The sequence below is a fragment of the Sinosporangium album genome (genome assembly GCF_900100605.1).
Taxonomy (GTDB): domain Bacteria; phylum Actinomycetota; class Actinomycetes; order Streptosporangiales; family Streptosporangiaceae; genus Sinosporangium; species Sinosporangium album.
Window position 1 is genome coordinate 55602 of sequence record NZ_FNCN01000018.1, and the last position, 55688, is coordinate 111289.

Genomic DNA, 55688 nt, shown 5'->3' on the forward strand with positions numbered 1-55688 from the left:
CGCGGTCCGCCGCGTCCGGGTGCGCGTCCAGATGCCGCAGGTGCCTGCGGACACTGGCGTAGACGCGGGCCCGGTTGCGGCGCAGCAGCGGCTGGCCGAACCAGGCGAACACCACGCCGCGCGCCAGGTCGGACACCACCGGGAAGCGGACCTGCGTCGCGGCCACCAGCCGCTCCAGCGCCAGACCGGTGGGCTCGCGCAGCGTCGCGTCCGGCGGCGGCTCCTGCAGCCACGCACGCAGCAGCGTGGTGACGACCGCCGCGTCGGCGGCGGCCCGCTGCTGGGCCAGGAAGATCCGGAACACCGCGGCCTCGAGCTCGGGGGAGTGCTCCAACCCTGCGACGCCGTAGTGCCCGAGCGCCTTGGCCAGCTTGGCCTGGAACGCCTCCGGCAGCCCGGCCCGCTCCACGTCCAGGCTCTGCAGGTAGGTGTGGAAGTACTCGCGGGCGCTGTGCACATGGCCCTCGCCGCCGCCGTCCTCACCCGCCGGCCGGTTGCGGCTCAACTCGGCCAGATCGGCGAACACCTCGACCAGCCCGAGCTCCTCGGCGAGCGGCAGCCGCCCCTCCTCGACGGCCGCCCTGCGCGCCGCCAGGTAGCCGCCCAGCACCCGCCCCTCGTCGTGCGGGTCCACGTCGAACCCCAGCAGCAGACTGCGCAGGTCCTGCAGGCCGCGCACGGTGCGCTCCCGCACCGGCGCCTGCCCGCGCGCGGCCGGCAGGTCCAGCTCCACCACCCCGGCGGCCGACGCCTCCTGCTCCTCGGCGCCGCCGTCGGCGAGCGGCTCCAGCCGCAGCAGCGGCGCGCCCGCCTCCACCTGGCTGCCCACCGACACGACGCATTCCTTCAGCCGCGCCTTGAACGGCGCCCGCAGCACCGTCTCCATCTTCATGCTCTCCAGCACCAGCACCGGAGCGCCCGCCTCGACCTCCGCCCCGACCGCCAGCGGCGTCGCCACCACCAGCGCCGGCGCGGGGGAGCGGACCACACCGCCCTCATCGCGGCTCACCCGGTGCGTCACACCGTCCACCTCCACCAGGTGGACCGGCCCGTGCGTGTGCGTGAGCAGGCGGTACCGGGCACCGTTCACCGTGATCTGCCCGGTGTGCCGGTCGAAACGCTCAAGATCCACGTCCGCCGTACGGGCGTCGCCACCCGCCTCGACCCCGACGCGGAACCGGTGCGCGCCGACCCGCGCGACACGCACCCGGTAGCCGTCGCCGCGCAGCTTCAGATCCAGCGGCCTGCCGCTCTCATGCCGCACCTGCGGACGCCCGCCGAACGCCGTCGACAGCAGCCGCCGCCGCTCGGCACGCTCCTCCTCCTCATAGCCCTCGATGGCCGCCGCCGCCAGCGCCACCCCCGAATGCCGGTGCGACACGAGCCTGCCCTCGCCCCGCACACGGTCGATCCAGCCGGTGTCCGCACTCGCGTCGATCACCTCGGGCTGGTCGAGCAGGTCCAGCACGAAACTCTTGTTCGTCGCACCGCCCTCGATGATCACCATCGTCTGCGCCATCGCCCGCCGCAGCCTGCCCAGCGCCTCATCCCGGTCACGCCCATAGGCGATGATCTTCGCGATCATCGAGTCGAAATCCGCCGGGATCACGTCGCCCTCGCTGACACCGGTGTCCACCCGGATGCCCGGCCCCGCCGGCAGATCCAGCCGCGCGATGCGCCCCGGCGAAGGAGCGAAGTCACGGTCGGGGTCCTCGGCGTTCAACCGCGCCTCGACCGCATGCCCCCGCTCCGCCGGAGGCTCCCCATCCAGCCTGCCGCCCGACGCCACCAGCAGCTGCGCCTTCACCAGATCGAACCCGGTGACAGCCTCGGTGATCGGATGCTCCACCTGCAGACGCGTGTTCACCTCAAGGAACGCGAACATCCCATCGCCCGGATGGTAGAGGAACTCGACCGTCGCCGCGCCGCGGTAGCCGACCGCCACCGCCAGCCGCTCGGCCGACGCCTTCAGCTCGGCCGCCTGCTCCGGGCTGAGCACCGGCGACGCCGACTCCTCGATCACCTTCTGGTTGCGCCGCTGCACCGAGCAGTCGCGGACGCCCAGCGCCCACGCGGTCCGGCCGTCGGCGATCACCTGCACCTCGACATGCCGGGCGCCGGTGACCATCCGCTCCAGGAACACGGTGCCGCTGCCGAACGCCCGCGCGGCCTCCTGGCTCGTACGCTCGTAGGCGTCGGCGAGCTCCTCCGCGTTCGCGATCACGCGGATGCCGCGACCGCCGCCGCCCGCCGTCGCCTTCAGCATCAGCGGATAGCCGATCCCGGCCGCCGCCGCCAACGCCGCCTCGACGCTCTCCACCGCGCCGCGGCTCCACGGCGCGACCGGCACCCCGACCTCCTCGGCGATCAGCTTGGCACCGATCTTGTCGCCGAGCTTGCGCATGGCCTCCGCGCTCGGGCCGACGAACGCCACCCCGATCTCCTCGCACAGCTCCGCGAACGCCGGATCCTCCGCGACGAACCCCCAGCCGACCCACGCCGCGTCGGCCTCGGTCTCCAGCAGCGCACGCCGCAGCGCCTTCAAATCGAGGTACGGCCGCGCCGACGCCGGACCGAGCTCATAAGCGATGTCGGCCTCACGCACGAACGTGGCCGCACGATCGACATCGGTGTGCAGGGCGACGGTCTCGATCCGTGTCCCGGTCTCGGCGGCGATGTCCCGTACAGCATGGATGAGCCGCATGGCGGCCTCACCACGGTTGACAATGGCGACACGACTGAACACCCGACCGAGCCCTCCTGTAGACCAACAATGAACGCTGCCGCGGCACAGCAGTCCGCGGCAGTGTTCACCTTTCCGTCTAGCGGCCGACGGCGCCATGTCGCAGACATCGCACACTGCGGGGCTCCAGTTGTGGGAAAACAACCAAAACCCGTCGGCAGGCCCCGCCCGCTGCTCACGAACCCCACACCGACCGACCACCGCGAACAGAAACCGGCCCGTTCACACGGAGGCCGCCGTGCGCCCATCCGCGGCACCGCACCGCACCGCACCGCACCGGGAAGAAACAGCTCAGGCAGGCCGTACCGCAAGCCACGACAGCGCCGCCGCCGTCATCGCCTCGACACCCGCCGCCAGCGTTGGGTCGAGAACAGGAGCGAAATACGGCGAATGATTGTTCGGGATGTCCTGGGCCACCCGGCCCGCCTTCTCCGCCAGCGCGTACGCCTCCGGATCACTGCCGCCGATCCACCAGAACACCGACGGGAACCCGCCCCGCCGCCCGAACACCCCGAAATCCTCGCTCCCGGTCACCGCCGGCACCTCCACCACCCGCTCCGGGCCGAACGCCTCCCGCAGCGCGGCAGCGACCCGCCCGGTCGCCTCCACGTCGTTCTCGACACGCTGGAAGCTGTACAGCGTGCTGATCTCGGGCCGTTCGGGAGCCCCGGCGGAGACCGCCTCACCCTCCAGCACCCGCTCCACCGCCGCCATGACCCGCTCCCGCACCGACGGCTCGAAGGTGCGGATGCTGAGCCGCAGCTCCGCCTCACCGGGGATGATGTTGGCCTTCGTCCCGGCCCGCATCGACCCGACCGTCACCACCGCCGTATCGGTGGGGGCGACCTCGCGCGACACGACCGTCTGCAGGCGCATGACGGCCGAGGCCGCCATCACCACCGGGTCGACGGTCGTCTCCGGCCGCGACCCGTGCCCGCCCCGGCCGATCAACCGCACCTTCAGCGAATCGCTGGCCGCCATCGCCACGCCCGGCCGGTACAGCACCGTGCCCGCAGGACCGGCGATCACGTGCTGGCCCAGTGCCACCACCGGCGTGCCGAACCGCTCGAACAGGCCGTCGTCGACCATCGCGTCGGCTCCCGCGCCGACCTCCTCCGCCGGCTGGAACACCAGCAGCACCGTGCCCGACCACGCATCCGGGTCGGCCGCCAGTACGGCGGTCGCCCCCAGCAGCCACACCACGTGCATGTCGTGGCCGCAGGCGTGCATCACCGGCACCGTCTGACCGTCGGCGTCGACCGCCGTCGCCACCGACCGGTACGGCAGGCCGGTGGCCTCGGCCACCGGCAGCGCGTCGAAGTCGGCCCGCAGCATCACCGTCGGCCCGTCCCCGTTGCGCAGCACACCGACCACCCCGGTGCGCCCCACACCCGTCGTCACCTCGCATCCGAGCGTGTCGAGCCACTCGGCGACCACCGCCGCGGTGCGGTGCTCGGCGAACGACAGCTCGGGATGCGCGTGCAGATCCTTGTAGAGCTCCACCAGCGCGGGCAGAAGCTCCGGCACATCGGGCAGCATGGCCCCCCCAATCGTGTACATGGAACGACCGAACAACTACCACGCGTATGGCCGCGCCGTACGCCGCTTTCAGAACCAGGGAAGACGCCGTAGAGCAAGCGGAAAGCGACGCTCCGCGACATGGTCAGGGGAATCCCCGCGGATACCCCTGACCACCGTCATGGGGGGAGTGGTGGGCGCCCGCCGATGCCCGCCGGCGGGCGCCTCCCGGGTCAGCGGCGGGCGAACAGCGGCTCCCACGCGCCCGGATTCTCGCTGTTCTCCCGGAAACCGGTCAGCGGCACCGCGGCCCGGCCGTCGGCGTCCACCAGCAGCAGGCGGTTGCGGAACTCGCTCACCCGGCAGTTGGCCGCGCCCTGCTGCTCGCACGCCCACGTGACCAGCTTGCCGTCGCCCGACCAGGCGACGGCCTGCTCGATCCAGTGGCCCGCCACCGGCTTGAGCGGCGTGACCGTACCCGAGGCGACGTCCTTCACCGCCACGACCGCGCCCCGGCCGGGGCTGTCGACCGCCAGCGACCGGCGCCCCGGCGACAGGCCCGCCTCCTGGTAGGTCTCGCCCTCGTGCGGCGGAGCCCCGTGCGGCCGGCCCTGCAGGTCGTAGAACAGCTTCGTCTGCTCGCTTGTAGGGCCCGGCTCCCAGATCAGGGTGCCGTCGCCGCTCCACCCCAGCATCGTGACGCCCATCTGGCCGGGGGCGGACTCCAGGGCGCGGAACCGCGCCTCACCGCTTCCCACGTCGACGACCGTGAAACCGGTCCGGACATGCTCCACGATCTCAGACGGCCCGCCCTCGTCCACCACACCCTGCTCGTAGGGGTTGGAGGCGAAACCCGTCAGCAGCAGCCTGCTCCCGTCGGGCGACCACTCGACCGTGGAGGCGGGGTGCTCCAGCTCGACCCACCTGACCCGCCCGGTCGGGCTCAGCACACCGACCCTGCTCGCCTGCTGCTCCTCCAGAACCGCCACGTGCCCGCCGGCTGCGACGTCGACCACCGCCCACGGCGTCTTCTCGTAGGCCGCCGCGGCCGGGTTGTACAGATACCAGGTGCGGCGGAACACCTGCCGGCTCTGCGAGACCTTCTCGTAGTCCCACACGGAGTACGCGTACATCGCCACCTCCGGCGTCGCCACCAGCCGGCTCGGCGGGGACGCGTCCGGATCGGCCGACACCTCCGCCGACGGCGGCAGCGCCACCGCCGGGCCGTCGGTGGTCAGGCCCTCACCCGCCAGCACGATCGCGGTCTGCTCACCGCCTCCCCGCAGCGCGCCGGGAACCGCCAGCGCGCCCACCACGACGGCCGCGGCGGCCCCTGCAATCACCGCGATCATCCTGGTACGGCGCCGCCGGCGCCCGCCGAGCGCCCGATCGGCCAGCCCCGACGGCGTGCGCGCCTCGTCGGCCCACCGATCGAGCTCCTCCCTCACCACGTCCTCAACGGTCATACCGATGCCTCCCCGATCACGTCGTACGGCTCGGCCAACTCCGGCGCCAGCGCCCGCAGCTTGGCCAGCGACCGGTGGGCCGTGCTGCGCACGGTCCCCACCGAGCAGCCCAGCACCGCCGCGGCCTCCGCCTCCGACAGGTCCTCGAAATAGCGCAGCACCAGCACGGCCCGCTGGCGCGGGGTCAACCTGGCCAGCGCCCGCCGTACAAGAAGCCGCACATCGACCGCATGCGTGCCGTCACCCACCGCCCCGTCCGGCAAGTGCGCCACCGCGGTCTCCCGGCTGCCCGCCACTCTGCGCCACAGCGACACCTGCTGCCGGTACATCACCTGACGTACATACGCCTCCGGCTCCTCCACCGCGCGCCACCTCGCCACCGTCCTGGCCAGCGCCGACTGCAGCAGATCCTCCGCCGCATGCTGGTCACCGCCGGTCAGCAGGAAGGCGAGGCGCATCAGCGCGGGGGAGCGCGCGGCCACGAAGTCGCGGAAACGTCGCTCTGCTGCGGCGTCCACGATCACCTCCACAGTTGGATTGTCCGCCCCTACAGACGCACCCGCCCCGCCCCCGCTATGCCGCCATTGCCACTGAACATGGGAACAGCCCGCCGCATATCATGTCTCCCGATATATAGTGGGCACATGAGCGAGCGAGCGATGACCGAACCCGCCTTCCTCGTCCTGACCGCCCTGGTCGACCGGCCCCGCCACGGCTACGGCATCGTCCAAGAGGTCGAACGCCTCTCCGAAGGCCGCGTCCACCTCAAAATCGGCACCCTGTACGGCGTGCTCGACCGCCTCGCCGGCGACCGCCTCGTCCAGCTCGACCGCGAGGAAGCCACCCAAGGCCGCCTCCGCCGCTACTACCGCATCACCGACGAAGGCGCCGAGGCGCTGCGCGCCGAAGCCGCACGCCTCGCCGACAACGCCCGACGCGCCACCGAAAGGCTCAGCGCCCGCCACGCCGGAGGCACCGCATGACCCTCCTCGAACAGCGCTACCGCCGCATCCTGCGCCTGCTCCCCGCCGCCTACCGCTCCGAACGCGAAGACGAGATGGTGGCCGCCTTCCTCGACGGCGCACACTCCACACACGACCGCGACAACCCCCGCCCCCGGCCCCGCGAAATCGCCTCCGTCGCAGCCCTCGCCGTACGGCTGCGCCTCGGCACCGACACCACCCGCCCCCGCGCCCACACCTGGGGCCGCGCCGTACGCACCGCAGCCCTCATCGGCCTCGGCTTCCACGCCGCGACAGAACTCCGCACCACCGCGGCCGTCCTCCTGGCCCCAGACCCGGCGGGGGAGACCCCGTGGCTGCCGCACCTCCTGCCCGGCCCGCTGTTCGCCGCCGCGTTCGCCCTGCTGTGCCTCGGCCGGATACGCGCCGCCAAGGCGGCGGCCCTCATCGGGCTCGTGCCGTACGGCGTGTGGGCCCTCCAGCACGCCTCCGCCCTCGTGCGGGCGCTCACCGCGCCCGGCGACCTCCCCGGCGTGAACCTGCCCCTCGACCTCGCGCCGCTGCTCACCCAGACCGCAGGGTTCGCGCTCGTCGCCGCCCTCGTGGCGGCCTATCACCGCGACGCCGACCCGCCCCGCACACCCCACTGGGTCGCCGCCGTGCCCCTCGCGGCGGCTGCCGCCCTCACCGCGGCCGACCGCGCCCTCACCCGCGCCCTCACCCAGGGGCTCCCCGACGGCGGCCCCGTGCCCGATGCCGTCCACTGGGCGGCGCTGTGGACCGACACCCCCGGCCTGGCCTGTACGGCGATCGCCGCCGCCGCAGCCGCCCACCTGCTCACCCGGCTCCGCACCCCGCACCCCGACGCCGCCCGGCCGCTCACCCTCGCCCTGCTGTCCCTGGCCGCCCTGCCCCTCGCCGCGGTCCGCATCGACCCCCACGCCGCCGACACCCTCGGCCAGGCCATGACCCTCACCGCCGCCGCCCAGACCGCGGCGCTCGCCCTCTGCGCCGCCGCCATGCTCACCGCCGGCCTGCGCTCCCTGCCCGCCGCCCCGCCCCACGCCCGGCCGCTCCCGGCGGCCTGACACCCGGCGAGCCCCGGCGGGCTACGGGACGTACTCGTAACCCGACCAGACACCGCCGCCGCGCCACGCCGACCCGTCCCAGACGTAGGGGTAGGCCATCGTGCCGTAGAAACCAGCCCCGCACGCCGCACCGCCGTAGTCGAAAACCTGGCTCGGGCCGTACGGCTCGCCCCCGCTCACACCGGTCGGGCCGTACGTCCACCCGGTGCTCCGGCACACCGCCCACGCCGACCCGTTCCACCGGTACACCTCCAGCCGCACCGCCGCCGAACCGTCCGGCTTCGTCACCCCGCCCCCGCACCCCCCGCTCAACGCATACGCGTTCGCATAAGCCAGATTGCCGGAGAAAGACCCCGGCCTGAAATGGTCGACACCCGCGTCACCGCGGACGCACAACCCCGCACCGCTGTAGACGGTGACCCCCCTGGCCCACGTCCACGCGTGCGCCGGATGCGACCACACCGCCGCCACCACCAGCGCGGCGCCCCCCGCCAGCACGAACCTCGCGGTGTTCTTCACCGTGGTGTTGGCGGGACCCGCCGCGGGATCCTCCACCATTCGACGTGACACGGCCACGTGCCCTCTCCGTTCAGCAGACGCCTGAAGTTCTCGAACCGGGGAGAGAACAGCCGCCGGCGCCCCTGTCACACCGGCGGTACGCGGCCGGCAGACCGGAAAGCCGCCCCACCGGCGGCCCCGGCCACGCCGAACCGCCAAGCTGGTACCCACACTGTGATCTTCGTCAAACCCCCTCCCCGGGCAACCTTCGGAAACCCGCCGCTGTTCAACGCCACCCGGTGCCGAGCAGCCGTTCCAGCTCGGCCTGCGTCTGGACCGGGTCGTAGCCGGGGACGGCCTCGCGCATGAGGTCGTGGGCGCGCCGCTGGGCGTCGGCGCCCGCCGCCCGCACCGCCGCGAGCGTCTCCTCGGCCAGGTCCTGGCTGCCCAGCCGCAGGGCGCGCCGGCCGTAGCGGACGTCGAGGACGCACCCGTCCGCGTCGACGGTCACCCGCACACGGCCCGACGGCCCCTCGCCGGCGCCGGTGACGGCCCGCAGCTCCTCCTGCGCCGACTCCAGCCAGGCCAGCATGCGCTCGCCCCGGCGGGCGGCCTCCTCCAGCTCCCGCTCGCTGATGTTGGCGGGGTCGATGTCCAACCCGAACACGCTTGGCCTCCTAGTAAAGGTCGTTGAGTGCCTGCTCGACCCGGGCGCGTACGAAGGTCTCGCCGAGCGGCAACGGCAGGGCCGCCGCGACGTCGCGCACCCCGTCGGCGATCTCCCGCGCCTGCCGCCCGGCGTCGTCCTGCGCGGCCCGCAGCACCTCGGCGACCTTCCTGCCGAGCGCGGCCTCGCCGAGCCGCCGCGCCCGCGGGTCGATGCGCAGGCGGGTCGGGGCGCCGCGGCCGTCGGCCAACGCCTCGATCAGCCCGTCGTCGCTGTTGGCGCGGCCCTGCACCTGGCCGATGGACGCCCGGGCGTCGTGCAGCGCGCGGATGGCGCGGCGGCTCCGGGTGACGTACTGGTGCAGGTACTCCGCGTCGTCCTCCGGCGCAGGTGAACGCATATCAACCTCTGTCAGTCAAGAGTGGATGATCGTTTCAGTGTAAATGTAACCGCGCGTCTCGCATGTCTGGATATGCTTCTTGATCATGACAGGATATGAGATCTACTCAGGAACGGTGGAACGCGGCGGCACGTACATCAGCGGCCACGGGGCGGACTACAACGCCTCGGTCATGCGGCTACGGCAACGGGGGAGCGGCACCCGCACCTTCGGCGGAGAGGGGCTGTTCGCCACCATCACAGGCGCCTACAACGAATGCCTGCAGGTCTCACTCGACGCGATGACGGGGATCGGCAGGGGGATCGCCGAGACCGGCGAGGGCCTGCGCACGGTGTCGAGGAACACCCGGGCCGCGGAGAGCGCCAACACCGACAACTTCACGAGCCCCGCATGGCGGTGACGCTCGACCCGCGGGTGTCGGACTTCCTCAACCTCATCGGCTTCCCCTGGCCGAACGACAACGAGGACGAGTGGCGCCTCGAGGCCAACGACTGGCGCGTCGTCCTCGCCGAATCGTCGGCCCAGGGCGCGGCGGCCGACGAGACGGTCCGCCGTACACAGCAGGCCTACCACGGCGACTCTGCCGCGCAGATGGCGACCCACTGGGACCGCGTCGGCGACGGCGGCGGCCACATCTCCCAGGCCACCTCCGCGGCCAAGCTCGCACCGGCCGTCCTCGACGGCACCGCGAACGTGGTCAGCGCGGTGAAACTCGCCGTGGGCACACAGGCCGCCTACGGACTGGCCACCACCACCCAGGCACTGCTGTTCGGCGGCGCAGCCGGCGGGATGCTCGCCCTCGCACGCATGCAGATGACCCGCCACGCCGTCGGCAAGGCGGCGCTCGAAGGCGCGGAAGGCACCGCCAGGGGACTGGCCCCGGTCCTGAGCGGCCGGGTGACCGACACCATGCGCCGCATCATGAAGGAGATGGAGAACCGGCCGCACGCCCGCGACGGCATGCTCCAGATCCGGCGCAGGCGCGGAGGCGGAGGCGGAGGCGGCAACAGCGGGAAAGGCGGCGGCTACGACCCGAACGCCCCGGCGAGCTATGACGCCGCCGCGCAGCGGATGCACGGCAAGTTGCCCAACAGCGGCGACGTGAGCAATATGACACCCGAGCAGGCGAGCCAGGCGGCGGCAAAAGTCAAGGACAGCATCCTCACCCGGAAGATGAACGAGGCCCGTCTCGGCCGGGACTCCGGACACGCGGCGCGGCTGAAGCAGGAGCAGGAGCTCCTGGCCGAGCTCGAACGCAAGGCCAAAGAGGGGAGATAACGCGAGATGCAGACACACACGGGCGACGACCTGATGGCGCGCATCCTCGCCCGCCCCGCCGACGACGAGGTCCTCGGGCAGGCGGCCAACGACCTGCTCAACGAGCTGTTCGGCGGCTACCCCGTCGAGAACCTCCGCACCCTGCTGCACAGCCGCGACGACGACGCCGTGCAGACCGGGGCCTGGCTGCTGGCGGAGCTGGGTGAGCAGGCCGCGCCGCTGCTGGACGAGGTCCCCGGCCTGCTGGCCCACCCGCGGCGCCAGGTGCGGTTCTTCGCCGTCGAGTTCGTGCTGCTCGCCGCGGACGAACGGCACGCCGGCATCATCGCCCAGGCCCTCACCCTGAGCCGGGCCTCCGATACCGCCATCCGGTGGAAGGTCCTGCACTTCCTGGCCATGGCCTCGACCGAGCAGCTCACGGCCGGGCTGTCACGGCTGGCCGACCCCGAGATCGGGCGGCTCACGGCCGCGCTCGCCGCCTCGGACACCGACGACCCCGACCCGGGCGAGGTCGTCGCCGGGATGGAAGGCGACGACCCGGTGGTCCGGCTGTTCGCCGCGGCGATCGCCGCGCGCATGGCCGAGGACGACCCGGCGCTGCTGCGCCACGCCGCCAGGGTCCGCGACGAGGAGATCAGTTCGTTCGCACAGTGGCAGCTCAGCAGGTTCGAGGAGTAGCGCCCCCGGTGGGGCAGGCCGTCAACGGCCGCCCCACCGCTCCGCGACCGGCTCCGACAGCCGGACGACGGCCGGCCCGAGGGCGAGTACGGCACAGCCGCACATGACCGCGAGCCCCGCCACGGCCGACCCGGCGGTCTCGACGGCGCCCCCCAGTGATGGACCGTCCCGTCAGGCTCCAGGGCGGCTGCGACGTCGTCGTACTTCCACGCGCCACCCGGCATGACACCACGGGGGAGAGGCCGCCCAGGAGAGCGGCCGCACACCACCCCGTCGTGTAGAACAAGGATTGCCACCGCCCACAGCGGACGCGGCCCGCGCCGTACGGAAGGAAGCACATGAACGCCGACACCGTCGTCTACCCGCTGCTGAAGTACGTCGTACTCGGGCCCGCCATGCGCGTCGCGTTCCGCCCCGCGGTCCACGGCCTCCACCACGTGCCCCGCACCGGCCCCGTCATCCTCGCCGCCAACCACCTCGCCGTCTGCGACTCCTTCGTCCTACCGCTCATGATGCCCCGCCAGGTCTTCTTCCTCGGCAAACAGGAATACTTCACCCGACCCGGCATCCACGGACGCGCCATGGCCGCCTTCTTCCGCTCCGCCGGCGCCATCGCCGTCGACCGGTCCGGCGGACGCGCCGCCCTCGCCGCCCTCAAGGAGTGCCGCCGCGTCCTGGAACGCGGCGACGTGCTCGCCCTCCACCCCGAAGGCACCCGCTCCCCGGACGGCCGCCTCTACCGGGGCCGCACCGGCACCGCCCGCCTCGCCCTCCAGACCGGCGCCCCCGTGGTCCCCGTCGCCCTGGAGGGCACCGACCGCGCCCAGCCGCCCGGCACCGCCGTTCCCCGCCCCGCCCGCGTCACCATCCGCATCGGCCCCGCGATGACGTTCGCCGACCACGGCACACGGACACACCGCGACGTCACCCGCACCGTCACCGACCAGATCATGCAGGCCATCCAGAAACTCTCCGGCCAGGAATACGTCGACGAATACGCCGTCCCCGCCGCCCGGCGCTGACCCTCACCGCGCCGCGTCCTGCCCCGCCGGCCGCACCACCAGCTCGTTGACGTCCACACCCTCCGGCTGCGTCAACGCGAACAGCACGGCCCGCGCCACATCACCCGGCGCGAGCGCCGGCTCCGCCTCCCGGCCGGGGGAGCGGCCCCCCGCCTCCACCAGCCCCGGATGCACCGCAGTCACCCGCACCCCCGACCCGACCGCCGCGGCCCGCAGCGACGCCGCCAGCGCGGCGACGGCCCACTTGGTCGCCGAGTACAGGCTGCCCGGCACCGTCACCCGCCCCGCCACCGAACCGGTCAGCACCAGGTGGCCGCGGGAGGCGGCCAGCAGCGGCCACAGGGCGTGGGCCGTCACAGCGGTGCCGTACACGTTGGTGAGGACCATCTCGCGCCACTCGCCGGGGATCGCGCCGCCGCCGAGCAGGGGAGCGGAGGCGAACACGCCCGCGTTGGCGAACACCGCGTCCACCCCGCCGAAGGCGCCCGCCGCGCGCTCCGCCAGCGCCGCCACCTGCGCGTCGTCGGTGACGTCGCACGGTACGGCGACGGTCCGCGAGGGCCCGCCCAGCTCCTCGGCCAGGGAGCGCAGGGGAGCGGGGCTGCGGGCGGAAAGGACGAGGCGGTAGCCGTACGCGGCGGCGAGCCTGGCGGTCGCGGCGCCGATGCCGGTGGAGGCGCCGGTGATGAGGAGGACTGGTCCGTGCACGGAAGATCATTATCGCGGACCCGGGGCGAACGACACAAGAATCCGGACAAAGTAGACATATATTCGCGGGGAGCGGCATGGAAAAGCGCGGCGAACCCGGGGGAGCGGCCCCGCACGGGTGCGGCGCGCCGCGTACCCCGCGGAAAAACCGGTGTCGCCGGCAGCGGCCCCAGCCGTACCGTCGAGCGGTGAACACAACAGACGACCACTTCGGAGAACGCGTCGCGGCGGCCTACGACGACGCGGAGGCGGAGATGTTCCACCCGGACGCCGTCGGCCCCGCGGTCGACCTGCTGGCCGGGCTCGCCGCCGGAGGCCGCGCCCTGGAACTCGGCATCGGCACGGGACGCCTCGCCCTGCCGCTGGCGCGCCGAGGCGTGCCCGTCCACGGCATCGACCTGTCGCGGGCGATGGTCACCAGGCTGCGCGCCAAACCCGGCGGCGAGGCGATCGGGGTGACGGTCGGCGACTTCGCCACGACCCGCGTGGACGGAGAGTTCACGGTGGCGTACCTCGTCTTCAACACCATCATGAACCTGACGACGCAGGCCGCGCAGGTGGCCTGCTTCCGCAACGCCGCCGCGCACCTCGCGCCCGGCGGACGGTTCGTCGTCGAGGTCATGGTCCCCGAGCTGCGGAAACTGCCGCCCGGGCAGAACGCCGTTCCGTTCCACGCGAGCGCGACGCGGTGGGCGTTCGACGTGTACGACGTCGCCACCCAGGCCATGAGCTCCAACTACGTCGACGTCGACGGCGGGCGCGGCGACTACAGGTCGATCCCGTTCAGGTACGTGTGGCCGTCCGAGCTGGACCTGATGGCCGAGCTCGCGGGGATGCGCCTGAGCGGGCGCTGGGACGGGTGGACGCGGGAGCCGTTCACGAGCGAGAGCAGCCGGCACGTGTCGGTCTGGGAGAAACCGGCCTGAACGACGTGATCAACAGCCGAAGATCACGATCCACCTGAAGATCGACGGCGTGGGTCGCGTACGGCGGAGCCGTACGCGACCGGCCAGGTCCGAGTCGACGACGCGACGACGCGCCTCGGACGCCGGGACGCGTCCGCCACACGGGAGGGCAGCGGCACGTACGAACGGCACACGAACAGCACACCAACGGCCCGGAGACCTGCCCCTTTTGTGAGGAAAAATCGCGCCTTGCTATACCAAACAGAATTCAGCTTCTGTCTGGTATGGCATATTTCAGCGGGCAGAGGAGGCTTCTGCCGTACCCGTGTGGCCATGTTCGAGAATGTGGCGCCGACCCCACTCGCCGAGCGGCACCAGAGCCTCGTTGAGCGAGACGCCACGCGGCGTCAGCGAGTACTCGACGCGCGGCGGCACCTCGTCGTAGACCTCGCGGTGCACGATGCCGTCCACCTCGAGCTCGCGAAGCTGGGCGGCGAGCACCTTCTCGGTCACCCCCGGCAGCATCCTGCGCAACTCCCCAAATCTGGACACATGCTCACCAAGTGCCCAGAGGATCAGCACCTTCCACTTGCCGCCGATCACGTCCATCGCCGCGTCCGTCCCGCAGTGATACGCCCCCGGCCTCCGCGTCGCCGCCATGCCCCCGCCTTCCACCTGGTCGCTCACCCCCGGGTAACCACCCACTTCGAAGTGCGTACTTGTCCACGCCGGGGCCTGCGACCAGCCTAATCGGCATGACCGACATGACCGACTACTCCGCTCAGTCCACCTCTCTCACCCTCCTTGGCCTCGGCGCCATGGGCACCGCACTGGCCCACGCATGGCTCGCCGCCGGGCACCCCCTCACCGTGTGGAACCGTACGGCTGCCCGCGCCGAACCGCTCGCCGCCCGAGGGGCCTCCGTCGCCGCCACCGCGGCCGAGGCGGTCGCCGCCAACCGCCTCGTGGTGCTGTGCCTGCTCGACGACGACTCCGTCGGCGAAACCCTGGACGGCGTGGACCTCACCGGCAAAGACGTCGTCAACCTGACCACCGGCACTCCCGGCCAGTCCCGCGCCCTTGCCCAGCGGGCCGCCGACCGCGGTGCCCGCCTCCTGGACGGCGGGATCATGGCGGTCCCGCCGATGATCGGGGTGGCGAACTCGGGCGGCTACGTCTTCTACAGCGGCTCCCGGTCACTGTTCGACACCCACAGCCGCGTCCTCGCCGTCCCCACCGCCACCAGATACGTCGGCGAAGACCCCGGCCATGCCGCCCTGTACGACGTGGCGCTGCTGAGCGCGATGACCGGGATGTTCGCCGGCGTCTCCCACGCATTCGCCCTCATCCGCGGCGAGGACATCCCGCCCAAGGACTTCGCTCACCTGCTCGCAGGCTGGCTCACCGCCATGGCCTCCTCCGTTTACGGCATGGCCGGCCAGCTCGAAAGCGGCGACTACACCACCGGTGTCGCCTCCAACCTCGCCATGCAGGTCGCCGGCAGTGCGACCCTGCTGCGCACCGCCGAGGAACAGGGCGTAAGCCCTGAGCTCCTCTCCCCCTACATGGCCTTGATGGAGCGCCGTGTGGCCGAAGGCCACGGCGACGAGGGCGGCGCCGGCATCGTGGACCTCCTCACCCGGCGGTGACCGGAGGCCTGGGCGCGCCTCTCCCCCGCACCGCCCTGGCGATCTGAGCGCTTCTTCGGGCGGGACACGGGACCGATGCCGCCTCTCCCCCTCTCTTCGCTGTAGCGGCGTGCGGGGACAGCCGCGGGTTTCCGCGGCGCGGGGTGTGGGGATGAATGGGCGTTAACCAGTTGATCTGGTAGGAAAGCCACTCAGGACGGTATCGGTCGCCTGGAGTGTGGTGGCCTCGTGGGAGGCGGTTGCGGGGTCTTCGTCGTCACGTATGGCGGAGCGCTTGCGCTTCCGCCTCGCCTGCCGCGCCGGTGGGCGTCCACGCGCGTGTCCGCGGCATTCCCGGCGTTCGTGCGGCACTCGGCCCGTACGGTCCGTCCTGGTATCTATCTGATACGGCGTGTCTGTCTGTTGCGTGTCTGTCTGTTGCGGCGCCGCGGCCTCGGTGCTGTGCCGTACGCCGCCGTGCCGTTGCGGCGAGGCAACGGCATTTTGGGCTATGGGCACGTAGGTGTCGGTGCAGTGAGGCAGGGTCCGAGTATTCGGCGAGGAGGGCGGACCCCGGTGACACCTCGTGTCAGGTCGGCCTTAGAAGCTGAGCGCCGTCTTGACGAGTTGGGTGAGGTCGCCGATCTGCGTCGCCACCGCATCCAGTCGGGTGTTCAGCATCTCCTGTTGGGCGGCCAGCGTCTTCTGATATGCGGCCATTGAGAGCTGGCCTGCCTGCAGGTTGTCCACCTGTAGGGCGAGACCCGCCTGGCCCGATTGCAGGTCGCTGACACTTGCCTGCAGGTTGTCGACCTTCGTATAGAGGTCGTCGACCTTCGCCGAGAGGTCGTCGACCCGTGTGGTCAGGTTCGCTTGTCCTGCCTGCAGGTCCCCTACCTGAGCCGCCAGCTTGGCCTGGCCGTCTTCCAGGTTGGCCACTTGGAAGATCAGTTTCGACTGTCCCTCTTCCAGGTTGGCCACTCGGGTGATGAGCTTGGCCTGGCCGTCCTCGAGGTTTGCCACCTGAGCCACAAGTTTGGCCTGGCCGTCTGCCAGATTGGCCACACGTCGGCCGAGGCCCTCGGTCGTGCTCCTGATCGCTTTGACGTCTCGCCGCAGCGCGGTGAGGTTTTCCGAATGCGCCTCCAACTGCCCGGGCCCCGCCCAGGTCTCGATCACGTGCACCCGCTCCTCCAGTTTGACGAACTCTTCGCGTGTGACTGTCACACGTTCTCCTTGCTTGATGCCATGGGTGGTTCCGCCACCCTCGGCCCGCACGCAGAGAGAACCTACCAACCCCTCCCGCGACACGCCCAAGCAACACGTATCCCCAGGTCACATGCACTGCATTGCCCGATGATGCGCGTTATGTCAAGCAGCTTTATCCTGTGCGTGGTCGCGGCGCTGGCGGCGGCCACCGCCACTCCCGCGCTGTTCAGCCTCGCCGCCCAGCTCGCACCACCGGAGCGGCTCGGCCTCTACGTCGCGGCCGTGGCGTTCGGGGTGACCGGAGCGATCGCGCTCGGCGTGCCGGCCGGAACCTGGATCGGCGGTGCCCTGGGCTGGCGCGCGGGGGACCCTGTTCGCGCTCTCGGGCGTCGCGGGCATGGCGGGCATGGCGGGCATCTGGGCTGGTGGGCTCGCCACCGATAAGTGGGGCCCGGACCGCACCCGGGCGGCGGGCATCGGCGTGTTCGCCCTGACCATGGTCGGCTGGCGGCGCTGTGGACGGCCCGCCCGGTGCCCATCGCGGCGCTGCTGCCAGTGGTGGCGCTGCAGGGCGCCGCCGCGTTCTGGACCGCGCCGGCGATCCAGGCGCGGCTGCACCGGCTCGCCGGCGCCGCACTCCCCCGCCGCGCACCGCCCCCGGGTGGGCGTCCCCCCACAGTTGGGTGCTCTGGGTAGCGTCATGTACTAGACATGTGGTGCTGTTGGCCGTGGTGGTACACCGTACGTCACCGAGGAAGGCCTCTAGGTGGACAACCCGGATCCGCTCGACACCTCCGGTCCCGCTACCCCCGGGGCCGGGCCCACCGGTTCCCTGACCCGCCTGCCCGCGCTCCCCGCTCGGGCGCAGGCGCCCGTGCCGGACCCCTCCACCGGCCACACGGGCGCGCCGGCCCCACCCCGCCGCCGGCAGGCCTCCGCGGGCCGCGTACGCACACCACTGGACGTCCACCGCGTCCCGGCCGCCGGCCGGGACGCGCAGTGAGAACGGGCCCCGGGCCGTGAGCCGCCGGGGGACCGGCCACGGCCCGGCCGCTCCCCCGGCACCTTCGAAACGCGTTCCAACGAGCTCAGGAGGTGACACGTGGACAACAAGGCCGACACGCCCGTCCCCCGCAGGAGGGAGCGCAGGCCGCGGTTCATGGATTGGCGGGAGGAGGTCGCCGCCGACAAGGAACGCCGCGCTGAAGCGGGCCGCAGGCGCGACCTCGCGATGCTGCGCCGCCGCAGACTCAACCTTCCGTAGGTCCACGAGATCTTCACGGTGAAGCCCCGTGCGCGCCGCGGGGCTGGTACGGCGGGAGCCTCGCCTGACCGGGCTCCCGCCGTACCGTCTCTGCCGGGGCGGGTCAGGGTTTGCGGCCGACGCCGCCGACCTGGCCGATGGGCTCGGGCGCGTGCGGCGCCGGGTCGGGGCGCCACAGCGGCACCGACACCACGCCGGGGGCGAGCAGTTCCAGGCCGTCGAAGAACCCGGCGATCTCGTCGTGGTCGCGCAGCACGTAGGGGATCGCGCCGGACTCGTTGTAGTTGTCCTGCGCCTCCTCGTAGGCGTCGCCGCCGCCGGTGTCCTCGGCGGCGGGGGCCGCAGGGGCGGCGAGGCCGTCGTTGAGGGACAGGTAGCTGCCGGACGGCAGGCCGGAAAGCAGCGCCGACACGATGGACCTGGCCTGCCGGTAGTCGCCGATGTGCCCGGTGACGCCGCTGAGGATCAGCGCGACCGGGCGGCGCAGATCGAGCGTCTCGGTGGCACGCTCCAGGATCGCGGCCGGGTCGTGCAGGTCGGCGTCGATGTAGCTGGTGACGCCTTCGGCGCTGCTGGTGAGCAGCGCACGGGCGTGCACCAGCACCAGCGGATCGTTGTCGACGTAGACGATGCGCGACTCCGGCGCGACACGCTGAGCGATCTCATGCGTGTTGTCGACGGTGGGCAGGCCGGTGCCGACGTCGAGGAACTGCCGCACGCCGGCCTCCCCGGCCAGGTGCCGGATCGTACGGGCGAGGAATGCGCGGGAATGGCGGGCGATGTCGACGATGCCGGGGAAGACGGCGGTGTAGGCGTCGCCGGCCTCCCGGTCGACGGGATAGTTGTCCTTGCCGCCCAGCCAGTAGTTCCAGATGCGTGCCGAATGCGGCACCGAGGTGTCGATCTCGGGGACGCGGGGCGAATCGTGGCCGGGGGCGGGTGAGCTCTGCGCCAAGGGGGGCCTCTCGTGCTCTTGCTGTCAGGGGGCGGCGGCAGGCCGTCGCCGCACACACAACCTAACCCCCCGCGCCCCCTTCCCGATCATCGTCCAGGTACGGCACGGCCCCCCGGAGCGGCGCTCGCCGCCCTGGGGGGCCGGTCGCGTCAGGGGGCGAACTCCCCGTAGGCGGGGTCGCCGCTGAGGACCGCGGCCAGCCGCAGGTGGCCCTGCGCCTCGCCGTGCCTGCTCTGCCGCTGCAGCGTACGGCCCAGCAGCAGATGCGCGTAGGCGTCCGAAGGGTCCTGGGCGACGGCCGCCCGCAGCTCCTCCTCGGCGCGGCGGAGCTGCGCCGAGTGGTAGTAGGCGCGGGCCAGCAGCATCCGCACCGCCAGGTTGCCGGGCTCCTCGGCGCTGACGCCGCCGAGCACGTCGGCGGCCGAGATGTAGTCACGCGCCTCGAAGAACACCAGGCCGCGCTCGTAGCGCTCGGCGAGGGTCTCGGTCGTCGTCATGGCGCTCCTCCCACATTCCTCACGGCGGTGTACGGTCCACCCCGCCCAACCACGCCGCGCCGCCCTCCATTCCCGCCCCTGCCCCCCCGGGCCTCGGCCGTACGGACGGCGGGCCGGGCGGGCCTCACCGGGCGCCTCCGGCCAGGACGGAGAGCAGGTCGCCCCGGCAGGTCAGCGCCGCCGCCCGCAGCGCCGCGACGCGGCGCCGCTGCTCGGCCTCGGGCAGGGCACGCAGCGCGGCCCAGGCCCGGTCGGTCAGCGCGTTCGCGCGGCGGGCCGGGTCGCGCACGTACTCGGGCACCCCGTCGAGCGGCTCCCGCATCCACGCGTCCCCGGGAAGAGGCGCCAGGTCCCCCATCAGCCAGGCCGCGGCGACGGTCCGCGCCGCGTGCTCGTGAAGCGCCCAGCCGGGCGACGGGCCGTCCCACCTCTGGCACGACGGCGTCCCCGCCCCGGCGAGGAGACCGCGCGTGATGTCCGCCCTGGCGGCGCCGCGCCGGGGCGGGGCGCCGAGGTCGAGCGGCACCGTCCGCGCGGCGCGCGGCGGCGGCCCCGCCCCGGCGGCCAGCGGCCACAGGAACGTCAGGTGGAGGCGGCTCCACTGCGCCGCCGACGCCCACTGCTCCGTCCATCCGGTGACGCTGCGCCACCACGGGCCGGGCAGGCCGTACAGCAGCGCGACGCCCGCCGCGGCGATGCCCGCGGCGGCCCACAGCGCGGCGCCGCGCCGCAGCTCGATCCGGTGGACGCGGCCGATCACCAGGTGTCCCCGCCGGTCCGGTGCGGGGCCAGCAGCGCGCTGTAGCCGCGTTCGATTGAGGTGAACGCCTCGATCCGCGCGGGCGTCCACGACCGTATGAGCACCGCTCAGCGGGCGGGGCGTCGGCATCCGGCCCGACGCGTTGCGGGGCATGGGATCCACGGTCAGTGGCAGATGTCGCCCGGACGGTGTGGCCTCTACTGGCCGCCGGCCCGGAACACACGACGATGGCGAGGAGAACCGCTCCTCGCCATGCTCAACGTATAGCGCACTGGGGGTCTTGCGGCAAGACCCCGGTGGTGCCGCAGAATCGTCGGCCTGGGCCGGGACGTGGCCCGGGATCTGCGACAACGGGAGAATCACAACGTGCGTGTGCTTTTGTCGACGTATGGGTCACGCGGGGACGTCGAGCCGCTGGCAGGGCTGGCGGCAAAGCTGCGGGACCTCGGTGCCGAGGTGCGGGTGTGCGCGCCGCCGGACGAAGACTTCGAGCGGCGATTGGCCGAGGTCGGGGTGGCGCTGGTGCCGGTCGGTATGTCGGCGCGGGCATTGACGAAGGCCGCGCCGCCGCCGTCGGCGCTGCCCGAGCGCGCCGCCCAGGTGATCGCCGGCCAGTTCGAGGCCGTCACCGCGGCGGCCGAGGGATGCGACGTGCTGGTGGCGACCGGCATGATGCCGGCCGCGGCGGGTGCGCTGTCGGTGGCCGAGAAACTGGGCGTCCCCTCGGTGTCCGTGACCTTCCAGCAGCTCACCCTCCCGTCGCCGTACCGCCGGCCGCTGGAGTACGCAGGGCGGTCCTTTCCGCTGGAGGTGACCGACAACCGCGTGCTGTGGGAGCTGGACGCCGAGATCAACAACGAGTTGTTCGGTGCGGCGATCAACACCAACCGGGCGGCGGCCGGCCTGCCGCCGGTCGGCGATGTCCGCGGCTACGTCACGGGCAGCCGGCCGTGGCTGGCCACGGACCCGGTCCTGGACCCGTGGCGGCACGCTCCTGGTTTCACGGACTTCGACGTCGTACAGACCGGGGCGTGGATCGTGCCCGACGCCAACCCGCTCCCGCCCGATCTGGTGGCGTTCCTGGGGGCCGGAGCGCCACCGGTGTACGTGGGATTCGGCAGCATGCCCATGCTCGCGGCGACGGACGTCGCCCAGGCGGCACTGGCGGCCGTCCGGGCGCACGACCGCCGCGTGGTCATGGCCCGCGGCTGGGCGGACCTGGACGTGCTCGACGACCGGGGCGACTGCTTCGTCGTCGGCGAGGTCAACCAGCAGGCGCTGTTTCCCCGGATGGCCGCCGTCGTACACCACGGCGGGGCGGGAACGACGACGACGGCCACCCGGTCCGGCGCACCGCAAGTGGTGGTGCCCCAGGCGGCCGACCAGCCGTACTGGGCCGGCCGGGTCGCCGACCTGGGCATCGGCGTCGACCACGGCGGTCCGGCGCCGACCACCGAGTCGCTGTCGGCCGCGCTGGCGACGGCTCTGAACCCTGAGACCCGTGCGCGTGCCGGGGCCGTGGCCGGAGGGATCCGGACCGACGGTACGGCGGTGGCCGCGAAGCTGCTGGTCGACGCGTACGGCTGAGCAGGTGCGGGCCCGGCCAGGTCGAACCGGTGGGCGCGTCTGCGAGCAGGTATCCCAGCGACACCCACTGCACCGCCGCCAGCGACGCGTGGAACTCACGCTGCAGGGCGGGGAACGCCAGGGTGACGATGCTGGCGTCGAGCTGCCCCATGAACGCGCCGATGCACACCGCTCCCACGGCGAAAAGTACGGGTTGCCGTGTCCTCTCCCTGGGCATTTTTGGCGTTACGGCCTCCACTGCTCCGCTGGCGACACACCCGGCAGCGGCTTGCCGATGAGGGCCAGAGGGAGGAAGAAGCAGACCTGGCCGATGGCCATGATGAGCGTGGCGAGCGCCTTGTCGTCGTACTGCTCGGACGCCCTCGCGTACAGCTCGTCGGGGACGCGCTCGCCGAACGGGTTCGAAGTGAGCACGGATTCGACCAGTTCCAGCGCGATGCGTTCAGCGTCGGTGAAGTAGGGCGCGTCCCGCCAGGAGGCCACGGCGGTGATGCTCTCCTCCGTGGCACCGGCCTTGCGGAGGTTGCCGGTGTGCAGGACGGTCAGGTACGTGCTGCCGGCGATCTGGCCGGCCCGCAGCTGTAGCAGGCTGATAGTGGTCGGCGGGATCGTGCCGTTCCCGGTCGCCTTGTACAGGGCGCCGCCGATGTCCTTGAGCTCGGGGACGAGCACGGCGGGGTTGGGCAGGCGCGACTCGGTGGTGGTCATGGTGGTGGGTTCCTTTCTGAACGGTGTTTCGCTGCTCTGACGGATCGCATGGGGCGAAGGTGACCGGTGAGGCGGTCGATTTCATCCGGGCGTGCTGCCGAGGGTTTCCGGCGTGGGCTTGCTGTCCCGGTTCGCGGGGCGAGGGCGCAGGAGTAGGACGGCGGTGAGGATCGCGGCCAGGTAGAAGCCGCCTGCGCCGAGCATGCCGGCGGTGTAGCCGCTGGTGAGCGCGTCATGCAGGGCTGTGCCCGGCGGCCGGCTCGTGGTGGCGGTGACGGCGATGCCGGCCAGGCCGCGCGCGCTGCCCACCCCGCCGGCCGACGCCGGGCCGTTCGCGCGGACGACGCGGGTGTTGGCGAACGCCACCTGGTCCAGCGGCGGCGTGCTGTTGAGCCCGTACCCGAGGCCGAGGATGCTGTGCGGGCCGGGCACGCCCGCCCAGAACGCGGCCTCCTGCTCAGGCGCGGCCGTCCACCGCTGGATCGGCCGGAACCGCTCCTCCTCGGCCGCGGGCAGCCCCAGGTAGAGGTCCAGCCGTACGGAGTCCGGATGCGCTCGTCGTAGACCTGCTGGACCTGCTGGATCGACTGCCCGGTCACCCGCCGGGTCACCTCGTTCACCATGGCGAACGAGACGAACCCGCCGTAGCCGTAGGCCGAACCGGGACGCCAGTACGGCCGCTGCCCGGCCAGGCGGCGCGCGATCACCGCGTCGTCGGCCAGTTCGGCCGCCGACAGCCCGCCGTCGACGCCGATCACGCCGGAAGTGAGTGTTGGTCGCGGGCATGACGGATGGTCCGGAGGAAAGGTGACCGGTGCGTTCGCGGTCACCTTTCACTGGTTTGATGCGTCAGCGCTCTGACGTGGCTGAGATGAGAGGAACGCAACCGTGACGCCCCATGACTTTCTGGCCGGCCAGTTCCAGGAGCACCGCCCCCATCTGAAGGCGGTCGCCTACCGCATGCTCGGCTCGCTGAGCGAGGCCGAGGACGCGCTCCAGGAGGCATGGCTGCGGCTGGCGCGTTCGGACTCCGGTGACATCGACAATCTCGGTGGCTGGTTGACCACCGTGGTGGGCCGGGTGTGCCTGGACATGCTCCGCGCCCGCAAGTCCCGGCGTGAGGAGTCGCTGGAGGACCGCCTGCCCGACCCGGTGATCAGCCGCCCGGATGCCGCCGACCCGGAACAGGAAGTGCTGCTGGCCGACTCGGTGGGCCTGGCGCTGCTGGTCGTGCTGGAGTCCCTGACCCCGGCCGAACGGCTGGCGTTCGTGCTCCATGACATGTTCGGACTGCCGTTCGATCAGATCGCACCCATCGTGGACCGCACCCCCGTGGCAGCCAGGAAGCTCGCCAGCCGCGCCCGCCAGCGGGTCCGCGGCGCAGCTCCGAACCCCGACCCTGACAGGGCAGATCAGCGCCGGGTGGTGGATGCCTTCCTCGCTGCCGCCCGCGGCGGCGACTTCGCCGCACTGATGTCCATTCTCGACCCCGACGTGGTGCTGCGCGCCGACGGCGGGATGCTCACCGGCGGCATGAAGACCATCCGCGGCGCCGTGGCCGTGGCTGGACAGCTCGCCATCTTCCAGCGCATGGCCACCAGCGCCGCCACCCACCCGGTGCTTGTCAACGGCCTCGCCGGCCTGGTCAACACCATCGATGACCAGCTCATCTCTGTCATGAGCTTCACCATCTCCGACGGCAAGATCGCCACGATCGACATCCTGTCCGACCCCGATCGGCTGGCCCAGCTCAACCTCATCCGCCTGGAGCCGTGATACCTGACCCTGTTGACACCCCCGACGCCGTCGCGTGCCCCATCATGGCGAGGGCGTCACTGGGCATGAGAATGCCTTCTCGAAGAGGCCGACTGCCTCCGACGCCCTGCTCCCAGCTACTTCCGGAATCTCGGCCGACGGGAAGGCGGTCATCGCATCGCCTGCGAGGCGCGTATGAAGAGGAGGTTGGTAATGCGCCCCACTTGCTTGCGCTGACCTGCAGAGTTGCTTATCGCAGGCCGCCACCTCCTTTTATTCGTGTTGACTTATATAAGTACCGGCCTGTAACTTCGGCGCTGTGCATGCGTTCGACATACTCGGCGACCACGTACGCCGCAGGATCCTGGAGCTGCTCGCCGAAGGCGAGCAGACCTCGGGCGCGCTGTGCGCTGTCATCCGCGAGGAGTTCGGCATCTCCCAGCCCGCCGTCTCCCAGCACCTGAAGGTGCTGCGCGAGGCCGGGTTCGCCACCGTGCGGCCCGAAGGCACCCGGCGGCTCTACGCCGTCAACCCCGAACCACTGCGCGACATCGACACCTGGCTCGACCGCTTCCGGCGCCACTGGACCCCCCACCTGGACGCGCTCGCGACAGAGCTCGCACGCGGAGAACGCCAACGGCGACTCCGCGAAGAAGCCGCCGGACAGACCGGCGGGGAGACCAGCAGACAACCACGAACCACGGGGAGCACCCCATGATCAACGTCACCGAGCAGATCAACGCCGTCGCCCGCCGCCTCGGCACCCGCGTCGTCGAGGCGGGGGAGGCCCGCACGATGACCATCAGCCAGACCTACGACGCCGCCGTCGAGGACGTGTGGGACGCCTGCACCAACCCCGAGCGGCTCCCCCGCTGGTTCCTGCCGGTGACCGGCGACCTGCGCCTGGGCGGCCGCTACCAGCTCGAAGGCAACGCCGGCGGCGAGATCCAGCGCTGCGACCCGCCCAAGAGCTTCGCCGCCACCTGGGAGTTCGGCGGCGGCATCAGCTGGATCGAGGTCCGCCTGTCCCCCGCCCCCTCCGGCGGCACCCGCTTCGAACTGGAGCACACCGCCCTCCCCGACGACCACTGGAACCAGTACGGCCCCGGCGCCGTCGGCATCGGCTGGGACCTGGGCGTCATGGGCCTGGCGCTGCACCTGGCCACCGGGCACGGCAACGACTCCGCCGAGTTCGCCGCATGGTCGGTCTCGCCCGACGGCATCCGGTTCGCCACGCTCAGCGGCGAACTCTGGTGCCAGGCCGACATCGACGCCGGCGCCGATGCGGAGGCCGCGCGCGCCGCCTCCGCCCGCACCATCGCCTTCTACACCACCCCGCCGCAGGACGCCCCGGCCTCCTGACCGGGCCCCCGCCGTACGGCACCCGCCCGCGCGGCCCGCCTCAGAGCAGCACGCAGACCACCGGCCCGGCGCCGGCGGCCGCGATCCAACGCTCCACGCGCGCCGCGTGGCCGCCGCCGGCCCCGCTCAACGTCCACCCGCCTCCGGCAGCGGCGTACCCGCCCCGCGCGCCAGCAGCGCCTCCACCCCCGGCGTCACCACCTCGCGGAACACCGCGTCCATCCCCCGCGCCGTCGCCGTACCGCCGTCCTCAGCCCACCGCACCAGCAGCGCCGTCAGCGCCCCCACCACGCACGCCGCCACCAGCTCCAGCCCCTCCGGCGGCCGGCCGCCCGCCGGCACCGCCGCCAGCAGCTCCTCCCGCACACTGCCGGTGAGGATCCGCTCCACCCGCGGCACCACCACGCCCCCGCCGCGCCGCCCCAGCAGCGCCCGCACCAGGTCGCGGTGCTCCCCCACATGCTCGAACAGTGGCAGGCTGAACCCGAACAGCCGCCCCGGCGCAGGCCCCGACCCCGCCTTCAGCATCTCCACCAGCTCGTCCAGGTTCCCGAACAGCACATCCCGCTTGTCGGTGAAATGCGCGTAGAACGTCGACCGGCCCACATCCGCCCGGTCGATGATGTCGGTCACCGTCACCGCGTCGTAGCCCTTCTCCAGGATCAGCTCCACCAGCGCCCGCTGCACCGCCTGCCGCGTCCGCCGCACCCGCCGATCCCCGACCCGCCGATCCGCACCCTGCCGATCCGCGCTGCGACCGCCCGACTTCCCGGACGCCTTCCCCACCCCTGTCCCGAAACGCACAACCACGCCGATATTGCCTGTTGACCCGTCGGCCATCACGAACACACCATTCATTTCCGCACACATTGTCCGGAAACGCAATGGAGAGCCCGTGCCGACCCCGCCCACGCCCGTCATCACCGTCCACGACGCGGCGAAGACCTACACCACCCCCGCCGGCGACTTCCCCGCCCTGCGCGACGTCAGCCTCACCGTCGCCCCCGGCGAATTCGTCACCGTCACCGGCCGGTCAGGCAGCGGCAAAAGCACCCTGCTCAACCTGCTCGCCGGAATCGACCGCCCCACCTCCGGCAGCGTCGTCATCGCCGGAACCGACGTCCACACCCTCCCCGAATCCCGCCTGTCGTCCTGGCGCGGACGCACCATCGGCATGGTGTTCCAGTTCTTCCAGCTCCTGCCCACCCTCACCATCGCCGAGAACGTCATGCTCCCCATGGACTTCTGCGCCACCCGCCCCCCACGCGAACGCCACCCCCACGCCCTGCACCTACTCGACACCGTCGGCATCGCCGACCACGCCGACAAACTCCCCGCCGCCCTGTCCGGCGGCCAGCAGCAGCGCGCAGCCATCGCCCGCGCCCTCGCCAACAACCCACCCGTCCTACTCGCCGACGAACCCACCGGCAACCTCGACTCCGCCACCGCCGACATGATCCTCGAACTGTTCACCGCACAGGCCGACACCGGCACCGCCATCGTCATGGTCACCCACGAACGCGACCTCAGCACCTGGGCCCACCGCCAGATCCACCTCGCCGACGGCCGCATCGCCCACCAGGACACCCCGTGACCCGCCCCCGCTACACCAAGATCCGCCGCGACATGCGGCAGGCCCGCGGCCGCATCCTGCTCATGACCACCGCCGTCGCCGTCAGCCTCATCGCCATCGGCGCCATGCTGACCGCCCGCACCGTCGTCACCCGCGAAGCCTCCGCCAACTACACCGCCACCCGCCCCGCCTCCGCCACCCTCGACATCGCCGGCGGCATCACCCCCGACCTGCTCACCCAGGTCCGCACCCGCCCCGGCATCACCGACGCCACCGCCCGCCAGACCCTCACCGCCCGCGTCCGCACCGGCGACACCTGGCACAAAATGCTGCTGTTCGTCATCGACGCCGATGACCCGCTGCGCATCTCCCGCTTCGACATCGAACGCGGCACCTGGCCCCCACCCGCCGACGGCATCCTCCTCGAACGCTCCGCCCAAGCCCTCCTCGACAACCCCACCGCCGTCACCGTCACCGCCCCCGGCGGCCAACCCGCCACCTTCACCGTCACCGGCGCCGTCCACGACGCCGCCGCACAAGAACGCACCGCCTACGGCTACCTCACCCCCCAAGGACTCACCCGCCTCGGACCCACCCCCACCCACCACCAGCTGAAAACCTCCATCGCCGGCGACCAGCACACCGTCGACACCCGCGCCCGCGAACTCGCCACCTGGCTCACCAGCCAGGGACACACCGTCAACGCCATCACCGCGCCCCCCGCCGGACGCCACCCCCACCAGAGCCAGATCGACAGCGTCACCCTGCTGTTCCTCGGCTTCGCCGCCGCGGCCCTCCTGCTCGCCGCCGCCGTCGTCGCCACCACCCTCGGCGGCATGCTCGCCCAGCAGACCCGCCAGATCGGCATCCTCAAAACCCTCGGCGCCACCACCACCCAAATCCTCGGCACCTACCTACTACTCACCCTCGCCGTCGCCACAGCAGCCCTCCTGCTCGCCGCCGCACCCGCGATCCTCGCCGGACTCGCCCTCGCCGACGCCACCGCCGGCCTACTCAACCTCGACATCACCGACACCTCGATCCCCACCTGGGTCCTCGCCGCCCTCGCCGCCACCGGACTCGGCACACCCCTGCTCGTCGCCCTCGCCCCCCTCACCCGCGCCGCCCGCACCACCGTCCGCGCCGCCCTCGACCACCGCGGCACCACCCCGCCCGCCACCACCCGCGCCGTACGGCCGGCGCGCGGCAACCGGCTCGTATCCCTGGCCCTGCGCAACGCCCTGCGCCGCCGCGGACGCCTCGCCCTCACCCTCGCCCTGCTCACCGCAGGCGGAGCCCTGTTCACCGGCGGCCTCTCCACCGCCAACGCCTGGAACACCTGGGTCGACGACGGACTCGCCCGCCGCCACTACGACGCCGAGATCACCCTCACCCGGCCCGCCCCCGCACACCGCCTCACCGAACTCCTGCGCGGCGTCCCCGGCCTCACCGCCGCCGAACCCCTCAGCTCCGCGCCCGCCGTACCCGTCCGCGGCGGCCAGGTCGAACCCGCCCGCACCTACCCCGACGGCGGACACGGCGCCTTCAACCTCGTCGCCCTGCCCCCGCAAAGCCGCCTCACCGACTTCGAGCTCCTGCGCGGCCGGCACCTGCGCGACGGCGAACCCGGCACCGCCGTACTCAACCAGACCGCCGCCACCCGCCTCGGCGACCCCGCCCCCGGCACCCACGTCACCCTCCGCGCCGCCGGCACCGACACCACCCTGCGCGTCGTCGGCGTCGTCGCCGAGGTCGGAGGCCCCGCCACCGCCTACACCGCCCACGAACCGCAGGCCACCGCCACCGCCGTACGCCTCGCCTACGACGACCCCGCCGCCCTCACCCGCGCCGAACAGCGGCTCGCCGACGCCGGCATCGCCGCCGCCACCGTCGTCCCCACCGCCGAACTCCGCACCGCCGTCGACGAACACGTCCTCATCCTCATCCAGACCCTCGTCGCCCTCGCCGCCCTCATGGCCGTCGTCGGCACACTCGGACTCGCCTCCGCCATGGGCATCGCCGTCACCGAACGCACCCGCGAATTCGGCATCATGCAGACCCTCGGCGCCACCCCCCGCACCGTACGGCTCACGCTCATCCTCGAAGGCACCGCCATCGGCCTGGCCGGCTCCCTGCTCGCCGTCGCCGCCGGACTGCCCGCCGCCGCCCTCGTCGGCGACATGCTCGGCACCCTGTCCTTCGGCCTGCCCCTGCCCCTCGCCCCGTCCCGCGGCGGCATGGCCGCCTGGGCCGCCCTCGGCGTCGCCGCCGCCGCGGCCGCCACCCTCACCGCCGCGCGCCGCGCCGGCCGCCTCACCGTCAAAGACACCCTCACCTACGAATGACCAGCACGACCAGCCGCACCCAAGGACCCGCCATGAGCACCGCAGACCACACCGCAGACCACAGCGCCGCCGCCACAGCCGCCCGCGCCACCGCCCTCGCCGGCGGGCCGCTGTTCCTCCTCGGCGTCATCCTCCACCCCGCCCGAGACGGCCACGGCATCGCCGCCGCCGGCAACCTCTACGGCCTCACCCACGACATCCAAGCCATCGGCCTCCTCCTCGTCGCCATCAGCCTCGCCGCCGCCCACGCCTCCGCCCCCAAGCGGTACGGCACCGCCGGCCTCCCCGTCTTCCTCACCGCCCTGGCCGGACACCTGCTCTGGCTCGCCGTCATCGCCATCGACGGCGCCCGCAACCCCGTCATGGCCCGCCTCGACCCCACCATCGTCCACACCCACGCCGACTTCGACCCCGGCGTCGTCGCCATCGCCCTGCCCGCCATGCTCCTGTTCCCCCTCGGCTCAGTCCTCCTCGGCCGCCTCCTCGCCAAAAACGGCGCCCACTGGCCCGGCCTGCTCATCGCCGGAGGCATCCTCATCTACACCGCCGGAAGCATCGCCGTCTTCATCGCCGGCCCCCACTCGCCCCTCGTCCAAATCCTCGAAGTCGCCGGCGCCCTGCCCTACGCCGCCGGGCTCGCCCTCCTCGGCCTGCAGCGCGGCGGCACCGCCCGGAAGTAACCCCCGGCCGCCCCCGCCGTACGGCGTCAGTGCCCCGCGGCCCGCTCCAGCAGCAACACCGTCACACCACGCCAATCCCGCTGCCGCCGTACGGCGAAGCCCTCCTCCAGCAACCGCGTCACCTTCGCCGCCCCCACCGGCGCCAACCCGTAACGCGACGGGAGATCGGTGCCGGGCCGCACCGCCCGCCCCGTCTCCTCCCGCACCAGCCACACCCGGCCCGCCGCCGGCTCCGCCCCCAGCACCTCAGGCAGATCGCCGTACCGCGACAGCCCCTCCCGCGCCCACGGCACAGCGAACACCACCGCGTCCCCCGCCTGCCGCCCGGCCGACACCCACGCCGCCGCCGACCGGTAATCCACCTCGTGCCCGCCCGGCTCACGCACCCGCACATGCTGCGGCCACGCCACCGCCACCGCCGCCCCCACCGCCACGACCGCCACCGGAACCCGCACCCGCGCCAACGCCACACCCGCCAGCAGCGCGAACCCCGGCGCGGCGGCCAGCGCGTACCGCGTGTTGTAGACCGGCGTCGCCACCTGCGACACCGCGAACAGCACCAGCGCCGGCAGCGCACCCCACACCAGCGCCCCCGCCGCGAACCCCCGGCCCAGCCCACCCGGACCGGAACGCCACAGCGCCCATCCGCCCGCGACCGCCACCGCCACCACCGCCCACCCGAGCAGCACCGCCGCCAGATGCCCCACCTCCGGCACCGGCCGCCACGACGTGATCGAACTGCGCAGCAGCACCAGATCCGACCAACCCGGCACCGCCAGCCACGACACCTGCCCCACCTGCGACGCCGACACCACAGCCAGCACCGCCGCAGGCACACAGCCCGCCGCCATCCACCCCAGCAACGGCCGCCACACCCCCGCCTTCGCGACCGCCGCCACCACCAGATGCGCCGGAAGCACCAGCACCGCGAACAGATGCGTACACGGCAGCAGCGCCACCGCCACACCGTAGCCCGCCCACCGGCCCCGCGACGGCCGCTCAAGCACCCGGTGCAGCGCCCAGAACGACAGCACCGCAGCCGCCACCGCCAACGCGTACGGCCGCGCCTCCTGCCCGAACCGCGACATCGACGGCAGCACCACCAGAACCAGCGCCGCCGCGACACCGGCCCGCACCCCGCCGAGCCTGCGCCCCAGATCCGCCAGCAGCCCCGCCGCCGCCCCGATCCCCAGCGCCGACGGCAACCGCAGCCACCAGTCCGCCCCACCCAGCCACGACCACACCAGCATCAGCGCGTAATACGGAACGAACACCACATCGCGCTCGGCCAGCACCTCCGCCAGCTCCGCCGGCGACGACACCGCCTCCGCCGTCGCCAACTCGTCCGCCCACATCGACGGCACCCACGACCCCGCGAAAACCACCGCGAAAGCCGCAACCCCCGCACACCACCCCAGCACGCCCGAACCCGCAGCCACCATACGCACCGGCCGAGCCTACAAGCGGCCCGCCGTACCGATGCCCGACCACGATCCAGCGGTGCCGTCTCCGCCGCGCGCGGCGGAGACGGCACCGCTGCGAACCGGGTGCGAGACGAACCACTGCGAACCCACCGCCTACCGCAGCCGGACCGGCTCGACCCCGCCCCAGAGCCGGAGCGGCCAGGCGGAGCTTGTTGCCAGGGAAGGGCGACACCGAAGCCGACGAACCGTCAGGCCGAGGACCCACTGTCGATGACCAGGTCGGCGCCGACCACCGCACCCGCTGCGGGCGAGGCGAGATAGAGCACCCCAGCCGCCACTTCCTCGGCCTCCGCGACCCGGCCCAGCGGGTTCTCCGTCTTCACCCGCTCGGCACGGTCGGCCTCGCTCTCGCCGGGCCGCAGCGACATGGGCGCAGCCGCGGCGCCGGGGCTGACGGCGTTGATGCGGATGCCCTGGTGGATGTGGTCGAGAGCGGCGGCGCGGGTCAGCGCGGAGACCGCTGCCTTCGAGGTGATGTACGCGGCAACGTTCGGGATCCGCAGGTGTGCGCCCAGGTTGGAGGAGATATTGACGATGGCGCCGCCACCGTTCCCCTTCATGTGCGCGATCTCGTGCTTCATCGCCAGCCAGACGCCGGTGACATTGGTCCGCAGCACCGCGTCCCAGTCCTCCTCGCTCACCTCGCCGACAGGTACAGCGCCGCGGAGTATCCCGGCGTTGTTGACCGCGATGTCCAACCCGCCGAAGCGGGCAACGCTCTCGCGTACGAGGTTCTGAAGCCGGCCGGAGTCCGTGACATCGGCGGTGACGGCGGCGGCCGTGCCGCCGGTGGCCTCGATCAGACCGACCGTCTCCTCCAGGGAGGCAGCGGTGCGTCCCGCGGCGACCACAGACGCGCCCTCGGCGGCGAAGGCGAGCGCGATCGCGCGGCCGAGGCCGGAGCCTGCGCCGGTGACGAGGACGGTCTTGCCGGTGAAGCGGTTCATTACGGTGGCTCCCTTGAGTGATGGATTACTTGGTGCGGTGGTTCAGAAGGGCGACGGCGGCCAGAGCGGCCCCTGTCGCGGCCAGGGACCAGGCGTCGCTGCCGAGCGTGAGCAGGATCGCGAACAGGAGGGTCGGGCCGAATTCCATCGCGGTGTTCAGCACGCCGCCCGCGAGCCCGGTCTGCTGCCGCGGCACGCCTTCGGTGGCGAGCACGGCGGCTCCCGCGAAGGAGGCCGCCGTGCCGGCCGGCAGCAGCACGAGGCCCGGCAGCAGTCCATACCCATACGAGACGTGTGCGTCGAGCCCGGTGAGCGCGAGGAGGGCGAGCCCGGCCGCGGCGGTGCCGAGCCCGGCGGCTGTGACGGTTCGGGCCCCGTACCGGACGATGAGCGGTCCTGCTGCCCGGCTCGAGGCGATCAGCGCAACAGCGAACGGTACGAACGCCGCCGAGGTCTGCAGCTGCGACCAGTCGAGCGCCTGCTGGAGTTGGAGCGAGAGGACCACGAAGGTGATCGCGGTCGCGCACGCGCTCAGCGCGATGGCCGTGAGAGCGAGGACCCGCCGCCGGTCGAGCAGGAAGCCGGGCGGCAGCAGCGGGTCGGCGACGCGGCGCTCGGCGTACCAGAACGCGGCCAGCAGCGCGGCCCCGCAGAGCAGCGGCGCGAGCACGCCGACCGACCACCAGGGGCGGGTGTCGGTGACGATGAGCCCGTAACTGGCGAGGGTGATCCCGGCGGTGGCGAGCAGAGCGCCCGGCAGGTCGAGAGTCCTGCTCCGGCTCGGCGTGGTGTCCGGCAGCAACCGGGGCGTGAGGGCGAGGGCTGCGAGGGCCGCCACGAGCGGTACGGCGAAGGTCCAACGCCAAGACAGCAGCGCCGAGATGACGCCGGAGAGCAGATGGCCCGCGGTCGCGCCCAGTACCGAGAGCCCGCCCCAGGTGGCCATCGCCCTGCCGTACGCGGCTGGGGAGGGGAAGACGGCGTGCAGCACGGCCATGGCGGCGGGCGCGATCAGAGCCGCCCCCGCCCCCTGCGCGAAGCGCGCTACGAGCAATGTCCCGATGCCGGGGGCGAGCGGGACCGCGGCCGAGGCGGCGGCGAAGAGGACCAGGCCCGCGGTGAGCGCAGGCCGACCCCCATAGCGGTCCGCGAGGCGTCCGCCGAAGAGCAGCAGCCCGGCGAAGGTCAGTCCGTAGGCGGCGCTGAGCATGATCAAGTCTGCGCGCCGCAGGTCGAATTCGCGCCCGATGAGGGGCAGCGGTATGGAGAGCGCGGCCAGCGTGAAGATCAGAGTGGCCTGGACGCCACCGAGGAGGACGAAGGCGTACCGCTGCTGCATAGTGGCCACGCGGGCAGCGCCTGTGGTGGTCATGCCTTCCTCCTGATATTTGACCGATCGGTCCATTATTCGGGCATGCGACAGGGAGCCCGGTGGATTCGGCAGATGCGAGTCAGTCCAGCAGGGCCAGGGCCTGTTCAGCCGCGTCCCGCACCCGGGCGGGATCGTTCGACGCCTTGCCGACGATCCGTATCCCCTGCAGCAGCACGAGCAGCATGCGGGCCAGCGCACGCGGATCGCGCCCCTCGGGCAGCTCACCCTGGGCCTGCGCCCGCACGAGCGCAGAGCACAGCAGAGTCTCGGCGTGCTCCCAGCTGATCTCGACCCGGCGGGCCGCCGCAGGGTCGTGCGGCGCCAGCTCGGCCGCGGTATTGGTGATGAAGCAGCCGTTCAGCCGCCCCTCGGAGGAGGCGGCCTCCGCGGCGAAGCGGCGCACCACCGCCCGCACCGCAGGCAGTGCGGGGCCCGGCCGGGACAACTCGGCAAGGAGAGCCGGGTCGCGCGTCTCGCCGTACCGGTCCATGGCCTTCAGATACAGCTCGTGCTTGCTACCGAAGGTCGCGTAGATGCTGGCGCGGCCGATGCCGAGGTGCTCGACCAGATCCGTCAGCGACGTCGCCTGGTAGCCGCGCCGCCAGAACAGCTCAAGGACCGACTGCAGCGCGGCGTCCGGATCGAATTCCTTGGTCCTGGCCATATCGAAGACCATAAACCTATCAAGAACGATCGGTCAAATAACTGCGCGGTCCAGGGGTCGCCACCCGGCATGCGACCTCGTGTCGCACCTTGTCACAGCGGCGGGCGCAGCCCGTCCAGCACCAGGGTGATGACATCGTCGGCCTCGGCCCGCCAACCGGGGCGGTCATGGGCCGCACTGATGCCGTGCAGCACCATCATCACGGCACCGGCATCCACGTCATCGCGAACGGTGCCGTCCCGCACGGCGGCGGCCACCAGGTCGGTGACAGCCCGCTCCAGCGCCCGGCCGCCCTCGGCAAGGGCACCCGAGCGATCGGCCATGAGCGTGGCCAGCGTCCGGGCCAGGCCCTCGTGGGCATCTATGTGGTCGACCATGCCGCGCAGGAAGGTCGCCAAAGCCTCCGCCGCGGGCAGCGTGGCCTGCAGCCGGCGGGCGCGGTCGCACAGCGCGGCGACTTCCCCGTGGTAGACCGCCTCGGCCAGCGCCTCCCGGGTGGGGAAGTGGCGGTACAGCGTGCCGGTGCCCACCCCGGCCAGGCGGGCGAAGTCATCGAAGCGCAGGTCGAAGAAGTCTCCGGCGTCGAAGACCTCCCGCGCCTTGGCGATCAGGACATCGCGGTTGCGTTGGGCGTCGGCCCGCAGCGGCTTGTCGGCGGTCATGCGCTACCTCGCATTGACAAGTGGAGATGACCTCCATATTTTGAAAGTGGAGATGACCTCCAAATCGATCGTACCCCACGAGGTGCAGCGTGAAGATCCTGATGTTCGGCCGAGGCGTGATCGCCACCGTCTACGGCTGGGCCCTGCAACAGGCCGGACACGACGTCGAGTTCTACGTCCGGCCGGGCCGCGCGGCGACGTACGGAGACGCAGTGGACCTCGACCTGATCGATACGCGGCGCCGGGTGTGGGGGCAGCGCGTCGTCGAGAAGTGGCCGGTGCGCTACCGCGAGGCACTGGAGCCGGACCACGACTTCGACCTGATCGTGCTCAGCGTGCCGCACCACCGCCTCGCGGAGGCGACGGCCTTCCTGTCCCCGCGTGTCGGCCAGGCCACGGTGCTGGTCTTCGGCAACATCTGGACCGAGCCGCTGGCCGCGATCGGCGCACTCCCCGTCGACCAGATCGCCTGGGGCTTCCCCCAGGCCGGCGGCGGTTTCGGCGCGGACGGCGTGCTCCGTGGGGCGCTGCTGCCGTCGGTCGTCTTCGGCACCCTCGGCCAGCCCCCGACCGACCGGGAGCGGGCCGTGCGCCAGGCGTTTCGCGAGGCCGGGCTCCGGCTCAAAGAGCAGCCCGACTTCCGCGGCTGGCTGTGGATCCATTTCGTGTCGGATGCCGGCCTGTTCTCGCAGGCCCTGCGGCTGGGTTCCCTGTCCAAGCTGGCCGGGGCGACGGGCGACCTGCGCGAGGGGCTGCTGGCGGGCCGCGAGCTGCTGCCGCTCCTCAAGGCACGCGGCCTCGACCTGCGACGTCACCGGGGCGGTCCGCTGCTGTTCCGGGCGCCCACCTGGCTGACGGCCCCCGCGCTCGCCTTGCTGACCGCTCATGTCGCGCCCGTGAGCGTGAATTTTGCGGCGCACTCCGACCCCGACGCCGAGGAGCCGCGTGAGGTCTGCCGGGACGCCCTGGCCGAAGCACGACGGTTGGGCATCTCGGTTCCGCGCCTGGAAGCGGCGGAACCGCACTTCGCCCGTGAGGGGACGGGTCGAGTCTGAATCCACCGATGCTGTCGGTCCCGGTGGTCCGTTGCGGCTCCTTGGTCCGCCGCATCCCAGAGCCGAACCCGGTCGCACCGGTCGACCAACCGCCGTTCGCACACGGCTTTTCACCGTCCAGCCGCTATCGCCTGTCCGTGACGTCGTGGAAGGAAAAAGTCATGACCACCACTGAGAAGCACGAGTTCCCCATGGCCCGTACGTGCCCGTTCGCGCCGCCGCCGGCGTACGAACAGATCCGCGAAGAAGAGCCGGTCTCGCGGGTTCGTCTGCCCGACGGCGGGTGGGCCTGGGCGGTCAGCCGCCACGAAGACGTGCGAACCGTATTGAACGACCGGCGGTTCAGCGCCGACCGGCAGCATCCGGACTTCCCGCAGCTCGTCAAGGGCGAGGCGGCGTCCCGGCGGCCGGACGAGGAGCGCCTCCTGATCGCGATGGACGCACCGGAGCACGGGCCGGCGCGCAAGGCCGTACTCGGCGAGTTCACGGTGCGCCGGTTGGAGGCGCTGCGGCCGCGGATCCAGGAGATCGTCGACGGGCAGATCGACGAGCTGCTGGCCGGGCCGCGGCCCGGCGACCTGGTGGACTCGCTGTCGCTGCCGGTCCCGTCACTCGTGATCTGCGAGATGCTAGGTGTGCCCTACGCCGACCATGAGTTCTTCCAGGAGCACACGGTGGCGGTGATCAAGCAGTCGACGCCGCCCGAGGAGCGGTGGGCGGCCGTGAGGGCCATCCAGGACTACATGACCGACCTCATCGCGGAGAAGGAGAAGAACCCGCCGGACGACCTGCTCGGGCGGCAGATCGTCAAGCTGCGCGCGGACGGCACCTACCGGCGGACGGCACTGGCCGGCATGGGCTTCCTGCTGCTCGTGGCCGGCCACGAGACGACGGCGAACATGATCTCGCTGTCGACCGTGGCGTTCCTGCGCAACCCGGAGCAGCTCGCGATGATCAAGGCCGACCCGGGCAGAACGCTCAACGCGGTCGAGGAGATGCTGCGGTACTTCACCATCATCGACGTGGCGACGGCCCGGCTGTGCGTCGAGGACATCGAGGTCGGCGGGCAGCGGATCCGCGCCGGCGAAGGAGTACTGGCGCTCGGTTATTCGGCCAACCGCGACCCGCGGGCGTTCGAGAACCCGGACGGGCTCGACATCGAGCGCGGCGCGCGCCACCACGTTGCGTTCGGGTTCGGGCCGCACCAATGTCTGGGCCAGAACCTCGCTCGGATGGAGCTGCAGATCGTGTTCGACACGCTGTTCGGCCGCATCCCCACGCTGGAGCTGGCGATGGATATCGACGAGCTGCCGTTCAAGGACGACGCGAACATCTATGGCCTGTACCAGCTCCCGGTGACCTGGTAGAGGAGAGGGCCATGAGAATCATCGCGGACACCGGCAGGTGCGTCGGCGCCGGACAGTGCGTGCTCATTGAGCCCGAGCTGTTCGACCAGAGCGAGGACGACGCCACGATCATCGTGCTGAACGAGACACCGGAGGGCGAGCTGGTCGAGAAGGCCCGCCAAGCGGTGCACGTGTGCCCTAGCCAGGCCCTCTCCCTGGAGGATTGAGTCGATCCGCAGATGGCCGTTCAGCCTGAAAGAATCACGCTGAACGGCGCGCCAGGCGTGCTGTGATCCATCGGACGGGTGACTTTGGGCGCCACCGTAGGTGGAGGGTTTGAGGGTTGGGTGGATCGGTGGGTTTGCAACACCCCGACGCCTTTACAACGTAGATTTATAACGACGCCAGTCTGCCCGGCAGGCACCACCGTCGTGATGGGCAAGGCCACGGTTGACGAGCAGCACGACCTGCGTGGATCCGGCTCTCCCGCCACGTCCACATGGCCGGCCCCCCTCGCACCCCCCTCTCCGCAGGGCCCTCGCCCCTGTGAAACCTGTCCCCTCACCCCAGCCCGCCCCCCTACCCCACGGCGGGCCGGCGCGGTCGAAGACCGGCAGCAGAAGCTCGGGGAAGTCCAGCCGGGGCAGCATCGCATCGATGAGGGCACGGAACTCCTTTTTGCCCATTCGGCAACGACGTTTGTGGATTCGCCTTCTCTATCGGCACTATGACGAACCGATCCGTCGTCGCGGGTGAGGCCGACGGAGCCGGTGGAACGTGGCCGCGATGAGGCCACGGGCAGAGATCATCCATCGTGAATGAGGAGAACGGCCCATGACACACGGATTCGACAAGGACTACTGGGAGCGCCACTGGCAGCAGGCGCAGCCAGAGGGCCCCGGATCCATGGGCGGCAACCCGCCGAACCCCTACCTCGCTCGTGAGACCGGCGACCTGACGCCGGGCACGGCGCTGGACGCGGGGTGCGGCGGGGGCGCCGAGGCGATCTGGCTCGCCTCCCGCGGCTGGCACGTCACCGCGGCCGACATCTCGACCGAGGCCCTTGCCCGCGCCGCCGAGCGCGCGGCGACGAGCGGGGCTTCTGAGCGCCTGCAAATGGTTGAGGCGGATCTGAGCGTCTGGAGCCCGGACCAGCGGTTCGACCTGGTCATGACGCACTACGCGCACCCGGCGATGCCCCAGCGGGAGTTCTACGACCGCATCGCCGGATGGGTGGCTCCCGGCGGCACGCTGCTCATCGTGGGCCACCTGCACGCCCAGGGCGCTACCGGCCACGGGCATGGGCACCACCCTCCCGCCGAAGCATCGGCCACCCGCGCGGCCATCACCGCGCGCATGGACGACACCGAGTGGGAGATCGTCACCGCCGAAGAGCACGTCCGCACGCTCACCGGCCACGGCGGCCGAGAGGTGCCCCTCCACGATGTCGTCGTGCGGGCCATCCGACGCCACTGATCACACCGCCGGCGGCTCCCCCGCCACCGAGGTCATCACCACCGCCGTGCCGCCTGAGCGTCACGGCGTCGCGTCCGTGCTCAACGAGGTCATCGGAGAACGGCGCCGAGCGACGCACATGAACGGCGTCGATCCTTACACTCCATTCACAAGCTTGTGAATGTTGCGTAGCATAAGCAGTGCGTACGCTAAGTAGATGCACAACGTGAGGCGGACGCCCAGATGACCGATGAAACCATAGGCGCACGCGACGCGGAAGCCGTACGCCGCTCGGTGGAGCGGATGGCCCGGATGTTCTCCGAGTGGGGTTTCCCGCCGATGGCCGCCAGGGTGCTGTTCACCATGATGGCGTCCGACGAGGACGCGCTGACGGCCGCCGAGCTCGGCGAGCGCATCGGCGTGAGCCCCGCGGCGATCTCGGGGGCCGTGCGCTACCTCGTGCACATCAACCTGCTCTACCGCGAGCCGGTGCCTGGCTCACGGCGTGACAGATACCGGATGCCCGACGACGCGTGGTATGAGGCCTCCATGACGAAGCTGACGCTCTTCAGCCAGGTGGCCGACGCGGCGAAGGAGGCGGTCGAAGCGGTGGGCGGTCCGGACACGCCCGCCGGCGCACACCTCTCCCGGATGCGCGACTACGTGGGTTTCCTCCAGATGGAGGTTCCCGGTCTTCTGGATAAATGGCGTCAGCAGAAACCCGAGACCTTTACAAAGTAGATTGCTGGCATCTCAGGCGAACTGGTCCACGCCCAGCTTCACGATGAGCGCGGACACGACGCACACCAGCACGGCACGCACGAACCCGGCCCCCCTCCGCACCGCCGTACGCGCGCCGAGCTGCGCCCCCAGCACGTTGCACACCGCCATCCCCGCACCCAGCCCCCACAGCACGTGCCCCTCCCCGGCGAACACCGCGAGCGCCCCCAGATTCGTCGCCGTGTTGACGACCCGCGCGGTCGCCAAGGCGTGCAGGAAGTCCATCCCCACCACAAGGGTGAACGCCATTACCAGGAACGTGCCCGTACCCGGCCCGAGAACGCCGTCGTAGAAGGCCACCCCGACCCCCGTCAGCGCGACCGCCGCCCATCTCCTCCTCCGCGTCCGCAGCTCCGGCCTCGCCTCCTCCCCCAGCGCCGGCCGCACCAGGATCAGCACCAACACCCCCGCCAGCACCCCCAGCACGATAGGACGGAGCAGCCCGTCGGACACCGCCGAGGCCGCCAGCGCCCCCAGCCCGGCCGCCACCACCGAGAGCGCTCCCGCCGGTACGGCGACGGCTCGGTCAAGCGGAACCCGCCGTGCGTACGTCACCGCGGCGGACGCCGTACCGGCCACCGAGGACAGCTTGTTCGTCGCGAGCGCCTGCACCGGTGGCACCCCGACCGCCATCAGCGCGGGAAGCTGGATCAGGCCGCCGCCCCCCACCACGGCGTCGATCCACCCGGCCGCGACCGCGGCGACAAGCAACACCACAACCTGCTCGAACGGCACGGGGGCTCCCAGATGGCACAGCACAATCGAGCAGCAAACGTATCAACCAAGCCCACAGACGGATGATCCACCCCGCGGCCCGCGGCCCGCCACCCCGTGACCCCGTGACCCCGTGACCCCGTGACCCCGGCTCCCGCCGTACGGCGCACGCCGATGCCGGCGCCAGGCGTCAGGCGTCGAGGAGGGGGATGAGCTGCTCCTCCTCGTAGTCCAGGTGGCGTTCGAGCTCGGCAGTGAGCCGTTCGACGTCGGCGAGCAGCAGGTCGCGCTCGACGCTGTCGGAGGCCAGAGCCGAGCGCAATTCCTCGATGAGGGCGGCGATCTTCTGGTGTTCGTCGCGCAGCCTGCCGAGGGTGGGGGCCAGCTCGGGCCGCCGGTCGGCGAGGGCGGGGAACATGACGGTGTCCTCGCCGGTGTGGTGGAAGTGGAGCCCCTGGCAGACGGTCAGGCAGTTGATCCGGAGCTGGGCTCCCAGCAGGGGGCCGGACTTGGCGATTGCACTGCGGATGAGGGCGAGTTCCCTCCGGAACGCGTCGTGGACCGATTTGAGCGCGACGCCCCACGAGGCGTTGTTCGGGCGGCCCGGCCCGACCGGCTCCAGGGCGACGACCGGAATGACGCGTGTCGCCTTGGCCTGGTAGTCGCCCCACCCGGGATCGTCCTCGACCGCTCGGGCGAAGGCACGGTCGCGCTCCTCTTCCGGGAGGACGACGGCCCGCGCGTCGTAGGTGAACACGCCGTCGTCGACGACGACCTGGGGGTTGGCCAGCAGGTTGTGGAACCACGCCGGATGGTGTGGCGCACCCCCGGCCGAGGCGATGATCAGCACCCGCTCACCTCCGTCGTGGAGGTAGCCGAGCGGTGTGGTGTGCGGGGTCCCCGACTTGGCTCCGATGGTGGTGAGCAGGAGCAGCCGGGCTCCTTCGAACATACCGCCGACGCGGCCACCGTTCGCTCGGAACTCCTCGATGACCTGCTTGTTGAAATCGTTGGGCATTCTCGTCTTTCTTCCGGTGGAATTCATGCTCTCGCGCTCTGTGCGCGGGCATGGCAAAGCAGCCGCGGCAGGGCGCGGAAAATCAAAGGCATGGAAAATGGGAGGCTCGGACGGCTCGCAGCGCTATGTGTCAGGAAAACGCTCGCGCTGAATCACGCGGGAAGCGGTGAGCCGCGTAGGAGACGCTGAATGGCGCGGGAACGCCGAACCACGAAGGGTGCACTTAGCCGCGAAGGGCGCACTGAATCACGAGGAAGGCGGGCTTCTCGCCCGTCCGGCCCTCACGCCCCGGCCGGGCGCTCAATCTGCTCTTGGCCAATGGCCGACCCGGCAGTCATGGCAATGACCATAACGGAGTTGGAACACCAACGCAATCGGCGTACGGAATACGAAAAGAAATCCCGGCGGAATCGGGCGCCGGGTCATGTGGCGGCGGGCGGCGCCGTACGCGGCGACCCGGCGGCTAAATAGGGGCTCCCTCGTCGGTGTCGTCCGGGCTGGGGGCGGGTGTGCCGGTGCCGGTCTCCCCCGGCGTGGGTTTCGGGGTGGGCGTTTCGGGCCGCTGGGTGGGCACGGGCGGCGGTGTCGGTTCGTACACGGTGGGCGGCAGCGGACGGCGCGGCTGCTCGACCCGGCTCTCGGCCCCGAACAGCAGCAGCAAGACGACGGCGAGCAGCGCCGTCAGCCCGGTGAGCACCGAGGCCGCGGCGGTGACGGCGCGGCGGGTCTCGGTGGGGGGCGGAGGGGGCGGCGGCGGGGGCGGCACCGCCGGTGAGCGGTCGGGGAGCCAGTACGGCACGAAGTCCGGGCCGTGCCGTTCTCCGATGAGGGTGCCGCTCACCATGACGGGCGCGAGGAACCACTCGGCCCCCGCGCGGCCGGGCACGTGGGGCGTCGCCACCCAGGGGGCGCGACCGCCGGACATGGCGATCACGCGGGGAGCACGGCCGCGTACGGCTCGCGCCCACAGCCCGCGCACGCCGCCGCGCGTGCCGCCGTGGCCGGAGGCCGCCGCCCGGATGGAGGTGACGAACCGCTCGCGGGCCGCCGCGTCGAGGGCCGCTCCCCGGGTGAGGACCGCGACCGAGACGGGGCGCTGGTCGGGCCCGTAGGCCAGGTAGACAAGTCCGGCGGGCTCCGATCTCAACCGGGCCTGCAGGACGAACGGCCCGAGGTTGGGCGGATCACCGTAGTGCAGCGGACTTGCCACGTCTGTCATGAAAGCACACGCGCGGTGCCGTGCACGTGCGCGCCGCGTTTGGTGGAATACCAAGATGAGCGCCGCCGAAGAACTGTCCAGCGATACCGATACCGATGCCGATCTGCTCCGCCGAGCCCTCGCGGAGGTGCGTGAGGTGATCGTCGGCCAGGACCACCTGGTCGAACGCCTTCTGGTGGCGTTGCTGGCGCGGGGCCACTGCCTGCTCGAAGGGGTGCCGGGTGTGGGCAAGACGCTGGCGGCGCAGACCCTGGCCACGGTTGTGGGGGGCGATTTCGCCCGCATCCAGTTCACCCCCGACCTGGTGCCGAGCGACATCGTCGGCACGCGCGTCTACCACCCGTCGAGCGAGACCTTCGATGTCGAGCTGGGGCCGGTGTTCGTCAACTTCCTCCTGGCCGACGAGATCAACCGGGCTCCGGCCAAGGTCCAGTCGGCGCTGCTGGAGGTGATGGCGGAGCGGCAGGTCACGCTGGCGGGGCGCACGCATCCGCTGCCGAGGCCGTTCGTGGTGCTGGCGACGCAGAACCCGGTGGAGTCCGAGGGCGTCTACCCGCTGCCGGAGGTGCAGCGCGACAGGTTCCTGTTCAAGGTCAGGGTGAGGCATCCGAGCGCGCAGGAGGAGCTCGCGATCCTGCACCGCATGAGTGTGCGCCCTCCCTCTCCCGTGGCCGTGCTCACCCCCGCCCGGCTGCTGGCGCTGCAGGACGCCGCCGAGCAGGTGTCGGTGCACCATCTGGTCGCCGACTACGTGGTGCGGCTGGTGATGGCGACGCGGGCGCCGCACGAGTACGGCCTGGCGGAGCTGTCCGACACGATCGAGGTGGGGGTCAGCCCGAGGGCGACGCTCGGTCTGGTGGCGGCGGGCCGGGCGCTGGCGCTGCTGCGCGGACGCGACTACCTGCTGCCCGACGACGTGCGGGACGTGGCGGTGGACGTGATGGCGCACCGGCTGATGCTGACGTTCGACGCGGTGGCCGACGGGGTCGACCCCGAGGAGGTCGTGGGCGACATCCTGCTGGCCGTGGCTCCGCCGCTCGTCGTGTGGAACCAGGGCCGCCCGTGACGTCGTTCGCCGCCGCCGAGCAGGCGCTGCGCCGCCTTGAGCTGACCATCGCGCGCCGGCTCGACGGGATGCTGCACGGCGCGCACCGCGGCCTGCTGCCCGGCCCCGGCAGCGAGTACGGCGACAGCCGCCCCTACGTCCCCGGTGAGGACGACGTGCGCAGGATGGACTGGGCGGTCACCGCGCGGACCGGCACAGCGCACGTGCGCGACCTGGTGGCCGACCGGGAGCTTGAGACGTGGGCGCTGGCCGACCTGTCGGCCAGCATGGACTTCGGCACCGAGGAGATGGACAAGCGCGGCCTCGCGGTGGCGGCGGTGGCCGCGGTCGGGTTCCTCTCCGGGCGCGCCGGCGACCGGTTCGGCGCGTGCGTCCTGCACGGCGCGCACGTGCACCGCATGCCGGCGCGGGCGGGCCGGGCGGCGCTCTACGGGCTGCTGCACTCGTTGATGGACGCGCCGCGCGGCGGTGCCGTACCGGATGCTCCGGGGCTCGCGGAGGCGGTGGAGGTGCTGGGGTCGGCGCGGCGCAACCGGGGGCTGCGGGTGGTGGTGTCGGACTTCCTCGACGCCGAGCCGGTGCTGGACCCCGCGGCGGAGAGAGCGTGGGAGCGGCCGATGCGGCGCCTGGCGGCGCGCCACGACGTCCTGGCCGTGGAGGTGCTCGACCCGCGGGAGCTGGTGCTGCCGCCCGGCGGCACCGTGTCGTTCGCCGACCCCGAGACCGGGCGTGTCCGGCAGGTACGGCTGTCGCGGCGGGTCAGCGAGAAGTACGCCGAGGCCGCCGCACTTCAGCGGCGCGGCACCGCGTCCGCGCTGCGCCGCGCGGGCGTGTCGCACCTGGTGTTGCGCACCGACAGGGACTGGGTGCTGGATGTGGCGCAGTTCGTGCTTCGCCGCCGCCGTACGGCGCGGGCGGCGCACCGGCTTCCGACGTCAGGAGCACGCAGGTGACGTTCCTCTCCCCCGGTTGGCTGTGGCTGGCCGTACTGCCGGTGGCGCTGGTGGCCGCCTATGTCGCGGCGCAGTTCGCGCGGCGGCGCTACGCCGTCAAGTTCACCAACCTGCCGCTGCTGACGCTGGTGTCCCCGGCGGGGCCGGGCTGGCGCCGGCATGTCGCGCCGGGGCTGTTCCTGGTGATGATGGCGCTGCTGGTGGTCGCCGCGGCGCGGCCGGCCGACTCGGTGCGGGTGCCGCGCGACCGGGCGACGATCATGGTGGCGGTCGACATCTCGCTGTCGATGGAGGCCGACGACGTGCCGCCCAACCGCCTGGTGGCGGCCAAGGACGCGGCGCAGCGGTTCATACGGGACCTGCCGGAGCGGTTCAATGTGGGGTTGGTGTCGTTCGCGCGGTCGGCGTCGGTGGTGGTGTCGCCGACGACCGACCACATGGCCGTGGTGACGGCCGTCGGGACCCTCGGGACGCGGCCGGGCACGGCGATCGGCGAGGCGGTGTTCAACTCGATCGATGCGATCCGCTCGTTCGACCAGCAGGCGGTGAGCGATCCGCCGCCCGCGGCGATCGTGCTGCTGTCCGACGGCGACAACACCTCGGGCCGGTCGATCGCCGAGGCCGTGAACGCGGCGGGGCGGGCGAAGGTGCCGGTGTCGACGATCGCGTACGGCACGCAGGAGGGCACCGTCGTGATCGACGGGCGGCCGGTGACCGTTCCGGTCAACAAGGCGACGCTGCGTACCTTGTCGGAGGGCACCGGCGGGCGTGCCTACGAGGCCGAGTCGGGCACGCAGTTGCGTGAGGTGTATGAGCAGATCGGTTCGTCGCTCGGCTACCGGACGGTCCACCAGGAGATCAGCCAGTGGTTCACGGTGGGGGCTCTGGTGGCGGGCATGCTGACGGCGGCGGCGGCCCTGGTGTTGGGGACGCGTTTTCCGTAGGCGATTGGTTTCCTGGTTGTTCAGGGGCCCGGATGCGTTGCCGTATGCGCGTGAATTTAAGAGTGCGTTAAGAATGCGGGGATATATCGAGGGCATGGGAAAAGGGTGCGGCCTGGCGGGCCGCACCCTTTTCTTTCGTGTCACGCTGGTGTTCCGCCGGGCGGGGTCAGGTGCCGCCCCGTGGTCAGCAGCGCAGCTTGGACTCGTCCTCCGGGGTCACGCCGAGGACCGCGGTGATCCTCTTGTAGTGGGCGACCCGGCTTTCGACCTGGCGGGTGTTGCCGCCGTTGCACTCCAGCGCGCCGTTGATGCTGCGGATGGTCTCGCCGAAGCCGTGCCCCTCGGCCATGGCCGTGTGCGGGGTCATGGTGCCGGGTCCCTTGGAGGTCATCCAATACCAGATGCCGGTCATCCACGCCACGGACGCCTCGTTCTGCACCAGGTTCGGGAAGTTGAGCAGATCGATGTCCAGGGCGTCGCCGGCGGACTTGTAGTTGAAGTTCCAGCTCAGCTGGATCGGTCCGCGGCCGTAGTACGACGAGCGGCCCGCGGGGCAGCCGTACGGCTGGTCGGGGTCGCAGTAGTGCGAGTAGTTCGCGGTGTTCACCTCGACGATGTGGAACAGGCCGCCGGTCTCGTGCGCGACGTTGGCCAGGAAGGCCGCGGCCTCGCGCTTGCGGGTGACCTCGTCGCCCGTGGCGGCGAACGCCGGGTAGGCGCTCAGCGCCGTGACCAGGCCCTTGTAGGTGTAGAAGGGCTTGCGGTTCGGGTAGATCTGGTTGAACTGGGCCTCGGACACCACGAAGGCGCCTTCCCTGTTGTCACAGGCGCCCTTGTCGGTCCAGTTGCCCGACGGTCCGCCGGGGACGTTGTCCTTGTTCCACCACTTGGCACGCCAGTTGCGACCGTTGTAGGACGCGGTGAGGCCGCCGGCGTAGCCCTTGGCGGGGTTCCACTCCTCGGCGCAGATCGGCAGCGGGGCGGGGGTGGTCGTGGCCGAGGCGGACGCCGGGAGGGCGGCCGTCATCGTGCCCGCGACCGCCGCGGCGGCCAGGCAGCTCATCAGGCGTTTCTTCAGCAACGTGCTCACTCCTTTTTGTGCGGGGGGACCGCACGGAATAACGACATTGGACAGACTCCTGTGGTGGGAATTGACAGCGCGAACGGGCACTGGCTGGGAACTCCGCCGCGAAATCGACGACAATCAATCGGAATTCGATCCGGCGCGTCAATAGGTCTGCGGCAGTGTTGTGCATCGTGCTCAAGTTTGTGTAGCACCGGCGATCCGGCGGCGCCATGGGCCGGTTCCGGAGGGCGGAGGCCGGGGTCCGGGGGCGCGGCGGGTGGCGCGTTCCCATGCCCGGAGAACGCGCCCGGAGAACGCGCCCGGAGAACGTGGGCGGCCCGGCCCCGAACAGGGTCCTCCGGGCGCTGCCGGCACGCGACCGCTGCCTCGCTGACGGGCTCCGGCGACGACTCAACGGCGAACCCGCACCCGCAGCACACTTTCAAGTGAAGATTTCCGACATCCCCATGGCGGATATGTGTATTAGCCCAAAGAGAGTCAAATCCGGACATGGAACGAGGGTTTCGGTAGGGCTTTCACCGGCAGCCGTCGCCGCCCTCCCACTCGCCGCCCGCGCGGCGGCCCGAATCTCCCCCCATCCGCACCCCCTCGACACACGAAAGGTTGGATCCAGAGCACACAATGACGGCCGGGCTTGTCACAGCCGGCGACGTCGCGACGGCGAACGCCGCACATGCCCGAAGGCGGCCGCCGCGACCACGCCAGAGCCGCCACCGGCACGGGTGGCACATCAGCGCAGCGTAACGCGGCCTCTCGCCGGGCCACTCCCCCGGCGGCCCGCGGCCCAAGCCGGCACGCGGTTCAGCCGCATGCGTTCCACGCGGGTTCGGAACGGACCGGAGATGTGAATCCACCCGGACTGTTCCGGCGACCCAACTCCGAACAATTACGCGCTGATTACCCCCTTGAGAGGACGGCAAAAGCGAATCAGGGTTATCAGCGTGAGCGTTTCATTCTGTCGAGCGACTCAATGCGCGACACCTCGGCCCACCGATGGAAGAAGAGCGTCTTATCCGCGAGCCCCGGACCGGAAATAAAGGATCTCTTTCCCCGAGCCCCCGACCCCCGCGGCCGCACCGAAAGGCCAGGCTCATGGCGTTGCACGATTTCATGACCATTGTCGGCCGGACGCGCGAGCTGGAACGGCTGCACGCCCTGATGAAGCACGTGGAGACAGGAGCCCCCGGGACGGTCATGGTCGACGGACCCGGCGGCATGGGCAAGACCAGCCTCGTCCACCGGTTCCTCACCGAGCGCGGCGATCTGACCTCGCTGAGGGCCAGCGGCGATGAGGCGGAATCCGGCCTGTCGTTCGGGATGCTCGCCCAGTTGGCGGCGGCACGAGCCCCCTTCAGCCCCTGGGAGGGCAGCACCGATCCGATCGTCGCCGGACTTGAACTGCTCGACCTGCTCGGCAGACTCCAGGAGGCGGGCCCGATCATCGTCGTGGTCGACGACGCCCAATGGGCGGACGCGCCGTCGCTGCAGGCTCTCACGTTCGCCCTACGGCGGCTCCGCGCCGACAGCGTGCTCACCATCGTCATCGCCCGCAGCCCCGCCATGCCGCGGATCCCGCCCGGCCTGAGGCGCCTGCTCACCGGCGACCAGACCGTACGGCTCACGCTCGCCGGACTCGGCGCCGCGGACCTGCGCGAGCTCGCCGGCGGCCTCGGCGTGCGCCTGCCCCTCAGGGCCGCCGAGCGGCTGCGCGAGCAGACCAACGGAAACCCGCTCCACGCCCGCGAACTGATCGGACAGGTTCCGCCGGAGGTGCTCACCGATCTCAGCCGCCCCCTGCCGGTGCCGCGCACCTACTTCCACCTGGTGCTCGAACGGCTGAACGGCTGCAGCCGCCCGGCCCGCAACCTCGTCTACGCCGCCGGTGTGCTCGGCTTCACCTCCCCGCTCGACGCGGTCGGCAGGCTGAGCGGCATCGACGACCCCGTGCCGCCGTTCGACGAGGCCGTGCGGGCGCGGCTTCTCCTGGACCGCTCCACCGCGGCCGGGCTGACGGCGCTCTTTCCCCACCCCCTCACCCACGCAGCCGTTTACCAGAACCTCAGTGTCCTGAACCGCAGGGAGCTGCACCGGCGTGCCGCGGAGCTCGCCGACAGCGACCAGGAGCGCCTCAGACACAGGGTCCGGGCCTCGCACCACCCCGACGACGCGCTCGCCGCCGACCTCACCGCGTTCGCCCGCGGGGAGAGCGCCACCGGCAACTGGTCGAGCACGGCGGAACACCTGATCAACGCCGCACACATCAGTCCATCCCAGGAGGAACGCGCCCACCGTACGGCCGAGGCCATCGCCTCGCTCATATACGCCGGCCGTGTCGAGGACGCCGCCGAACTCGCCGCCGGGCTGCCGGCCACCTGCCCCGTGGACATCCGCTGCTTCGCGCTGGGGGCTCTGGCGCTCGCCGCCGGCAATCCCGCGGAGGCCGTACCGTTGCTCACCGAGGCGTGGGAACGGTGCGACGCTGCCGCCCACCCCGTACGCGCGGTCAGGATCGCCGAATGCCTGTCGATCCTCTGCGGCATGGCCGGCAGCGGACCCGACGCGGTGCTGTGGGTCGAACGCGCGACCTCCTCCGCGACCGGCGTCCCCCATCCGGACTTCCTCGGAGTGATCCACATGTGCGCCCTGGCAAGTCGCGGACGGTCGGATACGGCCTTGGCCCTGGCCCGCGACCTGCCGGCATCGGTGGCGGCGGCCGGCGGGGGGCTCGACCGGCTTCTCGGGCGCGCCGCCGTACGCATGTGGAACGACGACCTCGACGGCGCGATCGAGGACGCCTCGCGGGCCCTTTCCAGGAGCGACAGGCACTCCGCGGCCTATCGGGTGTCGGCGCACGCCTTCCTCGGTGAGGCCGAGTTCCGCGCCGGGCGCTGGGACGACGCGGCGGCGCACACCCTGGCGGGGGTGTCGCTGGCCGAGGACACCGGCCAGGGCTGGATGGCCGAGATCCCCCGCGCGCTGGCCGCCCTGGTGCCCGCGGCGCGGGGACGGTTCGACGAGGCCGAACCGTATGTGGCGGCCGGCCGCGCCTCCCGCGCCTCGCCGTACTCTGGTCTGCCCTTCCTGAACTACGCACTGGCGTTCACCGCGACCGCGCGCGGCCTGGCCGAGGGGGTCGTGGCGGCCCTTGAGCCGGTGACGACGAGGAGGTTCCGCGACTTCATCGACGAACCCGGCCTGCTTCCCTGGCAGGACCTCCTGGCCGACGCCTACACGCGGCTCGGACGGCACACCGAGGCACGCGCCGTCCTCGACCCGTTCGAGGAGCGCGCGGCGGACCGGGGGCGGCATTCCTCGCTGGCCCTCATTGGGCGGGCACGCGGCAACCTGCTGATGGCGCAGGGCGACTTCCGGGGCGCCGAATCCTCCTTCGAGGCGGCGCTGGTCCACGCCGCGCGGGTCGACCTCCCCTTCGACCGGGCGCGGCTGCACCTGGACTACGGAATCTTCCTGCGCCGGCGCAAGGCCCGCGGCGCGGCCCTGCGCCAGTTGGAGAGCGCGCACGCCGTCCTATGGCGTCTGCGCGCCGTGCCGTACCTCCGGCGCTGCGAGCGGGAGCTGACCGCCTGCGGACGGCCGGCGGCGGCGCCGGGCGAGGCTTCGGGGTGGAACCTGACGCCTCAGGAGCACGCGGTCGCGCGGCTGGCGTGCTCCGGTATGACGAACCAGCAGATCGCCAAGGAGCTGGTGCTGAGCGTGAAGACCGTCGAGTTCCACCTCGGCAAGGTCTTCGGGAAACTGGGCGTGGCATCGCGGGCGGCGCTCTGCGCACGCCTCAGAGGCGACGACCGGGGTGACGGATCTGCGGACGGGGGGCCCGGGCCGGTCACCCGATGAGTGTGATGCCGCCAAGGGTGAAGAACCCACCGAGTCTGGCCGTGTTGCCCACACCGTCGAGGTACGTCACCAGGGCCTTGACGTTGTAGCTGTCGCCGGTCAGCGTCCCCCCGGGGAGGACCACCAGGGCATCGTAGTCCTCTTGCCCTGGGATCAGGGGGATGTCGGTGCCGTTCTGCGTGTGACCCACTACCCCTCCGACCCCGTCGAAATGCACCCTGGGCTGCCAGGTTCCGGTCAGCAGCGGCACCAGCTTTCCGGTGATCTTCCACTCGATCTCCACCTTGATGTCGATGGTGGGATCGAGGATGGTGCCGGGATCGGCTCCGTCGTTGTCGACGATCCTCGCGGTGATCGTGCCCGCGAGGTTGACGGAGGTCAGGCCGGTGAGCACCGTGAATCCGTGCGGCATCGTGATTCTCCTTGTCGGCAGGGACTTCCCTGGACTGCTCCGCCAGGTTAAGAAGATCCGCCCCCGCCCGGCATCGGGGAGCGGTTAGGGGTTTGCCCTACCCGCCGCCGCGGCCGTATAGGGGTGCCGGCACGAAGCGGCGGCACAGCGGCACGGCGGCACAGCGGCACGGCGGCACGGCGGCACGGCGGCACGGCGGCAGGGTCCGCTCCCGGGCCCTGCTAGCGTTTTTTCGCGTGGCGCACTACTTCGAGGACAGCCCCGCCGCGGCCAGCAGGCCGGGGTCGGTGACGCTCGTCCTCCCCGACCTTCACCTGAAGTTGGAGACCGACCGCGGGGTCTTCTCCCCCGACCGGATCGACCCTGGCACGCGTGTGCTCCTGGAGGGGGTGCCGGCGCCGCCCTCAGGCGGCGATCTGCTGGACCTCGGCTGCGGCTACGGGCCGATCGCGCTCACGATGGCGTCGCGTGCGCCGTCGGCGACGGTGTGGGCGGTGGACGTGAACCGGCGGTCGCTGGAGCTGTGCGCGCGCAACGCCGCGAGCGCCCGCCTTGACAAAGTAAGGTCGGTGCATGTCGACGAGGTCCCGCCCGAGGTGCGGTTCGCGGCCATCTGGTCCAATCCGGCGATCCGCATCGGCAAGCCCGCCCTGCACGCCATGCTCACCCGCTGGCTGACCCGGCTCACGCCCGGCGGCGCCGCCTACCTGGTGGTCCAGCGCCACCTCGGGGCCGACTCCCTCCAGCGCTGGCTGGTGGACGAGGGCTTCCCCGCGACCCGCCACGCGTCCCGATCGGCCTACCGAATCCTGAAGGTGGAATCCCCCCTATGACCGCACGCAGGCAGATGCGGCCCACCGACGTCAAGCGGCTCAACCGCAGTTGGCGCAGAAGCACCGAGCAGCGGCTCGCCCTCATCGTGGAGTCGGTCACCGGTCCGTTCAACATCGGTTCGATCTTCCGTACGGCTGCCGCCCTCGGCGTGGAGCACGTGTGGCTGGCCGGCAACGCGACCCCGCCGACCAACCCCAAGGCGCAGAAGACCGCGCTCGGAACCGACCGCTACGTGCCGTGGAGCGAGCCCGTGCCCGCCTCCGAGGCCGTACGGACCGCCAAGGAGGCGGGCTTCTCGGTGGTCGCGGTGGAGCTGACGGGCGACGCGGTGCCGCTGCACGAGTCGCCGCTCGGGGGTGACGTCTGCCTGGCGGTCGGCGGCGAGGACCACGGCTGCTCCCCCGCTCTCCTGGAGGCGGCCGACGCGGTGAGCTACATCCCGCAGATCGGGCGGGTCGGTTCGTTCAACGTGGCGGTGGCCGCCGCCATCGCCCTGGCCGACGCCCGCCGCCAGGGGTGGTCGGCTTCGTGACCGAACCTTCAGCGTCCCGCGATGACGAGGCGGGCCCACAGGGGGGATACTGCGCAGGTGCGTAACCGCTACGCCTTCCTCGACCATCCGGGGCCGCTCGCCTTCGCCCATCGCGGCGGGGCGGCCGAAGGCAGGGAGAACACCATGGCCGCCTTCCAGCGGGCGGCCGACCTCGGCTACACCTACCTGGAGACCGACGCCCACGCCACGGCCGACGGCATCGTGCTCGCCTTCCACGACCACACGCTGGAGCGGGTGACCGACAGCGCGGGCCGGGTCGCCGAACTCCCCTACCGCGAGGTGAAGCGGGCGCGGGTCGGCGGCGTCGACGAGATCCCGCTGCTTGAGGACCTGCTCGGCGCCTGGCCCGGCACGAAGGTCAACATCGACGTGAAGGACGCGCCCGCCATCGGCCCGCTGGCCGAGGTGGTCAGGCGCACCAACGCCTACGACCGGATCTGCCTCACCTCGTTCTCCGAGACGCGCCTCGCGGCGGCGCGGGCCGCGATGGGCCGCCCCGTCTGCTCGTCGCTCGGCCCGCGCGGTGTGGCCGCGCTGCGGGTCGCCTCGGCCACGGAGGGATACGGCCGGGCGCTCGCGCGGCTGGCCCGCTCCGGGGTGCCGTGCGCGCAGGTGCCGTACGGCTTCCGCGGGCTGCGCGTGGCCACCCGCTCCCTGATCCGCACCGCGCACGCCCTGGGCATGCAGGTGCACGTGTGGACGGTCGACCGGCCCTCGACCATGGAATACCTCCTGGACATCGGAGCCGACGGCATCATGACCGACAACATCTCCGGACTGCGCGCGGTCCTGTCGGCGCGCGGGCAGTGGCACCCCCGCCGGATCCCCGTCTGAGGTGCCCGGCGCTCCGACGTCCGCCCCCAGTCCTGCCCGTCCCGACCCGGCCCGTCCCGATCCGGCCCATCCCCCCGCGAGGACTTCAGGAGTCCGTCTATGACCATCAAGGCCGTCGAGGACGGCTCCTCCGCGTCCCGCCTGCGCGAACAGCGCGGCTGGTACTGGTACGACTTCGCCAACTCGGCCTTCCCCACCACCGTCATGACGGTGTTCCTCGGGCCCTACCTCACCGATATCGCCGAGACCGCCGCCGCGGGGGCTCCCTACGTGGACGTTCTCGGCTTCGACGTCCGCCCTGAGGCCTACTACCCGTTCGTGCTCGGCGTGTCGGCGATCTTCCAGATCCTGTTCATGCTGATCGCCGGCGCGCTCGCCGACCACACCGGCCGCAAGCGCGAGCTGCTCGGTTTCTTCGCCTTCCTCGGCGCCGCCGCCACCGTGTGCATGTGGTTCATCTCCGACGGCCGCTACCTGCTGGGCGGCGTCCTCTACCTGATCGGCAACGTCTGCTTCGCCGCCGCCATGGTCGTCTACAACTCGTTCCTGCCGGAGATCTCCACTTCCGACGAGCGGGACAAGGTGTCCTCCCGGGGGTGGGGGTTCGGCTATCTCGGCGGCGGCACGCTGCTCGTCGTCAACCTGGCGCTGTTCACGCAGGCCGACGCGCTCGGCATCGGCGAGGGCGTCGCCGTACGGCTGGCGCTGGCCTCGGCCGGGCTCTGGTGGGGGGCCTTCACGGTCATCCCCATGATGCGGCTGCGCAACCGGCCTCCGAAGGCCGCCGACGCGGCCCCCGGCGAACCCGCCGGGCGGGCGTTCACCGGGTCGCTCCGGCAGCTCGCGCGGACGGCGGCCGGTCTCCGGCACTACCCGCTGACGCTGTTCTTCCTGCTCGCCTACCTCGTGTACAACGACGGCGTGCAGACCGTGATCTCGTTCTCGGCGACCTACGCCGACCAGACGCTGGGGCTGAGCACCAACGTGCAGATCAGCGCGATCCTGCTGGTGCAGTTCGCGGCGTTCGGCGGGGCGCTGCTGCTCGGCCGCCTGGCGGCCCGCTACGGCGCCAAGCGGGTGGTGCTGGTCAGCCTTGTGGCCTGGACGGGCGTGGTGACGGTCGCCTACTTCCTCCAGCAGGGCTCGGCCTGGCAGTTCTACGCGCTGGGGTTCGCCATCGCGGTGGTCATGGGCGGCACGCAGTCACTGTCGCGCTCGATGTTCTCGCTGGTGATCCCGAGGGGGCGCGAGGCGGAGTATTTCAGCCTGTATGAGATCAGCGACAAGGGCGCCACGGTCATCGGCTCGTTCGTGCTCGCCACCGCCGTGCAGGTCACCGGGAGCCAGCGCGCGGGGATCATCTCACTGATCGTTTTCTTCGCCGTCGGCTTCGTGCTGCTGTGGCTCGTGAACCTGCCCAAGGCCATCAGAGCCGCCGGAAACGAGGTGCCCGAACGGATCTGACCCAGCACGCACCCGAAAGCGCGATTGGATCACGTCCAGGATGGGAATCCAACCACGGTATCAAGCGTTGTACGCCGTGGGAGACAGACCCCTCATAACGGGGCCCTGTAGGAGGCATTGAAACATGGGCGAGCGTGCACTTCGCGGCACCCGACTCGGGGCGACCAGCTACGAGAACGACCGTAACACGGATCTGGCCCCGCGCCAGGAGGTGGCCTACACCTGCCCGAAGGGTCACGACTTCGACGTGCCGCTTGCCGCCGAGGCCGAGATCCCCGCGACGTGGGAGTGCCGCAGCTGCGGCGCGACTGCGGTCAGGGTGGATGGCGAGCTGCCTGAGCAGAAGAAGGTGAAACCGCCGAGGACGCACTGGGACATGCTCTTGGAGCGGCGCACTATCGAGGACCTTGAGGAGGTCCTCAACGAGCGTTTGGCGATTCTTCGGGCTCAGCGCCGCAAGAGCGCTTGACCCACGGGGCGCGACCGGACGCGGCAGGCATAACCGGATAGGAAGACAGAGGAGCCCCCGGCGCGGAGCAGCGAGCCGGGGGCTTTGTCATACTCTGACACCCAACGCAGGAGAGCCCGGCACAGCCGAGTTCACCCACAGGACAATCTTCCCCGGCCCTCCCCCGGCGTAGGAGAACAGCAGATGAACATTTGTTTACCGAAAGCTGTCCATTGGGTGAACAAATATGCCCGGCTGTGCGGGGC

Annotated in this window: 57 protein-coding genes and 1 pseudogene (1 of these 58 only partly in view); 32 read left to right on the top strand and 26 right to left on the bottom strand. The window is 71.7% G+C overall.

The window, feature by feature from the left end:
• From BLQ73_RS19085 to BLQ73_RS19100, 4 genes are all read right to left on the bottom strand, one after another.
• On the bottom strand, nt 1-2746 hold the beginning of the coding sequence (locus BLQ73_RS19085) for an ATP-binding protein (protein WP_093171833.1). The gene continues 2753 nt to the left of window position 1, outside the view; only the first 2746 of its 5499 coding nucleotides appear in the window; the start codon lies at nt 2744-2746; the stop codon falls past the left edge of the window.
• Between the two features lie 288 nt (nt 2747-3034).
• Complete coding sequence (locus BLQ73_RS19090) at nt 3035-4303, bottom strand: amidohydrolase (protein WP_093171834.1); 1269 nt, start codon at nt 4301-4303, stop codon at nt 3035-3037.
• A 191-nt stretch (nt 4304-4494) separates the two neighbouring features.
• A complete protein-coding gene (locus BLQ73_RS19095) occupies nt 4495-5727 on the bottom strand; it encodes a hypothetical protein (RefSeq protein WP_093171835.1) in 1233 nt (410 codons plus the stop codon).
• Nucleotides 5724-6257, bottom strand: a complete 534-nt coding sequence (locus BLQ73_RS19100) for a SigE family RNA polymerase sigma factor (RefSeq protein ID WP_275936300.1) — start codon at nt 6255-6257, stop codon at nt 5724-5726. Before BLQ73_RS19100 ends, BLQ73_RS19095 begins: the two co-directional genes overlap by 4 nt.
• Nucleotides 6258-6371: 114 nt before the next feature.
• Between BLQ73_RS19100 and BLQ73_RS19105 the strand changes: the two genes are divergently transcribed.
• Together BLQ73_RS19105 and BLQ73_RS19110 are read left to right on the top strand one after the other, a co-directional pair.
• The gene (locus BLQ73_RS19105) at nt 6372-6710 is read left to right on the top strand and encodes a PadR family transcriptional regulator (protein ID WP_245691191.1); all 339 of its coding nucleotides are present in this window, start codon (nt 6372-6374) and stop codon (nt 6708-6710) included.
• Complete coding sequence (locus BLQ73_RS19110; RefSeq protein WP_093171837.1) at nt 6707-7777, top strand: hypothetical protein; 1071 nt, start codon at nt 6707-6709, stop codon at nt 7775-7777. The genes BLQ73_RS19105 and BLQ73_RS19110 overlap by 4 nt, the downstream gene beginning before the upstream one ends.
• 21 nt (nt 7778-7798) lie before the next feature.
• Here BLQ73_RS19110 and BLQ73_RS19115 read toward each other — a convergent pair whose 3' ends face one another.
• From BLQ73_RS19115 to BLQ73_RS19125, 3 genes are all read right to left on the bottom strand, one after another.
• Nucleotides 7799-8353, bottom strand: a complete 555-nt coding sequence (locus BLQ73_RS19115) for a hypothetical protein (protein ID WP_143020331.1) — start codon at nt 8351-8353, stop codon at nt 7799-7801.
• 208 nt (nt 8354-8561) lie between these two features.
• Entirely contained in the window at nt 8562-8942 is a 381-nt protein-coding gene (locus BLQ73_RS19120; protein ID WP_093171839.1) for a YbaB/EbfC family nucleoid-associated protein, read from the bottom strand.
• A 10-nt stretch (nt 8943-8952) separates the two neighbouring features.
• On the bottom strand, nt 8953-9342 hold the full coding sequence (locus BLQ73_RS19125) for a YbaB/EbfC family nucleoid-associated protein (RefSeq protein WP_093171840.1): 390 nt from the start codon (nt 9340-9342) through the stop codon (nt 8953-8955).
• Between the two features lie 85 nt (nt 9343-9427).
• Between BLQ73_RS19125 and BLQ73_RS19130 the strand changes: the two genes are divergently transcribed.
• From BLQ73_RS19130 to BLQ73_RS19145, 4 genes are all read left to right on the top strand, one after another.
• The gene (locus BLQ73_RS19130) at nt 9428-9742 is read left to right on the top strand and encodes a hypothetical protein (protein ID WP_143020332.1); all 315 of its coding nucleotides are present in this window, start codon (nt 9428-9430) and stop codon (nt 9740-9742) included.
• Nucleotides 9733-10620, top strand: coding sequence for a WXG100-like domain-containing protein (locus BLQ73_RS19135; protein ID WP_093171842.1), 888 nt, complete (start codon nt 9733-9735; stop codon nt 10618-10620). Before BLQ73_RS19130 ends, BLQ73_RS19135 begins: the two co-directional genes overlap by 10 nt.
• Before the next feature lie 6 nt (nt 10621-10626).
• Nucleotides 10627-11298, top strand: a complete 672-nt coding sequence (locus tag BLQ73_RS19140) for a hypothetical protein (RefSeq protein WP_093171843.1) — start codon at nt 10627-10629, stop codon at nt 11296-11298.
• A 338-nt stretch (nt 11299-11636) separates the two neighbouring features.
• Entirely contained in the window at nt 11637-12320 is a 684-nt protein-coding gene (locus tag BLQ73_RS19145) for a lysophospholipid acyltransferase family protein (protein WP_093171844.1), read from the top strand.
• A gap of 3 nt (nt 12321-12323) precedes the next feature.
• Here the strand turns inward: BLQ73_RS19145 and BLQ73_RS19150 are convergent, their stop codons facing one another.
• Nucleotides 12324-13028, bottom strand: a complete 705-nt coding sequence (locus BLQ73_RS19150) for an SDR family oxidoreductase (RefSeq protein ID WP_093171845.1) — start codon at nt 13026-13028, stop codon at nt 12324-12326.
• Nucleotides 13029-13282: 254 nt separating this feature from the next.
• Between BLQ73_RS19150 and BLQ73_RS19155 the strand changes: the two genes are divergently transcribed.
• Nucleotides 13283-13954 (top strand): class I SAM-dependent methyltransferase, encoded by a 672-nt coding sequence (locus BLQ73_RS19155; protein WP_420820023.1) that lies wholly within the window; start codon nt 13283-13285, stop codon nt 13952-13954.
• Between the two features lie 273 nt (nt 13955-14227).
• Here BLQ73_RS19155 and BLQ73_RS19160 read toward each other — a convergent pair whose 3' ends face one another.
• A complete protein-coding gene (locus BLQ73_RS19160) occupies nt 14228-14593 on the bottom strand; it encodes a winged helix-turn-helix transcriptional regulator (RefSeq protein WP_093171897.1) in 366 nt (121 codons plus the stop codon).
• Between the two features lie 104 nt (nt 14594-14697).
• Between BLQ73_RS19160 and BLQ73_RS19165 the strand changes: the two genes are divergently transcribed.
• A complete protein-coding gene (locus tag BLQ73_RS19165; RefSeq protein ID WP_093171847.1) occupies nt 14698-15582 on the top strand; it encodes an NAD(P)-dependent oxidoreductase in 885 nt (294 codons plus the stop codon).
• A gap of 579 nt (nt 15583-16161) precedes the next feature.
• Here BLQ73_RS19165 and BLQ73_RS19170 read toward each other — a convergent pair.
• The gene (locus tag BLQ73_RS19170; RefSeq protein ID WP_093171848.1) at nt 16162-16788 is read right to left on the bottom strand and encodes a hypothetical protein; all 627 of its coding nucleotides are present in this window, start codon (nt 16786-16788) and stop codon (nt 16162-16164) included.
• 141 nt (nt 16789-16929) lie between these two features.
• Here BLQ73_RS19170 and BLQ73_RS19175 point away from each other — a divergent pair, with 141 nt between their 5' ends.
• From BLQ73_RS19175 to BLQ73_RS32540, 3 genes are all read left to right on the top strand, one after another.
• Entirely contained in the window at nt 16930-17214 is a 285-nt protein-coding gene (locus BLQ73_RS19175; protein WP_143020333.1) for an MFS transporter, read from the top strand.
• A gap of 322 nt (nt 17215-17536) precedes the next feature.
• A complete protein-coding gene (locus BLQ73_RS19180; protein WP_093171850.1) occupies nt 17537-17773 on the top strand; it encodes a hypothetical protein in 237 nt (78 codons plus the stop codon).
• Between the two features lie 99 nt (nt 17774-17872).
• Entirely contained in the window at nt 17873-18034 is a 162-nt protein-coding gene (locus BLQ73_RS32540) for a hypothetical protein (RefSeq protein ID WP_176955545.1), read from the top strand.
• A 103-nt stretch (nt 18035-18137) separates the two neighbouring features.
• On the opposite strand, the gene BLQ73_RS19185 is transcribed toward BLQ73_RS32540, so the two are convergent.
• The 3 genes from BLQ73_RS19185 to BLQ73_RS19195 form a co-directional block, all read right to left on the bottom strand.
• Nucleotides 18138-18989: an SAM-dependent methyltransferase gene (locus tag BLQ73_RS19185; protein WP_093171851.1), complete on the bottom strand. Its 852-nt coding sequence runs from the start codon at nt 18987-18989 to the stop codon at nt 18138-18140.
• A 149-nt stretch (nt 18990-19138) separates the two neighbouring features.
• Nucleotides 19139-19486: a tetratricopeptide repeat protein gene (locus tag BLQ73_RS19190; protein WP_093171852.1), complete on the bottom strand. Its 348-nt coding sequence runs from the start codon at nt 19484-19486 to the stop codon at nt 19139-19141.
• A 124-nt stretch (nt 19487-19610) separates the two neighbouring features.
• A complete protein-coding gene (locus tag BLQ73_RS19195) occupies nt 19611-20246 on the bottom strand; it encodes a hypothetical protein (protein ID WP_093171853.1) in 636 nt (211 codons plus the stop codon).
• A gap of 366 nt (nt 20247-20612) precedes the next feature.
• On the opposite strand from BLQ73_RS19195, the gene BLQ73_RS19200 reads away from it, so the two are divergent.
• Nucleotides 20613-21833: a glycosyltransferase gene (locus BLQ73_RS19200; protein WP_093171854.1), complete on the top strand. Its 1221-nt coding sequence runs from the start codon at nt 20613-20615 to the stop codon at nt 21831-21833.
• A 225-nt stretch (nt 21834-22058) separates the two neighbouring features.
• On the opposite strand, the gene BLQ73_RS19205 is transcribed toward BLQ73_RS19200, so the two are convergent.
• Complete coding sequence (locus tag BLQ73_RS19205) at nt 22059-22541, bottom strand: carboxymuconolactone decarboxylase family protein (protein ID WP_093171855.1); 483 nt, start codon at nt 22539-22541, stop codon at nt 22059-22061.
• 81 nt (nt 22542-22622) lie between these two features.
• The gene (locus BLQ73_RS31480) at nt 22623-23327 is read right to left on the bottom strand and encodes a hypothetical protein (RefSeq protein WP_245691192.1); all 705 of its coding nucleotides are present in this window, start codon (nt 23325-23327) and stop codon (nt 22623-22625) included.
• A 102-nt stretch (nt 23328-23429) separates the two neighbouring features.
• Here BLQ73_RS31480 and sigJ point away from each other — a divergent pair, with 102 nt between their 5' ends.
• From sigJ to BLQ73_RS19225, 3 genes are all read left to right on the top strand, one after another.
• Nucleotides 23430-24317: an RNA polymerase sigma factor SigJ gene (gene sigJ, locus BLQ73_RS19215; RefSeq protein ID WP_093171856.1), complete on the top strand. Its 888-nt coding sequence runs from the start codon at nt 23430-23432 to the stop codon at nt 24315-24317.
• Between the two features lie 298 nt (nt 24318-24615).
• The gene (locus BLQ73_RS19220; protein WP_093171857.1) at nt 24616-25014 is read left to right on the top strand and encodes an ArsR/SmtB family transcription factor; all 399 of its coding nucleotides are present in this window, start codon (nt 24616-24618) and stop codon (nt 25012-25014) included.
• Nucleotides 25011-25658: an SRPBCC family protein gene (locus BLQ73_RS19225; RefSeq protein WP_093171858.1), complete on the top strand. Its 648-nt coding sequence runs from the start codon at nt 25011-25013 to the stop codon at nt 25656-25658. The genes BLQ73_RS19220 and BLQ73_RS19225 overlap by 4 nt, the downstream gene beginning before the upstream one ends.
• 126 nt (nt 25659-25784) lie before the next feature.
• Here the strand turns inward: BLQ73_RS19225 and BLQ73_RS33480 are convergent, their stop codons facing one another.
• Nucleotides 25785-26366, bottom strand: a complete 582-nt coding sequence (locus tag BLQ73_RS33480) for a TetR/AcrR family transcriptional regulator (protein WP_218125926.1) — start codon at nt 26364-26366, stop codon at nt 25785-25787.
• 187 nt (nt 26367-26553) lie between these two features.
• Between BLQ73_RS33480 and BLQ73_RS19235 the strand changes: the two genes are divergently transcribed.
• From BLQ73_RS19235 to BLQ73_RS19245, 3 genes are read left to right on the top strand one after another with little or no spacing between them, the layout of a single operon-like run.
• Nucleotides 26554-27252: an ABC transporter ATP-binding protein gene (locus BLQ73_RS19235; protein WP_093171859.1), complete on the top strand. Its 699-nt coding sequence runs from the start codon at nt 26554-26556 to the stop codon at nt 27250-27252.
• Nucleotides 27249-29576: an FtsX-like permease family protein gene (locus BLQ73_RS19240; RefSeq protein WP_093171860.1), complete on the top strand. Its 2328-nt coding sequence runs from the start codon at nt 27249-27251 to the stop codon at nt 29574-29576. Before BLQ73_RS19235 ends, BLQ73_RS19240 begins: the two co-directional genes overlap by 4 nt.
• A gap of 32 nt (nt 29577-29608) precedes the next feature.
• Nucleotides 29609-30256, top strand: coding sequence for a hypothetical protein (locus tag BLQ73_RS19245; RefSeq protein WP_093171861.1), 648 nt, complete (start codon nt 29609-29611; stop codon nt 30254-30256).
• 26 nt (nt 30257-30282) lie between these two features.
• On the opposite strand, the gene BLQ73_RS34650 is transcribed toward BLQ73_RS19245, so the two are convergent.
• The 5 genes from BLQ73_RS34650 to BLQ73_RS19270 form a co-directional block, all read right to left on the bottom strand.
• Nucleotides 30283-31698, bottom strand: coding sequence for a glycosyltransferase family 39 protein (locus tag BLQ73_RS34650; protein WP_093171862.1), 1416 nt, complete (start codon nt 31696-31698; stop codon nt 30283-30285).
• A 230-nt stretch (nt 31699-31928) separates the two neighbouring features.
• Entirely contained in the window at nt 31929-32687 is a 759-nt protein-coding gene (locus BLQ73_RS19255; RefSeq protein WP_093171863.1) for an SDR family NAD(P)-dependent oxidoreductase, read from the bottom strand.
• Between the two features lie 25 nt (nt 32688-32712).
• Nucleotides 32713-34059, bottom strand: a complete 1347-nt coding sequence (locus BLQ73_RS19260) for an MFS transporter (RefSeq protein WP_093171864.1) — start codon at nt 34057-34059, stop codon at nt 32713-32715.
• Between the two features lie 79 nt (nt 34060-34138).
• Entirely contained in the window at nt 34139-34723 is a 585-nt protein-coding gene (locus BLQ73_RS19265) for a TetR/AcrR family transcriptional regulator (protein ID WP_093171898.1), read from the bottom strand.
• A 92-nt stretch (nt 34724-34815) separates the two neighbouring features.
• The gene (locus BLQ73_RS19270; RefSeq protein WP_093171865.1) at nt 34816-35385 is read right to left on the bottom strand and encodes a TetR/AcrR family transcriptional regulator; all 570 of its coding nucleotides are present in this window, start codon (nt 35383-35385) and stop codon (nt 34816-34818) included.
• A gap of 89 nt (nt 35386-35474) precedes the next feature.
• On the opposite strand from BLQ73_RS19270, the gene BLQ73_RS19275 reads away from it, so the two are divergent.
• From BLQ73_RS19275 to BLQ73_RS19300, 5 genes are all read left to right on the top strand, one after another.
• A complete protein-coding gene (locus BLQ73_RS19275; protein ID WP_093171866.1) occupies nt 35475-36440 on the top strand; it encodes a ketopantoate reductase family protein in 966 nt (321 codons plus the stop codon).
• A gap of 161 nt (nt 36441-36601) precedes the next feature.
• Nucleotides 36602-37807, top strand: a complete 1206-nt coding sequence (locus BLQ73_RS19280) for a cytochrome P450 (RefSeq protein ID WP_093171867.1) — start codon at nt 36602-36604, stop codon at nt 37805-37807.
• An 11-nt stretch (nt 37808-37818) separates the two neighbouring features.
• Nucleotides 37819-38013, top strand: coding sequence for a ferredoxin (locus BLQ73_RS19285; protein ID WP_093171868.1), 195 nt, complete (start codon nt 37819-37821; stop codon nt 38011-38013).
• A 607-nt stretch (nt 38014-38620) separates the two neighbouring features.
• Nucleotides 38621-39262, top strand: a complete 642-nt coding sequence (locus BLQ73_RS19290) for a class I SAM-dependent methyltransferase (RefSeq protein WP_093171869.1) — start codon at nt 38621-38623, stop codon at nt 39260-39262.
• A 222-nt stretch (nt 39263-39484) separates the two neighbouring features.
• On the top strand, nt 39485-39982 hold the full coding sequence (locus tag BLQ73_RS19300) for a GbsR/MarR family transcriptional regulator (protein WP_093171871.1): 498 nt from the start codon (nt 39485-39487) through the stop codon (nt 39980-39982).
• Nucleotides 39983-39994: 12 nt separating this feature from the next.
• On the opposite strand, the gene BLQ73_RS19305 is transcribed toward BLQ73_RS19300, so the two are convergent.
• From BLQ73_RS19305 to BLQ73_RS19315, 3 genes are all read right to left on the bottom strand, one after another.
• Nucleotides 39995-40756 (bottom strand): TSUP family transporter, encoded by a 762-nt coding sequence (locus BLQ73_RS19305; RefSeq protein WP_093171899.1) that lies wholly within the window; start codon nt 40754-40756, stop codon nt 39995-39997.
• Nucleotides 40757-40925: 169 nt separating this feature from the next.
• Nucleotides 40926-41753: a nitroreductase/quinone reductase family protein gene (locus BLQ73_RS19310; protein ID WP_093171872.1), complete on the bottom strand. Its 828-nt coding sequence runs from the start codon at nt 41751-41753 to the stop codon at nt 40926-40928.
• Nucleotides 41754-42216: 463 nt separating this feature from the next.
• Nucleotides 42217-42972: a hypothetical protein gene (locus BLQ73_RS19315; RefSeq protein ID WP_093171873.1), complete on the bottom strand. Its 756-nt coding sequence runs from the start codon at nt 42970-42972 to the stop codon at nt 42217-42219.
• 55 nt (nt 42973-43027) lie between these two features.
• Between BLQ73_RS19315 and BLQ73_RS19320 the strand changes: the two genes are divergently transcribed.
• From BLQ73_RS19320 to BLQ73_RS19330, 3 genes are read left to right on the top strand one after another with little or no spacing between them, the layout of a single operon-like run.
• Nucleotides 43028-44038 (top strand): AAA family ATPase, encoded by a 1011-nt coding sequence (locus BLQ73_RS19320; protein WP_093171874.1) that lies wholly within the window; start codon nt 43028-43030, stop codon nt 44036-44038.
• Nucleotides 44035-44991, top strand: a complete 957-nt coding sequence (locus BLQ73_RS19325; protein ID WP_245691193.1) for a DUF58 domain-containing protein — start codon at nt 44035-44037, stop codon at nt 44989-44991. Before BLQ73_RS19320 ends, BLQ73_RS19325 begins: the two co-directional genes overlap by 4 nt.
• Nucleotides 44988-45935, top strand: a complete 948-nt coding sequence (locus BLQ73_RS19330; RefSeq protein ID WP_093171875.1) for a VWA domain-containing protein — start codon at nt 44988-44990, stop codon at nt 45933-45935. Before BLQ73_RS19325 ends, BLQ73_RS19330 begins: the two co-directional genes overlap by 4 nt.
• 184 nt (nt 45936-46119) lie before the next feature.
• Here the strand turns inward: BLQ73_RS19330 and BLQ73_RS19335 are convergent, their stop codons facing one another.
• Entirely contained in the window at nt 46120-47016 is an 897-nt protein-coding gene (locus tag BLQ73_RS19335) for a glycoside hydrolase family 19 protein (protein WP_245691194.1), read from the bottom strand.
• Between the two features lie 1098 nt (nt 47017-48114).
• Here BLQ73_RS19335 and BLQ73_RS19340 point away from each other — a divergent pair.
• Nucleotides 48115-50877, top strand: a complete 2763-nt coding sequence (locus BLQ73_RS19340) for a helix-turn-helix transcriptional regulator (protein WP_176955547.1) — start codon at nt 48115-48117, stop codon at nt 50875-50877.
• Here the strand turns inward: BLQ73_RS19340 and BLQ73_RS19345 are convergent.
• Nucleotides 50867-51289: a hypothetical protein gene (locus BLQ73_RS19345; RefSeq protein WP_093171877.1), complete on the bottom strand. Its 423-nt coding sequence runs from the start codon at nt 51287-51289 to the stop codon at nt 50867-50869. The genes BLQ73_RS19340 and BLQ73_RS19345 overlap by 11 nt on opposite strands.
• 236 nt (nt 51290-51525) lie before the next feature.
• Between BLQ73_RS19345 and BLQ73_RS19350 the strand changes: the two genes are divergently transcribed.
• From BLQ73_RS19350 to BLQ73_RS19370, 5 genes and pseudogenes are all read left to right on the top strand, one after another.
• Nucleotides 51526-52122 carry a class I SAM-dependent methyltransferase gene (locus BLQ73_RS19350; RefSeq protein ID WP_093171878.1) on the top strand — a complete coding sequence of 199 codons (597 nt, stop codon included), beginning with the start codon at nt 51526-51528 and terminating at the stop codon, nt 52120-52122.
• On the top strand, nt 52119-52655 hold the full coding sequence (locus BLQ73_RS19355; RefSeq protein ID WP_093171879.1) for a TrmH family RNA methyltransferase: 537 nt from the start codon (nt 52119-52121) through the stop codon (nt 52653-52655). Before BLQ73_RS19350 ends, BLQ73_RS19355 begins: the two co-directional genes overlap by 4 nt.
• Nucleotides 52656-52712: 57 nt before the next feature.
• Nucleotides 52713-53510: a glycerophosphodiester phosphodiesterase family protein gene (locus BLQ73_RS19360; RefSeq protein ID WP_245691195.1), complete on the top strand. Its 798-nt coding sequence runs from the start codon at nt 52713-52715 to the stop codon at nt 53508-53510.
• Between the two features lie 63 nt (nt 53511-53573).
• Nucleotides 53574-54974: pseudogene (locus BLQ73_RS19365) on the top strand (MFS transporter); the annotation flags it as partial.
• Nucleotides 54975-55098: 124 nt separating this feature from the next.
• A complete protein-coding gene (locus tag BLQ73_RS19370; protein ID WP_093171881.1) occupies nt 55099-55443 on the top strand; it encodes an RNA polymerase-binding protein RbpA in 345 nt (114 codons plus the stop codon).
• Nucleotides 55444-55688 lie beyond the last annotated feature (245 nt).

Coding starts and splice junctions, on each gene's coding strand:
- BLQ73_RS19290 (WP_093171869.1), top strand. CDS start 38,621: ATGACACACGGATTCGACAAGGACTACTGGGAGCGCCACTGGCAGCAG.
- BLQ73_RS19160 (WP_093171897.1), bottom strand. CDS start 14,593: ATGGCGGCGACGCGGAGGCCGGGGGCGTATCACTGCGGGACGGACGCG.
- BLQ73_RS19260 (WP_093171864.1), bottom strand. CDS start 34,059: ATGACCACCACAGGCGCTGCCCGCGTGGCCACTATGCAGCAGCGGTAC.
- BLQ73_RS19315 (WP_093171873.1), bottom strand. CDS start 42,972: ATGACAGACGTGGCAAGTCCGCTGCACTACGGTGATCCGCCCAACCTC.
- BLQ73_RS19270 (WP_093171865.1), bottom strand. CDS start 35,385: ATGACCGCCGACAAGCCGCTGCGGGCCGACGCCCAACGCAACCGCGAT.
- BLQ73_RS31480 (WP_245691192.1), bottom strand. CDS start 23,327: ATGCCCGCGACCAACACTCACTTCCGGCGTGATCGGCGTCGACGGCGG.
- BLQ73_RS34650 (WP_093171862.1), bottom strand. CDS start 31,698: ATGGTGGCTGCGGGTTCGGGCGTGCTGGGGTGGTGTGCGGGGGTTGCG.
- BLQ73_RS19265 (WP_093171898.1), bottom strand. CDS start 34,723: ATGGCCAGGACCAAGGAATTCGATCCGGACGCCGCGCTGCAGTCGGTC.
- BLQ73_RS19190 (WP_093171852.1), bottom strand. CDS start 19,486: ATGACGACGACCGAGACCCTCGCCGAGCGCTACGAGCGCGGCCTGGTG.
- BLQ73_RS19105 (WP_245691191.1), top strand. CDS start 6,372: ATGAGCGAGCGAGCGATGACCGAACCCGCCTTCCTCGTCCTGACCGCC.
- BLQ73_RS19130 (WP_143020332.1), top strand. CDS start 9,428: ATGACAGGATATGAGATCTACTCAGGAACGGTGGAACGCGGCGGCACG.
- BLQ73_RS19090 (WP_093171834.1), bottom strand. CDS start 4,303: ATGTACACGATTGGGGGGGCCATGCTGCCCGATGTGCCGGAGCTTCTG.
- BLQ73_RS19245 (WP_093171861.1), top strand. CDS start 29,609: ATGAGCACCGCAGACCACACCGCAGACCACAGCGCCGCCGCCACAGCC.
- BLQ73_RS19165 (WP_093171847.1), top strand. CDS start 14,698: ATGACCGACTACTCCGCTCAGTCCACCTCTCTCACCCTCCTTGGCCTC.
- BLQ73_RS19320 (WP_093171874.1), top strand. CDS start 43,028: ATGAGCGCCGCCGAAGAACTGTCCAGCGATACCGATACCGATGCCGAT.
- BLQ73_RS19205 (WP_093171855.1), bottom strand. CDS start 22,541: ATGACCACCACCGAGTCGCGCCTGCCCAACCCCGCCGTGCTCGTCCCC.
- BLQ73_RS19135 (WP_093171842.1), top strand. CDS start 9,733: ATGGCGGTGACGCTCGACCCGCGGGTGTCGGACTTCCTCAACCTCATC.
- BLQ73_RS19175 (WP_143020333.1), top strand. CDS start 16,930: ATGTCAAGCAGCTTTATCCTGTGCGTGGTCGCGGCGCTGGCGGCGGCC.
- BLQ73_RS19225 (WP_093171858.1), top strand. CDS start 25,011: ATGATCAACGTCACCGAGCAGATCAACGCCGTCGCCCGCCGCCTCGGC.
- BLQ73_RS19310 (WP_093171872.1), bottom strand. CDS start 41,753: ATGCCCAACGATTTCAACAAGCAGGTCATCGAGGAGTTCCGAGCGAAC.
- BLQ73_RS19300 (WP_093171871.1), top strand. CDS start 39,485: ATGACCGATGAAACCATAGGCGCACGCGACGCGGAAGCCGTACGCCGC.
- BLQ73_RS19255 (WP_093171863.1), bottom strand. CDS start 32,687: ATGAACCGCTTCACCGGCAAGACCGTCCTCGTCACCGGCGCAGGCTCC.
- BLQ73_RS19280 (WP_093171867.1), top strand. CDS start 36,602: ATGACCACCACTGAGAAGCACGAGTTCCCCATGGCCCGTACGTGCCCG.
- BLQ73_RS19285 (WP_093171868.1), top strand. CDS start 37,819: ATGAGAATCATCGCGGACACCGGCAGGTGCGTCGGCGCCGGACAGTGC.
- BLQ73_RS19125 (WP_093171840.1), bottom strand. CDS start 9,342: ATGCGTTCACCTGCGCCGGAGGACGACGCGGAGTACCTGCACCAGTAC.
- BLQ73_RS19095 (WP_093171835.1), bottom strand. CDS start 5,727: ATGACCGTTGAGGACGTGGTGAGGGAGGAGCTCGATCGGTGGGCCGAC.
- BLQ73_RS19145 (WP_093171844.1), top strand. CDS start 11,637: ATGAACGCCGACACCGTCGTCTACCCGCTGCTGAAGTACGTCGTACTC.
- BLQ73_RS19110 (WP_093171837.1), top strand. CDS start 6,707: ATGACCCTCCTCGAACAGCGCTACCGCCGCATCCTGCGCCTGCTCCCC.
- BLQ73_RS19345 (WP_093171877.1), bottom strand. CDS start 51,289: ATGCCGCACGGATTCACGGTGCTCACCGGCCTGACCTCCGTCAACCTC.
- BLQ73_RS19340 (WP_176955547.1), top strand. CDS start 48,115: ATGGCGTTGCACGATTTCATGACCATTGTCGGCCGGACGCGCGAGCTG.
- BLQ73_RS19155 (WP_420820023.1), top strand. CDS start 13,283: ATGTTCCACCCGGACGCCGTCGGCCCCGCGGTCGACCTGCTGGCCGGG.
- BLQ73_RS19355 (WP_093171879.1), top strand. CDS start 52,119: ATGACCGCACGCAGGCAGATGCGGCCCACCGACGTCAAGCGGCTCAAC.
- BLQ73_RS19370 (WP_093171881.1), top strand. CDS start 55,099: ATGGGCGAGCGTGCACTTCGCGGCACCCGACTCGGGGCGACCAGCTAC.
- BLQ73_RS19140 (WP_093171843.1), top strand. CDS start 10,627: ATGCAGACACACACGGGCGACGACCTGATGGCGCGCATCCTCGCCCGC.